The sequence below is a fragment of the Streptomyces sp. SID5643 genome, assembly GCF_009872555.1.
GTDB lineage: Bacteria > Actinomycetota > Actinomycetes > Streptomycetales > Streptomycetaceae > Streptomyces > Streptomyces iakyrus.
Window position 1 is genome coordinate 1 of record NZ_WWIC01000001.1, and the last position, 52,921, is coordinate 52,921.

The 52,921-nt window shown below is 74.3% G+C and carries 50 protein-coding genes; 24 read left to right on the plus strand and 26 right to left on the minus strand.

Annotated features, from left to right (window positions below):
• Nucleotides 1-252: 252 nt before the first annotated feature.
• Nucleotides 253-1,596, minus strand: coding sequence for a BTAD domain-containing putative transcriptional regulator (locus GTY56_RS00005; RefSeq protein ID WP_161361202.1), 1,344 nt, complete (start codon nt 1,594-1,596; stop codon nt 253-255).
• Nucleotides 1,597-1,714: 118 nt separating this feature from the next.
• On the opposite strand from GTY56_RS00005, the gene GTY56_RS00010 reads away from it, so the two are divergent.
• From GTY56_RS00010 to GTY56_RS00030, 5 genes are all read left to right on the plus strand, one after another.
• Nucleotides 1,715-2,221 carry a hypothetical protein gene (locus tag GTY56_RS00010; RefSeq protein ID WP_161361204.1) on the plus strand — a complete coding sequence of 169 codons (507 nt, stop codon included), beginning with the start codon at nt 1,715-1,717 and terminating at the stop codon, nt 2,219-2,221.
• A 96-nt stretch (nt 2,222-2,317) separates the two neighbouring features.
• Nucleotides 2,318-3,205 (plus strand): amidohydrolase family protein, encoded by an 888-nt coding sequence (locus GTY56_RS00015; protein ID WP_161361206.1) that lies wholly within the window; start codon nt 2,318-2,320, stop codon nt 3,203-3,205.
• A 173-nt stretch (nt 3,206-3,378) separates the two neighbouring features.
• Nucleotides 3,379-5,583 carry an MMPL family transporter gene (locus GTY56_RS00020; protein WP_161361208.1) on the plus strand — a complete coding sequence of 735 codons (2,205 nt, stop codon included), beginning with the start codon at nt 3,379-3,381 and terminating at the stop codon, nt 5,581-5,583.
• A gap of 5 nt (nt 5,584-5,588) precedes the next feature.
• On the plus strand, nt 5,589-6,779 hold the full coding sequence (locus tag GTY56_RS00025; RefSeq protein WP_202509546.1) for a sensor histidine kinase: 1,191 nt from the start codon (nt 5,589-5,591) through the stop codon (nt 6,777-6,779).
• Complete coding sequence (locus tag GTY56_RS00030; RefSeq protein WP_161361212.1) at nt 6,776-7,414, plus strand: response regulator; 639 nt, start codon at nt 6,776-6,778, stop codon at nt 7,412-7,414. Before GTY56_RS00025 ends, GTY56_RS00030 begins: the two co-directional genes overlap by 4 nt.
• Before the next feature lie 5 nt (nt 7,415-7,419).
• Here GTY56_RS00030 and GTY56_RS00035 read toward each other — a convergent pair whose 3' ends face one another.
• The 3 genes from GTY56_RS00035 to GTY56_RS00045 form a co-directional block, all read right to left on the minus strand.
• Nucleotides 7,420-8,964, minus strand: coding sequence for a vWA domain-containing protein (locus GTY56_RS00035; protein WP_524540060.1), 1,545 nt, complete (start codon nt 8,962-8,964; stop codon nt 7,420-7,422).
• A gap of 83 nt (nt 8,965-9,047) precedes the next feature.
• Nucleotides 9,048-10,295 (minus strand): AAA family ATPase, encoded by a 1,248-nt coding sequence (locus GTY56_RS00040; RefSeq protein WP_161361216.1) that lies wholly within the window; start codon nt 10,293-10,295, stop codon nt 9,048-9,050.
• A gap of 93 nt (nt 10,296-10,388) precedes the next feature.
• Nucleotides 10,389-11,726: a hypothetical protein gene (locus tag GTY56_RS00045; protein WP_161361218.1), complete on the minus strand. Its 1,338-nt coding sequence runs from the start codon at nt 11,724-11,726 to the stop codon at nt 10,389-10,391.
• A 222-nt stretch (nt 11,727-11,948) separates the two neighbouring features.
• Between GTY56_RS00045 and GTY56_RS00050 the strand changes: the two genes are divergently transcribed.
• The 4 genes from GTY56_RS00050 to GTY56_RS00065 are packed head-to-tail and all read left to right on the plus strand — an operon-like array spanning nt 11,949 to nt 13,966.
• Nucleotides 11,949-12,359: a Tat pathway signal sequence domain protein gene (locus GTY56_RS00050; protein WP_161361220.1), complete on the plus strand. Its 411-nt coding sequence runs from the start codon at nt 11,949-11,951 to the stop codon at nt 12,357-12,359.
• Nucleotides 12,356-12,967, plus strand: coding sequence for a class F sortase (locus tag GTY56_RS00055; protein ID WP_161361222.1), 612 nt, complete (start codon nt 12,356-12,358; stop codon nt 12,965-12,967). Before GTY56_RS00050 ends, GTY56_RS00055 begins: the two co-directional genes overlap by 4 nt.
• A complete protein-coding gene (locus GTY56_RS00060) occupies nt 12,964-13,455 on the plus strand; it encodes an RNA polymerase sigma factor (RefSeq protein ID WP_031113208.1) in 492 nt (163 codons plus the stop codon). Before GTY56_RS00055 ends, GTY56_RS00060 begins: the two co-directional genes overlap by 4 nt.
• Nucleotides 13,439-13,966, plus strand: a complete 528-nt coding sequence (locus tag GTY56_RS00065) for a hypothetical protein (RefSeq protein WP_161361224.1) — start codon at nt 13,439-13,441, stop codon at nt 13,964-13,966. Before GTY56_RS00060 ends, GTY56_RS00065 begins: the two co-directional genes overlap by 17 nt.
• 378 nt (nt 13,967-14,344) lie before the next feature.
• Here GTY56_RS00065 and GTY56_RS00070 read toward each other — a convergent pair whose 3' ends face one another.
• The 6 genes from GTY56_RS00070 to GTY56_RS00095 form a co-directional block, all read right to left on the minus strand.
• The gene (locus tag GTY56_RS00070) at nt 14,345-15,019 is read right to left on the minus strand and encodes a DUF4328 domain-containing protein (protein ID WP_346345385.1); all 675 of its coding nucleotides are present in this window, start codon (nt 15,017-15,019) and stop codon (nt 14,345-14,347) included.
• Between the two features lie 4 nt (nt 15,020-15,023).
• Nucleotides 15,024-15,383: a DUF952 domain-containing protein gene (locus GTY56_RS00075; protein WP_161361226.1), complete on the minus strand. Its 360-nt coding sequence runs from the start codon at nt 15,381-15,383 to the stop codon at nt 15,024-15,026.
• Entirely contained in the window at nt 15,380-16,351 is a 972-nt protein-coding gene (gene bla / locus GTY56_RS00080) for a class A beta-lactamase (protein ID WP_161361228.1), read from the minus strand. The genes GTY56_RS00075 and bla overlap by 4 nt, the downstream gene beginning before the upstream one ends.
• Before the next feature lie 653 nt (nt 16,352-17,004).
• Entirely contained in the window at nt 17,005-17,556 is a 552-nt protein-coding gene (locus GTY56_RS00085; protein WP_161361230.1) for a tellurite resistance TerB family protein, read from the minus strand.
• Nucleotides 17,557-17,772: 216 nt separating this feature from the next.
• A complete protein-coding gene (locus GTY56_RS00090) occupies nt 17,773-19,029 on the minus strand; it encodes a serine hydrolase domain-containing protein (protein ID WP_161361232.1) in 1,257 nt (418 codons plus the stop codon).
• A 320-nt stretch (nt 19,030-19,349) separates the two neighbouring features.
• Nucleotides 19,350-19,544, minus strand: a complete 195-nt coding sequence (locus GTY56_RS00095) for a hypothetical protein (protein ID WP_161361234.1) — start codon at nt 19,542-19,544, stop codon at nt 19,350-19,352.
• 1,137 nt (nt 19,545-20,681) lie between these two features.
• On the opposite strand from GTY56_RS00095, the gene GTY56_RS00100 reads away from it, so the two are divergent.
• Nucleotides 20,682-21,044 carry a DUF1304 domain-containing protein gene (locus GTY56_RS00100; protein WP_161361236.1) on the plus strand — a complete coding sequence of 121 codons (363 nt, stop codon included), beginning with the start codon at nt 20,682-20,684 and terminating at the stop codon, nt 21,042-21,044.
• A 1-nt stretch (nt 21,045) separates the two neighbouring features.
• On the opposite strand, the gene GTY56_RS00105 is transcribed toward GTY56_RS00100, so the two are convergent.
• Entirely contained in the window at nt 21,046-21,459 is a 414-nt protein-coding gene (locus tag GTY56_RS00105) for a DUF5994 family protein (protein ID WP_161361238.1), read from the minus strand.
• 173 nt (nt 21,460-21,632) lie between these two features.
• Between GTY56_RS00105 and GTY56_RS00110 the strand changes: the two genes are divergently transcribed.
• Both GTY56_RS00110 and GTY56_RS00115 read left to right on the plus strand, forming a co-directional pair.
• A complete protein-coding gene (locus GTY56_RS00110) occupies nt 21,633-22,007 on the plus strand; it encodes a DUF6479 family protein (protein WP_161361240.1) in 375 nt (124 codons plus the stop codon).
• Between the two features lie 52 nt (nt 22,008-22,059).
• The gene (locus GTY56_RS00115) at nt 22,060-22,548 is read left to right on the plus strand and encodes a hypothetical protein (protein WP_161361242.1); all 489 of its coding nucleotides are present in this window, start codon (nt 22,060-22,062) and stop codon (nt 22,546-22,548) included.
• Here GTY56_RS00115 and GTY56_RS00120 read toward each other — a convergent pair.
• Both GTY56_RS00120 and GTY56_RS00125 read right to left on the minus strand, forming a co-directional pair.
• The gene (locus tag GTY56_RS00120; RefSeq protein ID WP_237524328.1) at nt 22,542-23,171 is read right to left on the minus strand and encodes an Ig-like domain-containing protein; all 630 of its coding nucleotides are present in this window, start codon (nt 23,169-23,171) and stop codon (nt 22,542-22,544) included. The two genes, GTY56_RS00115 and GTY56_RS00120, sit on opposite strands and share 7 nt — an antisense overlap.
• A 292-nt stretch (nt 23,172-23,463) precedes the next feature.
• The gene (locus GTY56_RS00125; protein ID WP_346345386.1) at nt 23,464-25,125 is read right to left on the minus strand and encodes a glycoside hydrolase family 13 protein; all 1,662 of its coding nucleotides are present in this window, start codon (nt 25,123-25,125) and stop codon (nt 23,464-23,466) included.
• A 314-nt stretch (nt 25,126-25,439) separates the two neighbouring features.
• Between GTY56_RS00125 and GTY56_RS00130 the strand changes: the two genes are divergently transcribed.
• Entirely contained in the window at nt 25,440-26,387 is a 948-nt protein-coding gene (locus tag GTY56_RS00130) for an LAETG motif-containing sortase-dependent surface protein (protein WP_161361246.1), read from the plus strand.
• 128 nt (nt 26,388-26,515) lie between these two features.
• Here the strand turns inward: GTY56_RS00130 and GTY56_RS00135 are convergent, their stop codons facing one another.
• Both GTY56_RS00135 and GTY56_RS00140 read right to left on the minus strand, forming a co-directional pair.
• The gene (locus tag GTY56_RS00135) at nt 26,516-27,490 is read right to left on the minus strand and encodes a nucleoside hydrolase (protein ID WP_161361248.1); all 975 of its coding nucleotides are present in this window, start codon (nt 27,488-27,490) and stop codon (nt 26,516-26,518) included.
• A gap of 79 nt (nt 27,491-27,569) precedes the next feature.
• Nucleotides 27,570-28,109: a YceI family protein gene (locus GTY56_RS00140; RefSeq protein ID WP_161361250.1), complete on the minus strand. Its 540-nt coding sequence runs from the start codon at nt 28,107-28,109 to the stop codon at nt 27,570-27,572.
• A 159-nt stretch (nt 28,110-28,268) separates the two neighbouring features.
• Between GTY56_RS00140 and sigJ the strand changes: the two genes are divergently transcribed.
• Together sigJ and GTY56_RS00150 are read left to right on the plus strand one after the other, a co-directional pair.
• A complete protein-coding gene (gene sigJ, locus GTY56_RS00145) occupies nt 28,269-29,189 on the plus strand; it encodes an RNA polymerase sigma factor SigJ (protein WP_161361252.1) in 921 nt (306 codons plus the stop codon).
• 90 nt (nt 29,190-29,279) lie between these two features.
• Nucleotides 29,280-29,825 carry a pyridoxamine 5'-phosphate oxidase family protein gene (locus tag GTY56_RS00150; protein WP_161361254.1) on the plus strand — a complete coding sequence of 182 codons (546 nt, stop codon included), beginning with the start codon at nt 29,280-29,282 and terminating at the stop codon, nt 29,823-29,825.
• A 28-nt stretch (nt 29,826-29,853) separates the two neighbouring features.
• Here GTY56_RS00150 and thrS read toward each other — a convergent pair whose 3' ends face one another.
• A complete protein-coding gene (thrS, locus tag GTY56_RS00155) occupies nt 29,854-31,074 on the minus strand; it encodes a threonine--tRNA ligase (RefSeq protein WP_161361256.1) in 1,221 nt (406 codons plus the stop codon).
• A gap of 347 nt (nt 31,075-31,421) precedes the next feature.
• On the opposite strand from thrS, the gene GTY56_RS00160 reads away from it, so the two are divergent.
• On the plus strand, nt 31,422-32,207 hold the full coding sequence (locus GTY56_RS00160; protein ID WP_161361258.1) for a hypothetical protein: 786 nt from the start codon (nt 31,422-31,424) through the stop codon (nt 32,205-32,207).
• 18 nt (nt 32,208-32,225) lie between these two features.
• Here GTY56_RS00160 and GTY56_RS00165 read toward each other — a convergent pair whose 3' ends face one another.
• Both GTY56_RS00165 and GTY56_RS00170 read right to left on the minus strand, forming a co-directional pair.
• Nucleotides 32,226-33,017 carry a GAF domain-containing protein gene (locus tag GTY56_RS00165; protein ID WP_161361261.1) on the minus strand — a complete coding sequence of 264 codons (792 nt, stop codon included), beginning with the start codon at nt 33,015-33,017 and terminating at the stop codon, nt 32,226-32,228.
• 264 nt (nt 33,018-33,281) lie between these two features.
• Entirely contained in the window at nt 33,282-34,625 is a 1,344-nt protein-coding gene (locus tag GTY56_RS00170; RefSeq protein ID WP_161361263.1) for a tetratricopeptide repeat protein, read from the minus strand.
• 134 nt (nt 34,626-34,759) lie between these two features.
• Between GTY56_RS00170 and GTY56_RS39735 the strand changes: the two genes are divergently transcribed.
• Nucleotides 34,760-34,906, plus strand: a complete 147-nt coding sequence (locus GTY56_RS39735) for a hypothetical protein (RefSeq protein ID WP_202509547.1) — start codon at nt 34,760-34,762, stop codon at nt 34,904-34,906.
• Nucleotides 34,907-34,973: 67 nt separating this feature from the next.
• On the opposite strand, the gene GTY56_RS00175 is transcribed toward GTY56_RS39735, so the two are convergent.
• Genes GTY56_RS00175 through GTY56_RS00185 form a run of 3 tightly spaced genes read right to left on the minus strand, consistent with a single transcriptional unit; the run spans nt 34,974 to nt 39,245 of the window.
• Nucleotides 34,974-36,371 carry an extracellular solute-binding protein gene (locus GTY56_RS00175; RefSeq protein ID WP_161361265.1) on the minus strand — a complete coding sequence of 466 codons (1,398 nt, stop codon included), beginning with the start codon at nt 36,369-36,371 and terminating at the stop codon, nt 34,974-34,976.
• Nucleotides 36,371-38,905, minus strand: coding sequence for a substrate-binding domain-containing protein (locus GTY56_RS00180; RefSeq protein ID WP_161361267.1), 2,535 nt, complete (start codon nt 38,903-38,905; stop codon nt 36,371-36,373). The genes GTY56_RS00175 and GTY56_RS00180 overlap by 1 nt, the downstream gene beginning before the upstream one ends.
• Nucleotides 38,906-38,909: 4 nt before the next feature.
• The gene (locus GTY56_RS00185; RefSeq protein WP_346345387.1) at nt 38,910-39,245 is read right to left on the minus strand and encodes a hypothetical protein; all 336 of its coding nucleotides are present in this window, start codon (nt 39,243-39,245) and stop codon (nt 38,910-38,912) included.
• Between the two features lie 647 nt (nt 39,246-39,892).
• On the opposite strand from GTY56_RS00185, the gene GTY56_RS00190 reads away from it, so the two are divergent.
• On the plus strand, nt 39,893-40,453 hold the full coding sequence (locus GTY56_RS00190; RefSeq protein WP_161361271.1) for a hypothetical protein: 561 nt from the start codon (nt 39,893-39,895) through the stop codon (nt 40,451-40,453).
• 41 nt (nt 40,454-40,494) lie between these two features.
• On the opposite strand, the gene GTY56_RS00195 is transcribed toward GTY56_RS00190, so the two are convergent.
• Complete coding sequence (locus tag GTY56_RS00195) at nt 40,495-41,604, minus strand: hypothetical protein (RefSeq protein WP_161361273.1); 1,110 nt, start codon at nt 41,602-41,604, stop codon at nt 40,495-40,497.
• Between the two features lie 65 nt (nt 41,605-41,669).
• Nucleotides 41,670-42,890, minus strand: coding sequence for a PP2C family protein-serine/threonine phosphatase (locus GTY56_RS00200; RefSeq protein WP_346345388.1), 1,221 nt, complete (start codon nt 42,888-42,890; stop codon nt 41,670-41,672).
• 121 nt (nt 42,891-43,011) lie between these two features.
• Here GTY56_RS00200 and GTY56_RS00205 point away from each other — a divergent pair, with 121 nt between their 5' ends.
• Both GTY56_RS00205 and GTY56_RS00210 read left to right on the plus strand, forming a co-directional pair.
• Nucleotides 43,012-43,452, plus strand: a complete 441-nt coding sequence (locus GTY56_RS00205) for a hypothetical protein (protein WP_161361277.1) — start codon at nt 43,012-43,014, stop codon at nt 43,450-43,452.
• Between the two features lie 138 nt (nt 43,453-43,590).
• Nucleotides 43,591-44,559, plus strand: a complete 969-nt coding sequence (locus GTY56_RS00210) for a hypothetical protein (protein WP_346345389.1) — start codon at nt 43,591-43,593, stop codon at nt 44,557-44,559.
• On the opposite strand, the gene GTY56_RS00215 is transcribed toward GTY56_RS00210, so the two are convergent.
• The gene (locus GTY56_RS00215; protein ID WP_161361279.1) at nt 44,456-45,802 is read right to left on the minus strand and encodes an aminotransferase-like domain-containing protein; all 1,347 of its coding nucleotides are present in this window, start codon (nt 45,800-45,802) and stop codon (nt 44,456-44,458) included. The genes GTY56_RS00210 and GTY56_RS00215 overlap by 104 nt on opposite strands.
• A gap of 79 nt (nt 45,803-45,881) precedes the next feature.
• Here GTY56_RS00215 and GTY56_RS00220 point away from each other — a divergent pair, with 79 nt between their 5' ends.
• Both GTY56_RS00220 and GTY56_RS00225 read left to right on the plus strand, forming a co-directional pair.
• Nucleotides 45,882-46,691: an alpha/beta fold hydrolase gene (locus GTY56_RS00220; protein WP_161361281.1), complete on the plus strand. Its 810-nt coding sequence runs from the start codon at nt 45,882-45,884 to the stop codon at nt 46,689-46,691.
• A gap of 61 nt (nt 46,692-46,752) precedes the next feature.
• Complete coding sequence (locus GTY56_RS00225; RefSeq protein WP_161361283.1) at nt 46,753-47,754, plus strand: endonuclease/exonuclease/phosphatase family protein; 1,002 nt, start codon at nt 46,753-46,755, stop codon at nt 47,752-47,754.
• A gap of 78 nt (nt 47,755-47,832) precedes the next feature.
• On the opposite strand, the gene snpA is transcribed toward GTY56_RS00225, so the two are convergent.
• Nucleotides 47,833-48,507 carry a snapalysin gene (gene snpA, locus GTY56_RS00230; RefSeq protein WP_161361286.1) on the minus strand — a complete coding sequence of 225 codons (675 nt, stop codon included), beginning with the start codon at nt 48,505-48,507 and terminating at the stop codon, nt 47,833-47,835.
• A 173-nt stretch (nt 48,508-48,680) separates the two neighbouring features.
• On the opposite strand from snpA, the gene GTY56_RS00235 reads away from it, so the two are divergent.
• Entirely contained in the window at nt 48,681-49,640 is a 960-nt protein-coding gene (locus GTY56_RS00235) for a LysR family transcriptional regulator (protein ID WP_161361287.1), read from the plus strand.
• Between the two features lie 40 nt (nt 49,641-49,680).
• On the opposite strand, the gene GTY56_RS00240 is transcribed toward GTY56_RS00235, so the two are convergent.
• Nucleotides 49,681-51,777, minus strand: coding sequence for an alkaline phosphatase PhoX (locus tag GTY56_RS00240; RefSeq protein ID WP_161361289.1), 2,097 nt, complete (start codon nt 51,775-51,777; stop codon nt 49,681-49,683).
• A gap of 779 nt (nt 51,778-52,556) precedes the next feature.
• Between GTY56_RS00240 and GTY56_RS00245 the strand changes: the two genes are divergently transcribed.
• On the plus strand, nt 52,557-52,921 hold a 365-nt coding region (locus GTY56_RS00245; protein ID WP_524540061.1), incomplete at its 3' end, for a hypothetical protein.

Sequence of the window (52,921 nt, forward strand, 5' to 3'; positions counted from 1 at the left end):
CCCGCCGGGAACAGACCCGGCCCGGACGCGTGAAAACTCCGCCGTCCGCCGCCGGCCGGCCGGCCGCAGCAGTCCCGCCCGGCGACGAGCGGCCTGCCGCCACCCCCAACACACGCCGGAGTCCCGCCGGGAACAGACCCGGCCCGGAACGCGTGAAAACTCCGCCGTCCGCCATCAGCGGACCGCCGCAGCCCCGTCCGGCAGCGGGCCGCCCGTCCACTCCGCCCGGCGACAGGCCGCCCGTCCGCCCCCTCAGCTCACACCACAGCCCCGTCCCGCCCCGCACGTGCGCAGGCTGCACCACCTGCGGCGGCCGCTCTCGTCGAGGAACAACCAGCCGCAGTCGGGGGCGGGGCAGGTGCGGACGGTGAAGCGGCGGGGGTCGGCGAGGAGTTCACCCGCCGTGCGGGCCACCGCGTGCAGAGGCAGACGCAGCCCGGCGGACGGGGACGGCTGCCAGCGGCCCAGGCCGTCCTCGCCCCGGGTGAAGACCGAAAGACCCGCGGCCTCCTGCACCACCGCGGCGACCGCCTTGAACGCCCGGCCGTCCTGCGGGTCGGTCAGGCAGGCGTAGAGGTCCGTGCGGAAACGCCGGGCCTCGTCGAGGGCGGCGGCGGCCTCGTCCGGCCGGAGCAGGGCCCGTTCCCGCAGCCGGGCGGTCTGCCGGTGCCCGATCAGGTCCAGGTGTCCGGCCCACACGGCGAGCGTGGCGTAGCCGGGCAGCCACTCCGACCCGGGCAGCCGGTCCCCGCCCCACCCGGCGTAGGTGTTGCAGAACTCCAGCGCGGGGTGCCCGCTCGTGCTCCACGGGAGCCACTGGTCGTCGACCCGTACCGCGTAGACGGGCCCGGGCGGCCGGTCCAGCCGGGGGTCGCCGTTCAGCATCCGCTCGTGCAAGGTGCGCAGTTCACGGCTCGGGCCGATGCCGAGGTCGGTCGCGAGGACGGCGCGGGTACGGTCGTAGAGCCGGAGCGCTTCGGCCCGGCGGCCGGTGCGGTGCAGGGCGGTCATCTGCGCGGCGACCAGGCGCTCACGGGCCGGATGCTCCGGGAGCAGCAGCGTCAGGTCCGCGACGACCCTCTCGGGCAGCCCCGTGGCGAGCTGGGCCTCCGCCCGTCGTTCCACCGCCGACAGCCGCAGTTCGCCCAGCCTGCCGTCGAGCCGCGAACGCAGCCGGTCGTCGGCGACATCCGCGAGCAGAGGGCCGCGCCAGAGCGCGAGGGCACGGTCGTAGTGGCCGATCCGCTCCATCGGGTCACGGGCGTCGGCCGCGTGCCCCACGAGCTCGGTGAACTCCTGCGCGTCGATCCGGTGCGGGCCCCGCTCCACGGCGTAGCCGTCGTGCCGGGTCTCGACGGACACCCCGTACGGCCGGAGTGCGGCGCGGAGCCGGCCGACGTAGGTGTGGACGGTGGCGCGGGCCGAGGCGGGCGGGGCGTCGTCCCAGAGGAGGTCGATGAGGCGGCCGGTCGGGACGGGGTGGCCGGCGTGCAGCAGCAGGACCGCGAGCAGGCACCGCTCCTGACGGCGGCTGCCGAGCAGCACCGGCCGCCCCTCGTGACGGGCGGCGAACGGACCGAGCAGCTGGAAATCCATGACTGTCCGGCAGGGTAACCGCGCGGCGGGGCCGGGGCCGGCAGTGGTGAGGCTTTGGTCAGGAGCAGGGGTCAGACTTCGGCGCACCGTCCTTTCGCCCCTCCGGACAGGGAGAACCATGCGTCGAACCGCCCTCGCCCCTTTGGCACTCGTGGCCGCGCTCCTCGGCACGCAGCCCGCGTCCGCCGCGCCCGGGCCCGGCTGGGAGCCCGCGCCCTCCGCACCGTGGGACGTCGCCGCAGGTGTGCGGTGCGACTTCCCCGTCCACGGCGAGCCCGTCGTCGACGAGGTGGTGCGGCGGGTGCTGAGCACCTACCCCGACGGCTCCGCGCGGCGGGTCGCCTACCAGGGCGATCTGGTCATCCGCGTCACGAACACCGGGACCGGCGCCACCCACGACGCCGACGCGAGCGGTTCGGCCGTCGTCGAGTACCGGCGCGACGGATCACAGCGCTGGGCCGTGCACGGCCCGGTGTTCGTCGGTGTCGGGGAGGGCGGTGGCACCCTGCCGCGCGGCCTGTACATCGTCGACGGCGTCTACACGATGGACATCGGCCCCACCGGTTACAAGTCCGTGCACCTCGTCCACGGGAACACGGACGACCTGTGCGCCCGCATCGGCTGACGTGCATGCGGGGCGCGGCGGGCGTGACACATCCCTCATCGAACTGCCGCGCACGGCACTGGCCCCGCGGCCGCGCCCCGCCCGATCGTGGGCACCATGAACGATCACGGTGACGAGCCCGACGACATCCGCCGCTTCTGGGGGCGGCTCGGGCTCCCCGGCCTCGTCGACGTGCACACGCACTTCATGCCCGAGCGGGTCCTGAACAAGGTCTGGGAGTACTTCGACGCGCTCGGGCCGCTCACCGGCGGACTGGAGTGGCCCATCACCTACCGGGAGGAAGAGGCCGAACGGACGCGGATCCTCCGGGGGTTCGGCGTGCGGGCCTTCACCGCGATGCTCTACCCGCACAAGCCCGGCATGGCCCGCTGGCTGAACGGCTGGGCGGCCGGCTTCGCGCGCCGCACCCCGGACTGTCTGCACACCGCGACCCTGTTCCCCGAGCCGGGCGTCGAAGCCTACGTCCGGGAGGCCGTCGCGGCGGGCGCGCGGGTCTTCAAGGCGCATGTGCAGGTGGGGGCCTACGACCCGGCCGACGAGCTGCTCCGCCCGGCGTGGGGCGTGCTGGCCGAGGCCGGGGTCCCCGTGGTGATCCACTGCGGTTCCGGCCCCGCGCCCGGCAAGCACACCGGCCCCGGGCCGATCGCACGGGTGCTGGCGGAGCACCCCCGGCTCCGGCTGATCGTCGCCCACATGGGGATGCCCGAGTACGAGGAGTTCCTCGGCCTCGCCGAGCGGTACGGGGAGGTGCGGCTGGACACGACGATGGCGTTCACCGGCTTCGCCGAGCGGCTCGCGCCGTTCCCGCGCCGGGCCCTGCCCCGGCTGGCGGACGCCGGCGACCGCATTCTGCTCGGCTCCGACTTCCCCAACATTCCCTACCCGTACGCGGACCAGCTCCACGCCCTGGAGCGGCTGGGCCTCGGGGACGCGTGGCTGAGGGCCGTGTGCCACGACAACGCGGCGGAGCTCTTCGGCCTCTGACCGCGCCGGCCGGCCAGGAAGCGACCGACCTCGCGGCACCTTCCAAGAAGCCGGGCTGACCCCCCGGCCGGGGTGGGGACACCCCCCCGGGGCCGGGTCCACCGAACGGTGGACGGCAGGTTCCACCGACTGCCTCTGTCCCGCAACCGCCCTGTTCAGCAACGCTTTTGGGCATGAATCCACTGACTGTGCGCGTGGCGCGCTGGAGTGCGCGACATCCTTGGCGGGCGATCGTCGGCTGGCTGGTGTTCGTGGTGCTGTGCCTGGGGGCGGGCAGTGCCGTCGGCATCAACAGCGCGAAGACGGCGGACTACCGGGTCGGTGAGGCCGGCCGGGCCGAGACCCTCGCGGCCGAGGCCCAGCTGGAGCGCCGGCCCGCCGAACAGGTGCTGATCTCCTCCCGCTCGGGCGGTGCCCTGGACCAGGGCACCGCCCGGGCCGCCGCGAAGGACCTGACCGACCGGATGCGGCGGCTGCCCGAAGTGGCGGGCGTGGCCGACCCGTTGCTGTCCGGCGACCGGCGGACCCTGATGGTCGAGGTGACGCTGAAGGGCGAGGAGCGCGACGCCAAGGACAAGGTCGACGTACTGCTGGCGCAGACGGCGGCGGTGCAGGAGAGCCACCCCGGGCTGTTGCTGGAGGAGACCGGAAGTCCTTCCGTCAGCAAGGGGGTCGACCGGCAGCGCAGTGACGACCTGGCGCTGTCCGAGGCGATCACCCTGCCCGTCACCCTGCTCACCCTGCTGGTCGTGTTCGGGTCGGTGACCATGGCCGGGGTGCCGTTGCTGCTGGCGCTGTCGTCGATCGCGGCGGCGGTCGGCCTCTCGATGGTCGTCTCGCACGTGTCGCCCGACGCCGGGGTCGGTACGAACGTCATCCTGATGATCGGCCTCGCGGTCGGCGTCGACTACACGCTCTTCTACCTCAAGCGCGAGCGGGAGGAACGGGCCCGCTCCGGCGGGCGGCTGTCCTCCGAGGCCCTGGTGGAGCTGGCCGCGGCGACCTCGGGGCGGGCGGTCGTGGTCTCCGGGTTCGCGGTGGTCGCCTCCACGGCGACGCTGTACCTGGCCTCCGACGTGATCTTCTCGTCCCTCGCGACCGGCACCATCGTGGTCGTCCTGGTGGCGGTGGCCAGTTCGCTGACGGCCCTGCCCGCGCTGCTGGTGAAGCTGGGGCGGCGGGCGGAGCGCCGGGCGCTGCGGAGGGCGGAGCGCGGGAAGCCCGCCCGCAGGGTGCGGGGCGGGGGTGGCGGCGGCCGGATGTGGAACGCGCTGCTGCGCCCCGCGGCCCGGCACCCCCTGGCCACCCTGTGCGTGTCGGTGCTGGCGCTGCTGGCCCTGGCCCTCCCGCTGTCCGGGCTGAAGATCACCGAGATGAGCCGGGACACGCACTCCCGCGAGATCCCCGCGATGCGGGTGTACGACCGGCTGAACGAGGCGTTCCCCGAGCAGCGGGTGACCCACCAGGTCGTCGTGCGGGCCGACGCCTCGCGGTCGGCGGAGGTGACCGCCGCCCTGCGGCAGGTGGCCCGGCGGGCGGCGGCCGACCCGCTGTTCACCGGGGCGTCACGGATCCGGACCTCGGCAGACGACCGCACCGGCACCCTCGAACTGAAGGTGCCCCACCTCGGCAACTCCGAGGAGGCGTACGACTCCCTCGACCGGCTCCGGGACGACTTCCTGCCGGCCACCGTCGGCCGGATCAGCGGCGCCGAGTACGGCGTGAGCGGTGACGTCGCCCGCTACGCCGACTATCCCGCCCACCAGAACAGCCGACTGCCGCTGGTGATGGGGGCGTTGCTGCTGGTGACGTTCGCGATGACCGTGTACGCCTTCCGCTCGGTGGTCCTCGGGGTGCTCGGCGTCGCCCTGAACCTGCTGTCCGCGGCGGCGGCGCTCGGACTGCTCGTGCTGGTCTTCCAGGGGACCTGGGCGGAGGGCCTGCTGGGCTTCGAGTCCACCGGCTCGATCGGGTCGCGCGTGCCGCTGTTCCTCTTCGTGATCCTCTTCGGACTGTCGATGGACTACCAGGTGTTCGTGGTGAGCCGGATCCGGGAGGCGGCGCTCGCCGGGGTGCCCACGCGGCAGGCGGTGCTGGACGGCATCCGGTCCTCGGCGAGCGTGGTGACCAGCGCCGCGGTGGTGATGACGACCGTGTTCGCCGGCTTCGTCTTCCTGCACATCATCGAGATGAAGCAGATCGGCTTCGTCCTGGCGGCGGCCGTGCTCATCGACGCGTTCGTGGTGCGCGTCATGGTCCTGCCGGCGGCGATGCTGCTGCTCGGCGAGTCGAGCTGGTGGCCCTCGCGGGCGGTGCGCCGGGCACTCGCCGGCCCGGAGAAAAGCCCCTCCTCCCGTCCGGCGGTCGACGTACGTTGATCGGTATGACCGCTCTCGCCGGGGCCGCCTCCGACACGTTCTGGACCACCACGCTGCGCCGCTGGAACGCGGTGTGCTGGCTGTTGTTCGCCGTGATGGCCGTCGGCCTGGTCGCCATCGACCGTCCCGGCGGGAGCAAGTACGCGGCGCTGGCCCTGCTGGGTGCGGTGGTGGTGTCCTACGCGGTCCTGTACCGCTTCCCCGCCCACCCCGTCGTCCGGCCGGAGGTGTATCTGTCGGTGCTGGTGGTGGCGCTCGGCGGACTGGCGTACCTGCGCGGCAACTACGCGGCCCTGTTCATGGTGACGCTGCCGCACTACTGGATGTTCGGGCGGACACCGAGGGTCTCGATGGTGTTCCTGGGGCTCGCCACGGCCGCGACCCTGGCCGGAAGCGTGCTGCGGGACGACGGCTGGACGGTGGAGTTCTTCACCGAGACGCTCGTGTCGACGCTGCTCGTCGTCGCCGTGGGGGCGCTGATCGGGCTGTGGGCGCACTCCGTGGTCGCGCAGAGCGCCGAACGGGCCCGGCTCCTGGCGGAACTGGAGGCGGCCCAGGCCGAGTTGACCGAGGCGCACCAGCGCCAGGGTGCGGCGGACGAGCGGGAGCGGATGGCCCGGGACATCCACGACACCCTCGCGCAGGGCTTCGCCTCGATCATCGTGCTCGCCGAGGCGGCCCGGGCGGGGCTCGGCTCCGAAGCGGGCCGCAGCGCCCAGCAGTTGCGGTCGATCGAGTCCACCGCCCGGGAGAACCTCGCCGAGGCGCGGGAGCTGGTCGGCTCGGGCCGGCGGCCGGACCAGACCGCGTCGGGTTCGGTGACGGAGACCCTCCGCCGCACCCTGGACCGTTTCGCCGAGGACACCGGTCTCACCGTCGACGCCGAACTGGAGGACCTGGAGTGCGACCAGCAGACCCGGATCGCGCTGCTGCGCTGCACCCAGGAATCGCTGGCCAACGTCCGCAAGCACGCCCGGGCCTCCACGGTCGGCGTGGTCCTGGCCCGGCAGCCGTACGGGGTGGAGCTCGAGATCACCGACGACGGGGCGGGGTTCCTGGTGGAGGCGTCGTCGGGCTTCGGTCTGGACGGCATGCGCAAGCGACTGGCGGAACTGGGCGGGAGGCTGACGGTGACGAGTTCGGTGGGGGACGGGACCCGGGTCCTGGCGCTGATACCGCTGGGGGCCGCGGCGTGACGGACCGACCGCTGCGCATCGTCGTCGTCGACGACCACACCGTCATGCGCGCCGGAGTGGTGGCCCTCCTCGCCGCCGGGACCGGCATCGAGATCGTCGGCGAGGCGGGCGACGGCCGCGCCGCCCTCGACCTCGTCGCACGCCACGCACCCGATGTCGCCCTGGTCGACCTGCGGATGCCCGTCCTGGACGGCGTGGCCACGACGAGCGAGATCGTGGCGCGCTTCCCCCGCACCCGGGTGCTGATCCTGACCACCTACGACACGGACGCGGAGATCGAGCGCGCGGTGGAGGCCGGGGCGATCGGCTACCTCCTGAAGGACACCACCCGTGAGCAGCTGGCCGACGCGATCCACGCGGCGGCCCGCGGGGAGACCGTGCTGGCACCCCGGGTCGCCGAGCGCCTGGTCGCCCGGATGCGCCAGCCCGCCCCGGTCCCCCTCACGGCCCGCGAGGCGGACGTCCTGAACGCGGTCGCGGACGGCCTCACCAACGCCGAGATCGGCCGGCGCCTCGTCATCGCCGAGGCCACGGTGAAGACGCACCTGCTCCGCCTGTTCGCCAAGCTCGACGTGAACGACCGGACGAGGGCGGTGGTGGTGGCGATGGAACGGGGGCTGCTGCACCGGCCGTAGGGCGTTCAGGAGCCGATGTCCACCACGCGGGCCCACGCCGGGGGTGTGTCCGGGACGTACTCGGGGTCGGACTCGTCGTAGGCGTGGCTCCGGTACGGGCGCGGGAACAGGCCGATCACCGTGCGGCAGGGGGGCCGGGTGCCCGGCCAGGGGGTCTGGCCGTCGGTGAGGGCGACGATGACGTCGGGGGCCGGGCGGGTGCGCAGGGCTCGGGTGAAACCGGCCCGCAGGTCCGTGCCGCCACCGCCCGTCAGCGGGATGCCCTCGGTGCTGCACAGGCGGCGGGCGAGACCGGCGGAGGCGTCGCAGGGCACGACGGTGACCAGGTCACGGCGGCCGCCCACGGCCCGGGCGATCGCGGCCACTTCCAGCAGGGCGCTGCCCAGTTCGGCGTCGCTGACCGAGCCGGAGGTGTCGATGACGACGGCGACGCGGGGCGGGCGGCGGCGCAGGCTCGGCAGGATCGTGCCGGGCAGGGCGGTGGAGCGGCGGGCGGGGCGGCCGTAGGTGTAGTCCTCACCCACCCCGGGGGCGGACGCCGCCGAGCGGACCGCCGCACCCAGCAGCTGCCGCCACGGCTGGGGCGGGTGGAAGGCCTCCTCGGCCCAGCGCCGCCAGCCCTGCGGGGTGCTGCCGGGGCGGCCGTTGATGCCCTGGGCGACCCGGAAGCGGACCGCGTCCCGCTCCTGCTCGCTCAGGCCGTGCGCGCCGTCCGGGCCCAGTTCCCACTCCCGGTCCAGACCGTCGGCGCCGCTGCCGCAGTCGAGCCACGCCAGGTCCTGTGAGCGCGGACCCAGGGTGAACTGCCGCAGATACTCCTCCATCAACTCGTTCTCCGACAGGCCGAGATGGCCCGGTTCGACGACTCCCTCCGGGCGGGCCAGGCCGTCGCCGTAGACGTCGTCGTTGATCTCGAAGTCCGCGGCGATGTTCATCCGCAGCCGCTCCCCCGGGCCGTGCAGGCCCCGCTCGCGGGCGACCCGGTCGCTGCGGGCGTGGTGGTCGCGCAGCAGGTGCGACACCTCGTGCACCCACACCCCGGCCAGTTCTTCGACCGGCGTGCGGTCCACGTACGCCGGCGACACGTAGCACCGCCAGTAGCGGTCGACACCCATCGTCGGCACCCGCCGCGACTCGACGACGTGCAGGGCGAAGAGGGCCGTGGCGAGGTAGGGGCGGACGCGGGCGGCGTGCAGGCGGGCCGTGAAGAGCTTGTCCCGGTCGAGGACCCTGGGGGCGGCCCCGTGCGCACCGGGCGCCGTCGGCCCAGGGGCCGCCCCGTGCGCGCCGGTCACCGTCGGCCCGGGGTCCGCCTCAGGCCTACCGGTGGCCGCCGCCCCGAGAGCCGCCTCAGGCCCACCAGTGGCCACCGCCCCGAGAGCCGCCTCAGGCCCACCAGTGGCCGCCGCCCCGAAGACCGCCTCAGGCACACCCGTCGCCATCCGCCCAAGGGCCACCCCAGGCGCGCCGGTCACCGTCGACCCGGGGTCCGCATCAGGCCCACCAGTGGCCGCCGCCCCGAAGACCGCCTCAGGCACACCCGTCGCCATCGGCCCAAGGGCCACCCCGTGCGCGCCGGTCACCGCCGGCTCGTCCCGGCCGCGGTCTCGTCCGCGGTCTCGGCTGCCCGCCGTCACCGGCCCGCCTTCGCCGCGGCAGCGGCCGCGACGGCGGCCGTGGTCCGGTCCGCCCGCCGGGACAAGGAGACCACTCCGGCCAGCCGCTCGATGGACGCCGGAACGTCCCAGTCGTCGCGGCGCAGGGCCGCGAGCGTGGTGGCGGGGACGACCACCACGTCCGGGGGGCCGGTCTCCAGGGCCTTCACCAGGAGCGCCCAGGCCGCGTCCCAGCGCAGTCGCTCCGGGCGGTTGCGCACGGCGGCCACGACGCCGTCCAGCGTGGCCTGCCGCAGGTCGCCGCGCTCCGGCAGCACCGCGCCGGCCGGGTCGGCCAGCAACGTCTCGGGGTCCGGGAGGTCCATCCGGTCCAGGCTCGCCAGCAGTTCGAGGCCGGGCCCGTCCCCGACGGTGCCCCGGACCAGCAGGGAGAGGACGTCACGGGAGGAGCCGGCCGCGGTCGCGAAGGCGATCAGGTGCAGCGTCATCTCCCAGCTGCGCGGAGACGGCCACGGCCCGCCCCGGCGGCTCTCCCCTCCGGGCAGCCGGTGGGCGAGGCCGGGGCGGGCGGTGAGCAGCCCGCACACGGCCCGGCGGGCGAAGTCCACGGCCTCCGGGAGGTTGTCCGGGTCGAGCCGGGGCAGCGTCGCCCGGGGCCAGGTCCCGCCGAGGCCGCGGACGACGACGTCGGTGTCGTGCGTCCACTGCAGGTGGACGAAGCGGTTGGCGAGGGGAGGGCTCAGCTCCCAGCCGTCCGCGGCCGAGGAGCGCGGGTTGGCGGCGGCCACGATCCGCACACCCGGCGGCAGACGCAGCGCGCCGATCCGCCGTTCCAGCACGAGCCGGAGCAGGGCGGCCTGAACGGCGGGCGGCGCGGTGGAGAGTTCGTCGAGGAAGAGCAGTCCCCGCCCGGCCCGCACCAGGCGCACGGCCCAGTCCGGCGGGGCCATCGGCACGCCCTGCTCGGCGGGGTCGTCGCCGACGACCGGCAGCCCCGAGAAGTCGGACGGCTCGTGCACGCTCGCGATCACCGTGGTCAGGGGCAGGTCCAGGGCGGTGGCGAGCTGGGTCAGGGCCGCGGTCTTGCCGATGCCCGGTTCGCCCCACAGCAGCACGGGCAGGTCGGCGGCGACGGCCAGGGTGAGGGCCTCCAGCTGGGTGTCGGGGCGGGGTTCGGTGGTGGTGTCCCGCAGCAGGGCGAGCAGGTCACCGGCCACGTCGAGCTGGGCGGCGGTGTCGGACGGGAACGAGGTGTGAGAGCGCATGGGTGATCACCTGTGTGCCGGTGGTGAGCCGTCTCGGTGGGATGAAGGGCGGGGCCGGGGGCAGGGCGTTCGCCCCGGCCGGGTGGGGCCGGGTCACATGTGGCGTGGGTGCGGGCCGTCGTCGCGGGAGCGGCGGCGGTCCCAGGCGCGCCGGCTGCCGGGCGAGGGACCATCGAGGCCCGCGCGGTACAGCCCGTGGGCGATGCGCCGTCGTGCGGCCGTCTCCAGCGCGTCCCGCAGCGGGCCGTCGCGCAGCACCGCCTCGGGGCCGAGCAGGCTCTCGACCGCGGCGAGCGCACCGGCGATGTCGCCGTGGTGGAGGCGTTCGCGGACGCCGGGGAGGCAGTCGGGACGACGGTGTGCCTCGTCGACGGCCCGCAGACAGGGCAGCGGCGGACCGCCGAAGGCGGCGAGCAGTTCCTCCCGCCGGATCTCGTCCGGGTCGTGGTCGAGGGCGGCCAGTGCGCCGTCGACCAGGCCGATGCGGTGCCGGGCGCCCCGGCACTCCACCACCCGCGGATCCCCGGCCCGTCGCGGCAGGGCGGGGCTGCCGGTCCGCCCGGCCCCCAGCGCCGAAGCGACCAGCGGATGCAGCCGCCCGGCGTCGATCGCCCCGGCCCGCAGCAGCTCCAGGTCGGGCAGCACCCAGGTCGCCGCGTCGGGCAGTACGGGGAGCGAGGCGTCGGGGGCGCGTGCGTACGACATCGCCGTCCGCTCACCGTCGCCGGACACCTCCAGGACGACCCGGTGGCGCGCCCCGAGGCGCACGGAGACCTTGCCACCGGACCGTCGTTCGGCCCGCAGCAGGAGCTCCGCCTCGGCCGCCCACCGGTCGACCGCGCACCGCTGTCCGAGCGTCGGCGGCCCGGCCGGGTCGGGGTCCTCACCGCCCTCGCCGGACCGCGCCCGCAGCTCACCGGCCCGGCGCGCGTCCCACAGGTGGCGGTGCAGGTCGAGCCGGAAACGCCGGCTGGGGCGCGGGTGCGGATGATGCCGGTGGGCTTCCCGCGCGCGGGAGGCGTCCCACAGGGCGAGGCTGATCCGCTGACCGGCGTCCGCCCAGGCCGGCGGCGTCCGCACCACGAGGTGCAGTGCTCCGGGTCCGGGGGTGCCGTAGCGGGCCAGGGTGATGGTCAGGCCCGGCCGCAGCAGCCCGTCGGGGGCGATCCTCGGCATGTGCCAGCGCAGCAGGTCGGGGGCGAGGTGCCGGAGGTCGGCGCGGAGCCCGGCGGCGAACTCCCGTCCGTGGCGCCGGGCCAGGAGCCGGGGCTGGAGGTCGACGTCGATGTTCGCGGCGGCGCAGGCGCCCGCCCAGTCACCGGCACGGCGGCGCGCGGTCGCAGTCTCGATCATGGAGGGCGGCACGGCGAACTCGCGCACGCGCGGCCAGAAGGAAAGCGGGGAGTCCCCGTTCGCGAGGTCGGTGAGCATCAGCACTCACCTTGCGCGGACGGGTCCCCCAATCTGTTCACAGAGTGAGTCGTCATCGCGACGGATGCTAACGGCCCCGACTCCCGCGCGCGACAGGTTATTTCGGGCCCCCTGCGGCGGCTTTGCCATCTCTTTGCAACCCGTCCCGGCGCCGCCTCGTCTCTCCGCACGATCTGTCACCCAGCCCGACCGTCGGGCGGACCGACGAAGGAGTGCGATTCCATGCGCCGAACCCTCCTCAGTGCCCTGGCCCTCGCGGGCACCGCCGTACTGATGGGCACCGGGCCCGCATTCGCGGACGGGACCTCGACCTCGACCCCGAGCCCGGTCCCGGCGTCCGCCGCGCCCACCACCCAGCCGGAGAAGAGCGCCGAACCGACCCCGGCGCCGGCCACTGACGAACCGACCCGGGCGGCCGAACCGACCCCGGCGCCGGCCACCGACGAACCCACCCGGGCGCCCGCCGAGGGGCAGGTCTCCCGCGTGCCGAGCGGCGCGCCGGACACCGGTGTGGCCGCGTCCACGGCCTCCGGGAGCGACGGCACGGCTCTCGGCGCGGGCGCCGCCGCGGTGCTCGCCCTGGGCGGCGGCACGGTCTTCGTCGTACGCCGCCGCCGGGCGACGGGGGCATGAGCTCGTTCTCCAGGCGCGCGGTCACGGCCGGGGCCCTGGCGTCCCTGCTGACGGCGTGCGCGGGCCAGGGCAGCCCGCCGCGGCCGGGGACCACCGCTTCGCCGGTCCCGGCCAGGAGGGCACGGCCCCTGGCCCGTTCGGTCCCGGTGCGGCTGCTGATCCCGTCGATCGGCGTCGACACCCCGGTCCTCCGGCTGGGCCTGGCGGCCGACGGCACGGTGCAGGTGCCGCCGGTCACGGCCCACGACCGGGCGGGCTGGTACCGGCACTCGCCGACGCCCGGCCAGACCGGCCCGTCGGTGCTCCTCGGCCATGTCACCGTCGGCCCGTACGGCGACGGTGTCTTCCGGCACCTCGCCCGGCTGCGCCGGGGTGAGCGGATCACGGCGCGCCTGGAGAACGGCACGGCGGCGCAGTTCGCCGTCACGGCGGTGCGGACCGTCCCCAAAACCGACTTCCCGGCGGACGACGTCTACGGGAACGTGAACCGCCCGGAGCTGCGGCTGATCACGTGCGGCGGAGCGCGGACCGGCGACGGATACGCGGACAACGTGATCGTGTTCGCGGCGCTGAGCGGCACGAAGTCCCCCACCCCTGGAGAGCGTTGAAACGGTCCCGCGAGAAGGCAGCGTCCGAGCTGTTCGCCGCCCTCTACCCGCGCCTCGCCGGCTGGTGCCGCCGGCTCGTCGACGACGACGGAACGGCCCACGAGATCGCCTCGGAGGCGTTCACCCGGCTCTGGGCGCGCTGGACGTCCGTGGAGGAGCCGCGCGGCTTCCTCTACGTCACCGCGGCCAACCTGGTCCGGGACCACTGGCGCAAGCTGGAGCGCGAGCGCCGGGCGATGCACCGCGTCACCTCGGAGGCCGCGGTGCGCCCCCACCCCGAACAGGCGGACCCGTCGGTGCGGCTGCTCGTGCAGTCCCTGCCGGAACGACTGCGCGTCCCGATCCTCCTCCACTACTACGCTGACATGCCGATCCGGGAGGTGTCCGCACTGACCGGGCGCAAGGAAGGAACCGTCAAGGCCGACCTGCACGCGGCCCGGGAACTGCTCCGCGTCCACCTGAGGAGAAGCCTTGACCACACGCCTTGACGACGACGGACCGGAGCCCGGCCCGGACGACCCGCTCGCCGTGATCCTGCGCCCCTCCTCCCCCGACCACCTGGGCGCGCCCCCCGGCCAGTTCGAGACGATCCGCCGCCGGGCGACCCGCCGCCGCCTGCTGCGCACCGCGGCCGGGGCGGGCCTGGCGTGCGTCGCGGCCGTCCTCATCAGCATCCCCCTGCGCCACACGGCGCCCGAACGCCCCACGACCCCGACGGTCCCGATGGCCCCGCCCGCCACGCGGACGGCGCCGCCCACCCCTTCGGCGTCACCCACCCCGGTTCCGTCCCCGTCCGAGTCGTCGCGCCCGTCGTCCCCGGGCACGCGCCGCCCGGCCACCGACGACCCCCGTGCGGCGGACCCCGGCACGCACGACAGGGAGGTGACCGGCCCGGCGGAAGCGTCCCGCGCCCCGTCGGCCACCCCCACCTCGGCACGCCCCGTTCCGTCGTACGAGCGGACGGCAACCGCCCAAGTCCGGGAGGGGGCGGCAGGGTGAGCCGTTGGCCTGGCCGCGGCGGCCCGCGCACATGCCCGTGCGGAGGCCGCCCGCTGGGACGTGTGGCAGCCGGGGCCGGTGCGCACCGGCTGCGCCGACCTCGTCCTCAACGTCTTCGCACCCCGCAACGGCCCCGAGTTCGCCCGCGTCCTCGGCCCGGACGGCGTTCCTGGACGCCGCTTTCCGGCTCGATCGCACCGAGCCGCTGGAGTACGCGATGAGGCTCACGGCCGAGGACATCGCCCGCCTGGTGGACATGGGACCGGCCGCGCGTCACCTCACTGCCGAGGAACTGCGGAAGCACAGCGGGCGGTTGGGGACGCCGGTGCCGGTCACGGCCTCCTTCGCCGTGTCGGTGCACCGGCCGCGGCGACCCGGTCACTGGTCCCGGCCGGCGACGTGCTCCTGTTGTGCCGTCGTGAGCGTGTGGACCATGAGGGCGGCGGCACCGGCCGCGGCGATGATCACCAGGTCGGCGGCGAGCAGGGGCAGGACGTCGCTGTAGGCGCGGGCGATGACCTCGTCCGTGTCGTCCGAGTAGATGATCCCCGCGCCGCCGGCCAGCCCGGCCAGCCACAGGCCCCACCACCAGTTCACGACGGCGGGCAGCCGCCGCTCGGGGAAGACCGAGCGGTGGACGTCCGCGACGATGCCCCGGGGTATCCACAGGTTCACCACGGGCACGATCCAGCCCAGCCAGAGCCAGGGGTAGCCGTAGCGCGGGTCCGTGCCCGAGAGGGCCTTGGCGTTGTCCCTCATGCGGTCCAGCCAGAGCAGGAACACGATCACGCAGACGGCCGTGACGGCGCTGCCCACGGAGGCGACCAGGTGGTATGAGTCCTCCAGGCCGTTCAGGGGCCGGTGCACGCCGCCTCCCTGGTCGGGCGGGCCGGACGCCGGCTGTCCGGCCGTGGCGAGCCGGATGTGCCAGAGCGCCCGGGCCGCCCAGGCGGTCCCGGCGAGGGCGAGAGCCGCGACGGCGCAGCGGGCCGCTCCCCGGACGGGGCGCAGGGAGAGGGCAGGGGCGTCCGGGGCGGACTTCTGTTCGATCACCCGGTCATCCTGCCGTACGCAGCTCCGAGGCCCTGCCCTGCTCGTCGAAACACACCTCCAGGACGTGGTCGACGGCGGCCCGGTCGAGGGGGCCGAACACGTGCGGGAACAGGACGTCCCCGGCGACCCCCGGCGGCGGGGCGGGGGCCGCCGCCTCCCACTCCACCCTGGCGGCGAGCCGCCTCTCGTCCAGGGCGAGCACCAGCAGGGGCCGGGGCGCGTCCCGGTAGAAGGCATTGACGACGGCCAGCGTGGTCGCCTCGTCCGGGGAGCAGTGCACGAAGCCCTCCTCGGCGAGGGAGTCGGGCGCGTAGGACCGGCCGGTGCCGGCCCAGGCGGTGCTCGGTACGACGTGATAGATCATGGCCCCGTTATAGACGGCGACGGAATCCCCGGGAGTCGCAGGGCGGCGATGGTCCGCCGGGTGGCCTCGGCGATCAGGGCGTCGGAGGGTTCGGCGTCGCGGCCGGGCCGGTCGGTCATGACGGCCAGGACGAGCGGCTCGGTGCGGGGCGGGTGGACGACGGCGATGTCGTTGGCCCTGCCGTAGTCACCCGTGCCGGTCTTGTCGGCCACCTTCCAGTCACCGGGGAGTCCGGCCCGGATGCGGCGGGCTCCGACGGCGGTGGCGTTGCGCGAGAGCCAGTCCATGAGGAGCCGGCGTTCCCGGGCGGGCAGGGCGGTCCCGAGGAGGAGCCTGCGGAAGTCGGTGGCGATCGCCTGCGGGGTGGTGGTGTCCGCGGGGTCGCCGGGCGGTACGTCGTGCAGTTCGGGCTCGTAGTGGTCCATGCGGCTGACCTCGTCGCCGAGGCTTCGCAAGTAGGCGGTGAGCTTCGGCGGGCCGCCGATGTCGCGCATCAGCAGGTTGCCCGCCGTGCCGTCGCTGAAGCGGACGGCGGCGTCGCAGAGTTCACGGAGAGTCATGCCGGTCGCGACGTGCCGGCCGGTGACCGGTGCGGTGGAGCGCAGGTCGGCCTCGGTGTAGGTGACGCGCCGGTCCAGGCCGTTCAGGGTGCGGTGGTGCAGGACCGCTGCGGCGGCCAGGGCCTTGAACGTCGAGCAGAACGCGAAGCGTTCACCGGCCCGGTGGACGACCGTGGCACCGGTGCCGGTCGCGAGGGCGTAGACACCGACGCGCGCACCGTACGCACGCTCCAGATCCGTCAGCCGGGGGCGGTGGACCGCCGCTCGCCGCGACGGCGCGCCGGTGGACGCGGGAGTGCGGTCGGGCCCGCCTGCGGGCCGGTCGTCCGCCCCGCACGCGGTGAGGGGCAACAGGGCCCCGACGGCCAGAAGGGCCCGACGGGCCGGCACGGTCCGGTCGGCGGTCATGCAGGGCTCCTTTGCGGGGAGGGCTGGGCGGGGGCCTGGGCTGGGGGGCCAGGGCGCCCGGACGGGGGGCCTGGGGCCAGGGGACCAAGGCGGATCTGCGGGGTGCGGCACGGGGCGGGGTTGCGGGGGTACGGTCCCGGTGGGCCTGCGGGGGAGGGCGGCACACGTGGGCTTGCGCGGCTACGGCCCCGGCGGGCCTGCGGGAACACGCCCCCCAGCGGATCCACGTGCGCCGCGAGGATCCGGCCCACGGCCCGGGTGCGGCACCAGCGGGCTACCCGGGGCGCGGCTCCGCCTGGCCCGCGGGAGTACGGCCCCGGCCGACCCACGTGGCACCACCCCAGCGGACCTGCGGGAGTGCGGGATCCCGACCGGCGCGCGTGGGCACGCCCCCCCGGACCTGCGGAGTCCCGCCTCACGCGTGGTCACCTTCGGGGCGGCGGCAAGCAGGCTGCCGACGACGGGCCCGGCCCAGTCGCCGCCTGTGACGGCCTCACCCGCGGTAGGGGACGACCCCGTGGCGTGTCCGGCCAGGGCCGTCACCCGCACCGCCGTGCTCCCGTCGGCCGTCGACGCCGTGATCGGCACGGCGGCCTGCCCGGCCGCCGTGTACGCCTACGCACTCCCTGAGCAGCAGCGCCCGGCTCACCCGGTCAGAGCTGGAACTCGGCCGGGGACACCCCCAGCGCCGCACAGGCCTCGCGCAGGACCGTCGCCTCGGCCTGGGAGAAGTGGCCGTCCGCACCGGCGATGACCATGCCCGTCTGGATCACGGCCCTGGCCTCGGTGGGCTTCTTGGCGGCCTTGGCGATCTCCTGCATCGCCTCCGTCTTGCCGTACTGGAAGTTGGCCGTCAGCTGGTCCACATGCTTGTTGAACCGCGTGCGCAGCTGCTCCGGCGGGAAGTTCTGCAGCACCTCGTTGCTGAGGATCATCGACTCGACCTGCTGGCGCTCGGCCGGATCCACCTGGCCGTCGGCCGCCGCGACCAGGGCGCACATCGCCATGCTCGCGTCCCGGTAGGCACCGCTCTTCAGTTCGGTCTTCAGCGACCCGAGCTGCGTCTTCAGCAGGCCGACCAGCTGGGCCTTGCTGCCACCGCCGGACCTCGCCCCGCCGCTGTGCCCACCGGTCGTCGCACCCCGGCCGCCCTGATTCTGCTGGAGAGCCTTGGCCTGGTCCTTGAGCCGGTCCCACACTGCCATTGACGTCACCTCGGTACTAGTCGGCATCACCTGGCGCACCCGCTCACGCGCGCACACCCCTCCAACGCCCGACCCACGGGCAAAGGTTCCGCAAAACGAAACGGAGACTGCCCGCCCCGGTGCCGGGGCGGGCAGTCTGCGTGGCCGGGCGTCAGGCGTCGCGCGACCGGGGCTTCAGGCGCGGGGCGAAGCGGAACGCCGCGAAGCCCACCGCGCCTAGTGGGACAGCTGATCAAACACGAGACTCCTGGTCAATCGAGAAGGGTTGATTCCGGACGCGGGGGTCTCGGGGCAGAGCGCGCGGACCACGTGCGCGGCGATGGCCTCGTCGATCGGGTGCAGCTTCGGACGGCCGTTCTCGTCCAGCTCCTGGTACTTCATCAGGTTCTGGGCGAGGGCGACCTGGCGCTTGCCGTCCCGGCTGGACAGAGCGATCGTGCCGGCGCCGAACACCGCCCCGTCGTGGCCCCAGAAGCGGCCGCAGCCGGGCAGTTCGAGGGCGTAGATGCCGAGGCCGTAGTCCACGCCGGAGACGGGGACCGTGCGTGTCATCTCGTCGAGGGAGGCCTTGCCGACCAGCTTCCCGCCGAGCAGGGCTCGGTAGAAGCGGTTCAGGTCGTCGGTGGTGGAGACGACCGCGCCCGCGGTGGACGCCCACGACATGTCGTAGACGCTGAAGTCGCGGGGCGGGTCGAGCAGGCCGAACCACGACTCGTACATCCGCGGGTGCGGCCCCTTGATGTACGGGGTGCGCGGCAGGTACGTGTGGCGCAGCCCGGCCCGGTCGATGACGTGGCGGGTGAGGTAGGCGCCGGCCTTCTGGCCGGTCACCTTCTCCAACAGCAGCCCGGCGATGACGTAGTTGGTGTTGGAGTACGAGCCGGGCACCGAACCGGGGCGTCCGGTCGCGGGGGCCGCGAGGCCCATCCTGACCAGTTCCGCGGGGCGCAGGGAGCGGAACCGTTCCTTCTCGAGGCTGTCCGTCGAGCCCTGTGCGAGGGACGGGAAGGCACTCAGGACGTAGTCGCCGATGCCGCTGGTGTGGTTCAGGAGCATGCGGACGGTGATCTCCCGGCCGCGCTCCCCGGGTATCAGCTCCGGGAGGTAGTCGCCGACGGGCGCGTCGAGCCGGATGCGGCCCCGCTCCACCTGCTGCATCACGCCGACGGCGGTGAAGGTCTTGCTGATGCTGCCGACCCGCTGGCGCATGCCCGGGGTGACGGGCCGTCCGGTGGCCACGTCGGCCACCCCCGATGCGCCGGTCCACTTCTCGCCGCCGTCCCGGACGGACGAGAAGACGCCGTACATGCCTGCCTCGTGGACGGCGTCCAGCGAGTCGCGCAGCGCCGGTCCGTCCAGGGACACGGTGTCCCGGGGAGCGGCGGGGCCGGCCTGCGCGGGCGCGGTCAGTACGGCGGTGGTGGTGAGCAAGGTGGTGCCCAGGACGGTTCCGAGGAGCCGTGCGATGCGCAACTGCTTGTCCCTTCCCTGGTGTTCGCGTACGTCGTGGTGCGGGTACGTCGATGTTCGATCGCGCCGGTTTTCGACTCGGGCACGTTCGAACAGGAAGGGATCATCGTCTTGGGCGGCGGACGGTGCCTACATCCTTCCGAGGGATGATCGAAAACCGGCCGCCGATCACTGACACACCGTCACGCCGCGGGCCCGGACCCGGTCCGCCTCCCTCACCACGACGGTGTCCACGTCGATCACGGTCGACAGGCCGGTGGGTGATGGTGACGACCGCGCCGGCCACCGCGCGGTCGCGAACGCAGGCTGCACGGCGGCCTCGGTCAGCCCGTCGGGAGCCGGGCCGGCGCCTCGTCCAGGAGCAGGACGTCCGGAGTGCACAGCAGGGCCCGGGCCCAGGGCGATGCGAACAGGGGCGTCTTGTCTGCGCCCGAGGGGCCGACGATCGGCGTGCCCGTGCCGGGGATCACCAGGGAGACACCGCGCACCGCCGGGTCGGCGCCGGTCCGCTGACGCAACCCCCGACCGGCCCCTCCGACTCCAGGGCGTCGGTCTCCCGGATCCGCTCCGCGGCGGCGATGCCCGAGTGGAGCGCCGTGAGACGTGCTGTCGGAGGCGGGGAAGACCGGGCCCGGCTCCCGAGCGGCACACGCGGGGACGCGACGGCCGGACCCGACCTTCCTCTGGCCGCAATCTGCCACCCCCAGCCCCGGCCCGCCTCCGGAGCGGTCCGAACGGGGAGTTGGGGGGGGCGGGGGCTGCGGGACGAGCCGGAACGGGCCGGCTCCCGCCGGACGGGCCTGCCGGACGGGCGGGAACGGGCCGGGCGGCCGGGCAGGAACCGGCTGGGCGGAGACCGGCCGGACAACGATCCGCCGGACGGGACGGACCGGGCGAGGACCGACGGGGCAGGAACGGACCGGACGGCGACCCACCGGACGAGGGCCGGCCGGGAGGGGACCGACGGACGGAGACCGGCGGGCGGCGGGGACCGGCCACGTCGGCATCAAGCCGGCAGTGACCCGCCAGGCAGAGACCAGCCGGGCGGAGATCGCCGGGCGGGACCGGCGGACGGAGACCGCCCGGGCAGGACCAGCGGACGGAAACCGCCCGGACAGGACCGGCCACGTCGGCACCAACCCGACAGTGGCCCGCCTGGGCAGAGACCGGCCGGACGGAGACCGCCAGACAGGACCGGCGGGAAGGACCGGCGGGAAGGACCGGCGGGAAGGGCCGGCGGGAAGGGCCGGCCGGAGGGAACAGACGAACGGAGAACGGCCATGCGGGCACCAACCCGACGGTGACCCGCCAGGCAGAGGCGAGCCAGGCCGAGCCCTCAGGCAGGACCGGCGGGAGGGGCCGGTCGGGCGGGAACAGACGGAGCGGGGGCCGGGGCGAGGGAACAGGCGGGTGGGAACAGGCCGGGCACGCGCCGCACGGGGCGGAACGGACCAGGCAGCGGCCCACCGGCCAAGAACTGCCCGGCAGCACCCCACCGGCCAGGAGCGAGCCGGGCAGCGTGGCCCCCTGCCGAGAACCAGCCGGCCCAGGCAGCGACCCGCCGGGTCGGAGCATGTCGGTACGCAGTAGGGAAAGGCCCGGGCAGGGAGTGGTTCGGTGGTGGTGAGGCTCGCGGGGTCTGTGATGATGTGCGCATGTCGCTGCTTGCCACCGTCGCGGTCCTGGCCCTCGCCGCGCTCCACGCCTACATCCTGGTGCTGGAGATGTTCCTGTGGACTTCGCCGCGGGCCCGGGCCGCCTTCGGTACCAGTGCCGAGTTCGCCGCCTCGACGAAGGCCCTGGCGGCCAACCAGGGCCTCTACAACGGGTTCCTCGCGGCCGGCCTGGTGTGGGGCGCGGTGGCGTCCGACCCGGTGGGCTTCCAGGTGTCGGTCTTCTTCCTGGTGTGCGTGGCGGTCGCGGGGCTCTACGGCGCCGCGACGGCGAGCAGGAAGATCCTCTTCGTCCAGACCGTCCCGGCGCTGGCCGCCCTGGCCCTGGTGCTGCTCGCGCGCTGAGTCAGACGCCCTGCGTGACGGCCCGTTCCATGACCCGGCGGGCCTCCGCCTCGTCGGTGGCGGGGGCGACCACCAGCAGGTCCCAGCGCCCCCGGCCGGGGGCGAGCAGGCACACGGTGTGCGGGGCGGTCGGGGAGTCCGTGCGCCCCACGTGCACCGCCTGGCCCGCGACATCCATCCGCTCCGGGCACTCCGGCCAGGTGTCTCCGTTGACCAGGACGCTGCTGATCCGGCCCCAGGCAGCCGGCAGCCCGCCGAGCAGTCCGGGCAGCTCGGCGGCCAGGTCGTACGAGCGGGGCCACCACGCCCCGTCGATGCGGCGGGCCGTGCGGTCCTGGCGTGCCTGGTCCGCGATCCGTAGCCGGACCTCGGACGGGGCGGGGACGGACGGCGGGGGCGAAGAGGCGGACGTCATCGGGAGACTCCTGCTGCGGAGGGGCGGCGAGACCTGTTCGGCCACCGGTTGCGACATACCCTCGGCATATCCACCGTACGCCGTGGGGCGGTATCGGAGGCCGGGGTTGCCGTCCACGGCCCCCGGGGGGCATTCCGGGCGCTTTATCGCATTCCGTCGGTGATACTTGGGGCATGAATACGGCAACGTATGCAGAACTGGCGGCCTCGTCAGATCACGCGGTCGCCGTGACCATCGCCTTCGTCGGCGGGCTGATCGTGGCCTGCGCGCTGATCTGGGCCGTGCGGGTCGGGATGCGGGTCATGGACAAGGACACCCATCACCCCGCCCCGGAGGAGCAGCCGCATCTGCCGGACACCGGTCCGGTCCGCGAGATGCGGGAGATGCGGGAGCCCGACGACGTGCCGGTCGTGACGCACGACGGTCAGCGGCTCATGCCGCACGAGCTCCACCGGGCGAGCACCAGGACCGGAAAGGACCAGAAACCGCGCCGCTGGTCGCCCGGATCCAGTGGGTCCTTCGGCGGCGGCGGACTCGGCCGCACGTGAGGCCGTAGGGACGGACGGGACCGGCAGGGCCGGCGGACGCCAGGGAGGCGACATGACTGCCCGCCACCGGACGCGCTGGGCGACGGGAGGGGCGGCCGCGGCGCTGGCTCTGTCCGCGGTGCTCGCGGGCTGCGGCGGTGACGGCAGCCCCGCGGACGTCGCGAGCAGGGCGGAGTCCGCGGTGGGGTCGATCGCCTCGGAGGCCGGTGAGGCGGTGGAGTCCGCCTCGGCCGAGGCCGGTCGGCGGCTCGACGACATCCAGGACGGCGCCGAGGTGAAGGCCGACGTGACGACCGGGACGGCCGTCACCGGTTCCGACGGCCGGGTCCGCGCGGACGTCACCGTCCGCAACACCGACGACTCGTCCCGGTCCTTCGCCGTCCAGGTCGACTTCCGGGCCGCCGGAGGGCAGTTGGTGGACACGGTCATCGTGACGGTGGACCACGTGCAGGCCGGCCAGTCCGCCACGGCCACCGCCCGCAGCACCCACGACCTGTCCGGTGAGGTCCGGACCGAGGTGGCCCGGGCGGTCCGCTACTGAGCCCGGTCGTCCGGGGCGACCGAGATGTCGACCTGCTCGCTCATCGCGCTCACGCCGTCCAGCGTGGCGACCGCCTGTAGCCGGTTGGCGCCCGCCGGGAAGCCGGCCTCCGGCGTGCAGGCCCAGGTGCCGTCGGGATCGGCGGTGGTCGCACAGGCCTCCCGGTCGTCCTTGTCGCGGACGGTGACCTGGGCTCCAGGGTGTGCCGTGCCGGAGATCTCCGGCCGGGCGGCCAGCGGTACGCCCGACAGCGGGCGGGTCAGGGCCGGTCCGGCCAGGCCCACGGTCACGGCACACCGGCCGACGGCCCGCGGCACGCCCCGGCCGTCGGTGAGCCGCAGGGCGCAGTCCCGCAGCCGGGTGCCGGGGACGGCGTGCGCGGGGACGGCCAGCACGAACGGGAACACCCGGTCCTGCCCGGCCGCGCCGCCGGTGACGGTGTACGTCGCGCTGCGCCCGTCGGCGGCGACCGAGCCGCGGTGGCCGGACCCGTCGAGGGGCGTGCCGGTCACCCGTGTGCCCCGGGGCGCGGTCAGGGTCAGGGTCGCGCCCGCGACCGTCTCCGGGGCGCCCGCGATCCCGAGATGCCCTCCCGTCCGGGTGCGATGGTCGCGGCTCCCCACAGTCCGCCGTCCCGGGCCGCCGCGAGCGCGCCCGGAACCGCGAGCGCGCCCACGACCAGGGCCCCCGCCACGGCTGCTGCCCTGCTGTACCTGTTCATGGCGGGCGGAACTCCCTGTCGGACACGGTCGGCAGAACAATCCTCCCGACCACCCCCACCCCCGGCACGCCCGACCAGGCCACCCGGGCCCCCGCACCCGCAGGGGCGCGGGGAACCGCGCGACAAGCCGCGACGCCGCCGCACCCGCACGACACCCCGGCCCCGAACCGCCCCCCACGCAACCCGCGGAGCGCTCAGCGGCCCAGCCACACCGTCGTGTCCGGCCCGACCCGCCCGTCCTCCAGCGGCGCGCTGCTCAGCAGGACCTCACCGGCCGGCAGCTCCACCGCCGCACCGGACAGATTGGCGACACAGCGCCACCCCCCGCCGCGGTCGAACCGGAGCACGCCCTCCGGGGCGTCCGGCGCCCACGTCAGCTCCTCCCCGTCGAGGAGTTTGCGGCGCAGCCGCAGGGCCGTGCGGTAGAGCTCCAGGGTCGAGCCCTCGGCGCCGTCCTGCGCCTCGACGGCGTACGCGGCGAAGCCGGGCGGCTGCGGGAGCCACGCCCCGCCGGGCCCGAAGCCGTACGACGGCCCGGTCGTCGTCCACGGCAACGGCACCCGGCAGCCGTCCCGGCCCTTGCGGACATGACCGGTCTGCTCCCAGATCGGGTCCTGGAGGACCTCGGTGGGCAGGTCGGCGACCTCGGGCAGGCCGAGTTCCTCCCCCTGGTAGACGTACGCCGAGCCGGGCAGCGCCAGCATCAGCAGCGTGGCCGCCCGGGCCCGGCGCAGCCCGGCCGCCTCGTCGACGGCCGGGGCGTGGCCGCCGGACAGCAGCCAGGCGTTGAGGTCGGTGCCGGGCGGCAGCGTCAGCCGGGAGGCGTGCCGTACGACGTCGTGGTTGGACAGGACCCAGGTGGCCGAGGCGCCCGCCGCCCGGGCGGTGGCGAGCGAGTCGGTGATGACCTGCCGCAGTTCCTCCGCGTCCCAGCCGGCCTGGAGGTACTCGAAGTTGAAGGCCTGGCCGAGCTCGTCCGGGCGGGCGTACAGCGCACGCCGGGCGCCGGGCACCCACGCCTCGGCGACGGCCATGCGGGGCGGGCGGTAGGCGTCGAGGATCTTGCGCCAGTCGCGGTAGATCTCGTGCACGTCGTCGCGGTCGTAGAAGGGGTGGGTGCCGGGCGGCAGCGCCGTGAGCGCCTCCTCGCGGCTCAGCTCGGGCCGGCCGAGGTCGCGCAGGGGTTCGCTCAGGTCCTTGACGAGGGCGTGGGCGACGTCGATGCGGAAGCCGTCGACCCCGCGGTCGGACCAGAAGCGCAGGGTGGTGCGGTGGTCGGCGCGGACCTCCTGGTTCTCCCAGTTGAAGTCGGGTTGTTCGGGGGCGAAGAGGTGCAGGTACCACTGACCGTCGGGCACCCGCTTCCAGGCGCTGCCGCCGAAGACGGACTGCCAGTCGGTGGGCGGGAGTTCGCCGCGCTCGCCGCGGCCGTCGCGGAAGACGTAGCGGTCGCGGGCCGCCGAGCCGGGGCCCGCGGAGAGGGCCTCCTGGAACCACGCGTGCCGGTGCGAGGAGTGGTTGGGCACGATGTCGACGATGACCTTCAGGCCGAGGCGGTGGGCCTCGGCGACCAGGTCGTCGAAGTCGTCGAGGGTGCCCAGGCGCGGGTCGACGCCCCGGGGGTCGACGACGTCGTAGCCGCCGTCGGCGAGCTCGGAGGGGTAGAAGGGGCTCAGCCACAGCGCGTCCACGCCCAGGGCGGCGAGGTGACCGAGGCGGCGGGTGATGCCGCGCAGGTCGCCGAGTCCGTCGCCGTCGGCGTCGGCGAAGCTGCGGGGATAGATCTGGTAGACGACGGCCTGGCGCCACCAGTCGGGGTCCCGGGACGACAGGTCGAGGGTCGAGCGATCGGTCACGCGGTCTCCTTCACAGGGCATACGGGCGACAGCTTTGAATCTGTCCAGAATGCCGGAAAAAGGAACCATCACGTTGATCGGAGTGATCCATTCCCGCTGTGATGAAAGTGTGACGGAGGCACAACTACCTTTGCATTACCGCAGGTTGACAGCGTGCTGCGACGCCGTCACGATGGGGCCACTGAGGCACATGTGACCAATGAGCCCAGTGTTTCTCAGACTATTCATCCCCCGGTGCGGCCCCGGCAGCCGCGTGCGTCACGCTGCCCGCATGCCGCCATCGGGTCCGGCACACGCCAAGAAATGGGATACGCATGTCCATAGCGAGACGTGTCACCGCGCGACGCCTGCTGGGGACGGGCGCCGCCGCCCTGGTCCTCTGCGCCGCCTCCGCCACGACCGCCTTCGCCACCGGAACGCCCGGCGGCGACGGCTGGTCGTCCGGCGGCAGCTACAAGCCGGGCACGGGCGCGGGCACGGAGACCGGGACCGACCGCTGCCAGTTCTCGCTCGACGGCACGAACTTCTACGACTCGGTCAAGGTCGACGACCAGAACCTGAAGCCGACCGAGGACGGCAAGGTCCACGTCAAGGTCCGCACCGCCGGTGGCGCGGCCACCTGCACCGCCTCCCTCGCGTCCTACCTCGCGCACGGCCCGACGTTCGCGACCTCCGGCGAGCAGGTGTTCGTCGACTTCGACACGGTGACGGTCAAGCCGGGCGCCACCGACTCGCTCGACATCGCCATCCCGGACAAGGGCTGCTTCGGGCAGATCGACCTGTACCGGGGCGCGGTGAAGTTCGACGGCGAGCTCGACGCGAAGGACGGCTTCGAGCACGGCGAGCTGCCCAAGGGCCCGGACCGCCCGGTCATCAAGGACAAGCTGATCGCGGCCTGGAACGGCGGCACGAAGGACTGCACGACCCCGCCGCCCGCGGAGGAGGAGCCGCCCGCCTCCACGCCGCCCGCGAGCCCGTCGGAGCCCGCCGAGCAGACGACGCCCCCGGCGACGCCTCCGGCGTCTCCGTCCGAGCCGGCCGAGCCGTCGACGCCGCCGTCCTCCGGCACGGACACGCCCACCCCGAGCGCCTCCGAGTCGACGCCCACCGCCCCCAAGCCGAACGGCGGTGGCGGCGACCTCGCCGAGACGGGTGCCGACAGCAGCACCGGCCCGATCGCCCTCGGCGCGGCCGCCCTGCTGGCGGGCGGAGCGGCCCTGGTCGTCGTGACCCGCCGCCGCGCGGCCAAGCGCGGCGCGTAGGACGCCCGGACCTGACCGAAGACGCCCGGTGTGCTGTCGTCCGGCGGCGACAGCACACCGGGCGTCCTCGCGTCCCGCGGCCGGACCACCCCGGCGTGACGGTCGCGGCGCGCCGCACCGCCGCCGGCTCACACCTCGACGGTCGCCAGGTACAGCTTCACGTAGCGCTCCACGTCCACATCCAGCCCCACGTCGACCAGGGGCTGTTCACGCGTCCCCTCGTGGATCTCCGCCTCGCCGGGGCGGGGGCGGCGGTCGACGATCGTCATGCCGCGCGTGGGCCCCGGCGCGAGGGAGACGTCCACCGGGAGGCGACGGGTCGTCAGGCCCTCCGGGTCGACGACCGCGCAGACCGCACCCGCGTCGCCCAGACCGCCGGACGTCTCGGAGGGGTCGTCGGGACGGCTGTCCGGGTGGGCCGGGCGGTGGGCGAGCAACCGCCCGGCCAGCCGCGCCCCGGGCTCGCCGCTCACGCACAGCCTGCGCACGTCCGCCGCGGGGACCACGACCCGCGTGAACACGTCCAGCCCGTACATCGTGATCGGCACCCCGGCCGTGAGCAGGATCGCGGCGGCCTCCGGGTCGTGCCAGACGTTGAACTCCGCGACGGGCGTGGCGTTCCCGACGGCCGCGGCTCCGCCCATGAAGACGACCCGCTCGATGTTGCCGGCCACCTCCGGGTGGGTGCGCAGCAGCAGCGCGATGTTGGTGAGCGGGGCCATGGGCACGAGGGTGACCGGGCGCGGGGAGGCGAGGATCTCGCGCCGCAGCAGCGTCACCGCGTCGACGTCGGCGGGCCCGCGGGACGGTTCCGGCAGGCCCAGGTCGCCCATGCCGTCGCGCCCGTGCACGTGCTGGGCCGAGCGGGGCGCCTCGATCAGCGGCCGTTCGGCGCCCCGGGCGACGGGGATGTCGGGGGCGCCGGCCTGCTCCAGCACGGTCAGGGTGTTGCGGACGACGCCGTCCACGTCCGTGTTCCCGGCCACGCAGGTGATCGCCCGGACGTCGAGCGCCGGGTGCCGTACGGCGAACAGCAGGGCGAGGGCGTCGTCGACGCCGGTGTCGCAGTCGATGATCACCGGGATGCGCCGGCCGTCCGTCACGGCGGGACTCCTTCCAGTGGTGGTGCGGGGAGCTTCCTGACGGCGACCCTACGGCCTGTCCGGCGGCCCGCGTGCTGCGTCAGGACCGCCGTACCGCCATGACGTCGAAGTCCAGCGCCACCTTCCGGCCGACCATGCCGCGGGCCCCGCTGACGCCCCAGTCCTCGCGGTCGATGACCGTGCGGCCCGAGAAGAGGGCCCGGAAGCCGCCCTGCGGGTCGTGGCCGGAGTCGGTCAGCTCGAAGGAGACGGTGACCTGCCTGGTCACGCCCCGCACGGTCAGATCACCGGTGACGTCGAAGGCGGTCCCGCCGGTGTGCTGCACGGCCGTCGAGACGAACGTGAGGGCCGGGTGGGCCTGAGCGTCGAGGAAGTCGCCGCCGCGCAGATGCCGGTCACGCTTGGGGTTGCGGGTCTGGATGCTCGCCGCCCCTGCCGTGAGCCGGACGGCGGACTTCGACGGGTTGCGCCCGTCCAGCCGCGCGCTGCCCTCGAACACCTCGAACACGCCGCGCACCTTGCCGACCATCATGGCCCGGGCGGTGAAGCCGATGCGCGTGCGGGCGGTGTCCAGGACGAAGTCCCCGGTCAGCTCGCCGAGTGCGGTCGCAGTGGTCATGCTCGCTCCTGGAAGGTGAAGAGGGGGATCCGGTCCCCCGAACAGGTCTCAGCGGTACGACGACACAGCCCCGCGGAATGTGAGGCCGGCGAGCGGCCTGACATTCCGGCTCGCCGTTTCGTCGAATGGGGGAGAGCACCTGCGACCGAGGGACACACCATGAGCACCCCGCCCGATCCGGCCGGCGACCTGGACGCGGTCACGCGTGAGCGGCGGCAGCTGATCAACCTCGCGTACCGGCTGCTCGGCTCGCTGGCCGAGGCCGAGGACGTCGTCCAGGAGACGTACGCCCGCTGGTACGCCCTGTCCCCTCCGCAGCGGGACGCCGTCGCCTCCCCCGGGGGCTGGCTGACGACCGTCGCCGGCCGGATCTGCCTCGACCTGCTCGGTTCCGCCCGGGCCCGGCGGGAGCGGTACGTGGGCGAATGGATCCCGGAGCCGCTGCCCGGCCGGACGGAGTGGGTCGGCGGGGGTGGCGCGGCCGGGCCCGCCGACCCCGCGGACCGCGTCACCCTCGACGAGTCGGTCACCATGGCCTTCCTCGTCGTCCTGGAGTCGATGACCCCGGCGGAACGCGTCGCGTTCGTCCTGCACGACGTCTTCCGCTACTCCTTCGCCGAGGTCGCCGAGATCGTCGGCCGCACCCCGGCCGCCTGCCGCCAGCTGGCGTCCTCGGCCCGCCGCCGCATCCGCGCGCAGCGGCTCCCCGCGACACCGCAGGCCCGGCGCGCGGAGGTCGTCCGGGCGTTCCGGCGGGCGTGGGAGGACCAGGACATCGACGGCCTCATCGGTGTGCTGGCCCCCGGGGCGACCGCGACCGGCGACGGCGGCGGGCTCGTGCCGGCCGCCCTGCACCCGGTCGAGGGCGCCGAGGCGGTCGCCCGCTTCTTCGCCGAGCGCGCCCGCGCGGTCCCCGGCATCTCCCTCCTGGAGTGCGCGGTCAACGGCCAGCCGGGTCTGATGGCCCGCAAGGACGGCGTCGCCGTGTCGGTGCTGGCGTTCGACGTCGCCGGCGACCGGATCCAGCACGTCTGGGCCGTGCTCAACCCCGACAAGCTCCGGCCCTGGACGGCGCACTGACCGGCGCGTCCGGCGACCCGAACGGACGCGGCGATGATTCCGGCCCCGGCGGGCGGTCGTTACGGGGAGGAGACGACGAAGGAGTCCGCCATGCCCGCACAGACACCGGTGACCGAACTCGACGCCCGCTACAGCTCGGCGCTCAACCCCCGCCCGGGAGCCTCGGAGGTGACGGCCACCGCCTGGGCCGAGGCCCTGCGGCGGCTGGAGGCCGCCGAGATCTTCTGGGTGTCCACGGTGCGGCCCGGCGGCCGGCTGCACGTCACGCCCTGCATCGCCGCCTGGCACGACGGGGCGCTGTACTTCTCCACCGGCCGCGGGGAGCAGAAGGCGAAGAACCTCGCCCACGACGCGCACTGCGCCCTGACCACCGGAACGAACTCCCTCACCGACGGGTTCGACCTCGTGGTCGAGGGCACGGCCGAGGCGGTCGCCGACCGTGCGCTGCTGGAGGAGGTGATCACGGCGTTCGAGACGAAGTACGGGCCGCACATCACCTCCCCCGAGGGCACCTTCCACGGCATCGGGGACGAGTTCCGCAGCGGCGACGCGGTGGTGTTCGCGGTGGCCCCGGGCACGGCGTACGGCTTCGGCCGGGACAACGGGGTCTACAGCCACACGCGTTGGACGTTCTGAACCGCCCCGGCCCTGTGGTGATCCCGTCCTACGACGGGTCCCACAGTCCGGGCCCGCGGGCCGCCACCCGGTCGCCGATCCGGCGCAGCAGCTCGGCGCCGGGCAGGGCGTCCGGCCGGCGGCCGTCGCGCAGGCGCGGTGCCACGAGTCCCGCCGCGGCCTCCCGTCCGCCGATCACCGCCTGGTACGGCACCAGTCGGGCGGCGCGGATCCGGGCGGCCAGGGTGCCCTGCCCGGGGCCGGCGGCCTCGGCTCGAAGACCGAGCTCCCGGGCGCGTCCGGCCAGGACCTCCGCCGCCTCGGCCTGCTCCTCCCCGACCGGCAGGACAGCCAGCTGCACGGGCGCCAGCCACGGCGGGAAGGCGCCGCCGTGCTCCTCGACGAGGTGCGCGACCGCGCGCTCCACGCTGCCGATGATGCTCCGGTGCACCATCACCGGGCGGTGTTTCGCCCCGTCGGGCCCGATGTAGTGCAGGTCGAAGCGTTCGGGCTGGTGGAAGTCGATCTGCACGGTGGACAGGGTGGCCTCACGGCCCGCCGGGTCGGTGATCTGCACGTCGATCTTGGGGCCGTAGAAGGCGGCCTCGCCCTCGGCCGCCTCGTACGCGATGCCGGAGCCGTCCAGCACCTCCCGCAGCAGGGCGGTGGCGCGCCGCCACAGCTCCGGGTCGGCCACGTACTTGCCACCCTCCCCCGGCAGCGACAGCCGGTACCGGGACGCGCGGATACCCAGGTCCGCGTAAGCGCGGCCGATCAGCTCCAGCGCGGCCCGGGCCTCCTGGACGGCCTGCTCCAGGGTGCAGAAGATGTGCGCGTCGTTGAGGGTGATGGCCCGCACCCGGGTGAGGCCGCCGAGGACGCCGGACAGCTCCGAGCGGTACATGCCGCCCAGCTCGGCCATCCGCAGGGGAAGTTCGCGGTAGCTGTGGGAGCGGGAGCGGTAGATCAGGGCGTGGTGGGGGCAGAGGCTGGGGCGCAGCAGGACCTGTTCGGCGCCCACGTCCATCGGCGGGAACATGTCGTCGCCGTAGTGGTCCCAGTGCCCGGAGATCTCGTACAGCTCGCGTTTGCCGAGGACCGGCGAGTACACGTGCCGGTATCCGGCCCGGCGTTCCGCGTCGCGGATGTACTCCTCCAGGGTGTGCCGCACGATCGCGCCGTCGGGCAGCCAGTACGGCAGCCCGGCGCCCATCAGCGGATCGGTGTCGAACAGGTCCAGTTCACGGCCGAGCCGGCGGTGGTCGTGCATGGTGACTCCTCGCGATCGGGGAGGGCGAGCACCACGCGACGAAGCCCCGGGGCACTCGCCCCGGGGCTTCGGACATCAGCTGTCAGCGCGCCGGGACACTCTCCGGCGTCGTCGTGGCGGACGGGTACGACTGGGCGCGCTGCATGGGCGGGACCGTAACAAGGGAGCCGGGGGCGGGGCGAGGGGTTTTCGGGCGGTGGCCGCGGGTGTCCCCGGCCGCTCACCCGGACGGCCCGTATCGCTGGTGGGCGGGCGGGCACGGTGGTGCCGTAAGAGCATCCACCCGACCGTGGAGAGACCGCTCCGCCCGGAGGCGCCTCCACGAGCCCCTCGCAGGAGGCACCCCGATGACCCACCCTCCGGCCGCCCGCGCCCTCCTGGCCTCCGCGCTGTCCGTGACCGCCCTGCTGGCCACGGCCGGCTGTGCCGTCGACGACGAGCCGCGGCCCCGGTGGTTCTCCGCCTCCGCGTCCGCCTCCGGCGCGTCCCCGGCCGTCGAGCAGCCCGCCGGTTCCGGCACCGCGCTCACCGAGGCGCAGGCCCAGGCGGCGCTGGTCACCGAGGCCGACCTGGGCGAGCCGTGGGGGCCGAGCCGCGGCGCGCGCACCTGGCGGGACGGGCTCCTCAAGGCGACCACGGAGGACCGGGACTGCCAGCGGCTGCTGGACGCCCTCTACACGGAGGAGCCCTTCGGCGCCCCGAAGGGCCCGCAGGCGACATCCGCGCTCGACGACGGCGACACCGACGCCCAGCTGCGCTACCGGGTCGCCGCCCATCCCCCGGCCGACGTGGACCGCACGCTGGACTGGATGAAGTCGCTGCCCGGCCGCTGCGGCCAGTTCACGGCCACGACGACCCGGGGCATCGTCCAGGGCGTGGAGGTCAGCGACCTGCCGCTGCCACCGGTGGGGGACGCCCGGCACGCCCTGCGGGTCACGCTGTCCGGCGAGACGGAGGACGGGGAGCTGACCTACCTCACCATGGACCTCGCCGCCGTCCGCGTCGGCGAGGAGGCCATCACCCTCACCAACGCCGGCCTCGACGAGGTGTACGCGGAGGTCACCCAGCAGGGCGTACAGCTCGGTGCCCAGCGCCTGGCCGAGATCAGGAAGCAGGGCAAGGCCCAGATCTGACACCCCGGGCCGCGGGAGTCACGACCGGTCGAAGCGCGTGCGGTGGGCGATGACGTCCCGCGCCACGTCCACGGCCGTACGCCCGTGCGCGAAGGCGTCCGCCCGCAGCCGCGCGAGCGCGTCGTCCGCGCCCACGCCGAGCTGCGCCATGATCATGCCGACGGCCCGGTAGACCTCGTCGTGGTCGGCGGCCAGGCCGCTCAGCCAGTCCTCCCCGTCCGGGGTCCCGGGCTCGTCCCCGTGCGGCAGCGCCATCAGGGCCACGGTCATCACCCCGGCCACGATCCGCGCCACGTGCAGCTGGCCCTCGGTGAGCCCGCCCGGGCTGTCGCGGTACAGGTCGAGCGTGCCGACACACACCGTGCCGCTGCCCAGCGGCACCGCGTACACCGCCCGCACCCCGGCCTCCGTCGCCTGCTGGGCGAAGACCGGCCAGCGTCCCGCGTCCCGGCCCGAGGTCAGATCGCAGGCCAGCACCGGCGCACCGTCCGCCAGCGCGCTCTGGCAGGGGCCGTCGCCCAGGGTCGCCTGGATCTGCGCCAGGTGCGCGGCCTGCGCGCTGCTCGCGCTCAACTGCACGGGCATGCCCTCGCTGCGCAGGGACACGCTGGCGCCGGTCACCGGCAGTAGTTCCACCGCCACCTCGCACAGCCGACCCGGGACCTCTCCGGGCTCGGCGCCCCGCACACCCCGGGCGATCACGTCGGCGGCCCATGCTCCGTCCGGCTCCGGGTCGCCGTCTCCGGTGCGGCCGGGACCCGGGTCGCCGTCGGGGGCACCTCCCGGATCGTCCCTGGGCCGCACGACCACCGCCTCCTTCGCACCGCGGGTTGCGCCGTCACCGTTTCCGGGGCGCCCCGGCCGGCAAGGCGGCCGGCCCTCGTGCGGCCGGTTCCCGCACCCGCCCCGACCGCATCTCCGGGCCCTCCGGAGGTGCCCCGACTACCCGTGGCGGAAAGGCCGAAACCCCTGGGCAGGGCGTTCGCCCTGGGGGTCTGGCCTCAGCGTGGCGCCGGCGCGTTCACCTCCCGGGCCGGAGGCTGACCCGCACGGTTGTGCGAGGGACCCGCTCTCTCAGAGAGGGGGCTGTGCGGGCGCCGGTCCGAGGGTGGTGGTGCCGGGGGCCGTGCGGTGCCCGAGGCCCGTCCGGTAGGCGTCCAGGGCGGCCTCCATCCGCCCGGTCCGCCGCAGCAGGTCGCCCAGCAGCCGGCACAGGTCGGCCAGGTCACCGGCGGCACCGGCCCGCTCCAGCAGGCTCAGGGCGCGGACGTAGTGCTCCTCGGCCTCCTCCGTGCGGCGGGCGTCCTCGGCGATGATGCCGAGCAGCCGGTGCGCCGCGGCGGAGTGGACGGCGCCGCGCTCGGGGGACAGGTGCCCGAGGACGTCGTGCAGCAGGGCCGCCGCGTCGTCGGACCTGCCGCGCCGGTGCAGCACGTCGGCCAGTTCCACGGCGACCTGGCTGCTGTAGAGGGCGGCGCGTTTGGCCGACAGCATGCCGAGGGCCTCCCGCAGCTCGGCCTCCGCCCGCTCCAGCTGCCCGTCCTGGGCGTAGACGTAGCCGCGCATCCAGTGGCAGTTGGCGAGTTCGGTGCGGATCTGGAGGCCCCGGTACAGCTCGGCCGCCTTGGCCAGGGAGGCGTCGGCCTCGGCGAGACGGCCCTCGGCGACCAGGGTGCGGGCGACGGACCGGTGCATGCGGGCGACCAGGGCGGGGTCGCCGGACTGCGGGGCGAGGGCCAGGGCGAACTCGGCGGCCTGGGCGGCCCGGGCGTGCGCGCCCATGTCCATGTACGGGCCGATGGCGCTGGCGTAGAGCAGCAGCAGGGCGTCCGGGTCGTGCAGGCCGCCGCGGTTCAGTTCGTCGAGGGCGGTCTCCAGCAGGTAGACGGCGTAGCGGAGTTCACCGGCGAGGTAGTGCGCGACGGCCCGGCCGCGCAGAGCCGGGACCCGGGCGGGCAGCGGCGCGCCGGCCAGGCACTCCTCGGCCTGCTCGAAGTACTGCCGGCCCGCCACGAGCTCGCCCGTCTCCAGGGCGCACTCGCCGAGGCCGAGCAGGGCGGCGGACCGCTCCGCGGCCAGACCGTGCGTCTCCGCCTCGGCGAGCAGCCCGGCGTACTGCCCGGCCGCCGCCTCCGTCTCCCCGACGGCGAGGGTCCGCTGGGCCTCGGTCAGCCGCAGCCGCAGCTCGGTCACGAGCCGCGCGGAGTGGCCGCTGGCGAGCTCGTCGAAGGCGACGCCGAGCCGGTCCGCGAGATGCCGCAGGGCGTCGTCGGAGGGGCGCACCCGGCCCGACTCCAGGGTGGAGATGTAGGCCGGTGTGTACACGGGCTCCGCCAACTGGCGCTGAGTCAGGCCGCGTTCCACACGCAACCGCTGCACCCGGCGTCCGATGGTCCCGGGATCGTCACGCTCCCCCACGCCAACTCCCCTTGCCCCTCTTGCCGTTCGACCTGAACTGCCCCTAGGTTAAACGGAGTGTTAAGCCGAATTGTTGAACTCGTTTAACACGCTGCCGCCGTAGTCGCCGCCCCAGTTGCGAGGTCGCCGTGCTCATGCGCACACGCACCGCCGAGCGGTACGCCCGAGGCTTCACCGCCGCCCTCGTCGCGGTGGCGACCCTGCTGCTCGCCGCGAACGCGGGCCCGGCGCGAGCCGAGACCCGGGAACCGGCCCCACAGGCGGTGGCGGACTCGCGCTGAGCGCACGCCGGCGCCGGACGGGCACGGCGTCCGACGGGCAGGCGCAACCGGGTCGACCGGATCAGGATCAGCCGGGCAGCACCTTGCTCAACGCCTCGTCGAGGTTCTTCGCCACCTGCGCGTCCCCCGGCGGGCGGCGGCCGTACAGGGCGCCGAGTTCGGTGATGAGGATCTGGGTGACGGCACCGTACAGCGGTGTGCGGGGGCGCTGTACCGCCTGGCTCAGGGAGGGCAGCAGGATGTCGCGGGAGTAGCTGACGCCGCCGGCGAGCCCGTCGGGGGCCTTGACCTCGGCGCTCTCGCCGGTGGGGGACGCCGAGGGGTCTGCGGAGTACGCGGAGGCGTGCCGGCACTCGGGGGTGCCGCCGGGATTCTCGTAGGCGGAGGTGCGGGTCGCGGCGAACCCGGCGCGCAGCAGGCAGCGCTCGCTGTCGGGGTCCGTCAGGAACGCGATCAGCTCGGCGGCCTTGGCGGCCCGCTGCTCGGACGTGTTCGAGGTGACGGCCAGGTTCTGCCCGCCGAGCACGGCCTTGCCGGGCAGCCGGGTCACGCCGAGCTCCCCCTTGAACCTCTCGTACAGGGCCGGATAGACGTACGGCCAGTGCCGCAGGAACGTCGTGCGGCCCTCCGCGAAGGCGCTGAGCGACTCGGCCTCGCGGTACCCGGGGGTCTCTTCGAGCGTGTACGGCGACGCCGTGCGCTCCCGCAGTTCGGTCACTCCGGCCGTCAACTGCGCCTCGTCGGCGGTGTACCGGCCGTCCTCGTCGGTGAGCGCGAAGTCCGGGACGGCCGAGGCGAAGGCCTCGATCGCGTTGACCGTACGGCCCTCGTAGGCGGCGAGCTGCGTGGTCCACCCCTCCTGGTAGTTCGCGGGCTTCGTGTTGTCGTCGTTGACGGCGTCGATCAGTCTCCGCAGGTCGGCCCAGGTCACTCCGCGGCCCAGTTCGGTCTGGGAGGCTCCGGCTTCCCGCAGGTGGTCCTTGCGGTAGTACAGCAGGCCCACATCGCTGTTGAAGGGAACGGCGTACCGCTCGCCGTCCCAGAACGACGTCCGGTCGACGGCCTCGATGATGTCGTCGGGCGACTTCACCGCCGCGCCGGTCAGCGGGCGGATCAGGCCGGCGGCGGCGAACTCCGGGATCCAGGTCACGTCCAGGTTCACCACGTCGTACTCGGCGCCGCCCGACTGGAGCGCGCCGAGCAGCTGGCTGCGCTGCTGGTCGGCGGAGCCGGGGAGCTCCACCAGGCGGGCGCGGTAGCCGTGTTCGCCCTCCCTGGCGTTCCAGGCGTCGATGAGCTGCTGGCGGATGCCGTTCTTGCCGGTGACGTCCTGGCCGCTGGCCACCACGATCCGGGGCGGGTCGGCGGAGCCCTGCGGCTGCCGCGGCGCCTCCTTGCCGGTGCAGGAGGCGAGCGCGAGGAGGGACAGCAGCGACAGTGCGGCGGCCGTCAGGCGGCGGGCCATCATTCCTCCCCCGATCCGATGCGGGATACCTCGTCGTGCAGGGCGGGCACGAGGTCGTCGCCCGCGTCGAGACAGCGGCCCCGGCTCGCCTCGGCGATGCGCGTCGCGGGGCGGCCCTGGTCGCAGCCCGAGCTGCTGAGGGACACCATGGTCACCGGGACGCCCGCCCCGCCGGCCCGGTCGAGGACCTCGTCGAGGGCCTTGCGGGTCAGGCGGCCGTCGTCCTCGCCGTCGGTGAGGTACACGATCAGCTGCGGCCGGTCGTCACCGCTGCCGCGCTCCCGCATGAACGCCAGGGCGTCCAGCAGGGCGCCGGGCGGATCGGCCTCCGCGTCCCGTACGTCGGCGCCGTCCAGGGCGGCCTCGGCCTCGCGGCGCCCGTGCGTGCCGAAGGGCAGCAGTCCGGTGTGCGTACGGTTGCCGGTGCCGTGCACCGCCCACACCCCGTACTCGTCCTCCCCGCCGAGCCCGGGCAGGGTCTGCTTGAGGATGCCCGGGCCGCCGCTGGGGCCGTCCCACCGGCCGGCCATGGAGCCGGAGCTGTCCAGGAGGTACAGCACCCGGCCGGGTCCGTGCGCGTCGCCGTAGTCCGTCAGGGTCTGGTCCATCGTCGTGGGGTCGGCGGTCCTGGCCGGGCGGACGGACTCGGTGAGGCCGGCGGGCACCGGTGCCGCGTCGAGCAGGCCGCGCTCACCGGTCGGCGACCTGAAGCCGTGCTCGCCGAGCACCGTACGGCCGCCCTTTCCGGTCAGCCAGCTGTGGAAACGGTCCACCGCGTCGTCCCGCGCGGCGGCGTCCCGGTCGCCGTCCTCCCAGCGCACCCGCACGAACGCCGGTTCCAGACCGGGCACGTCGTCGGGGTAGGCGGCGACGCGCCGGGCGCGGGTGACCGGGTGGCAGCCGGTGCCGCTCTTCAGCAGGAACTCGGGGACCAGCGCCGCTCCGCGGTCGTCCACGGCGTCGCCGCGGCCCGGCAGCGCGCACAGCAGCCGCACGGCCGAGGGCTCGGGCCGCTCGGTCCGGGCGAAGCGCTGCTCGGCACGGCGCGGGTCGGCCGCGTCGCCGTACAGGCCCGCCGTGGCCAGCAGCGCCGCGTCGGTGAACTCCGGGTCGGGGCGGTGCACTTCGGCCTTGCCGTCGACCCGTTCGAGGGAGTCGAGCAGCTGGTCCAGCGACTGCCCGGTGAGTTCGAGGCCGGCGTCCAGTGCCTCTGGTACGGCCAGCACGACCGGCGAGTAGGCGATCGGCTCGGCCTCCGGTTCCAGCCGGGCGAAGATCCGGTCCTGCTCGGCCGCGGCCTTGGTGACCCGGTCGACGTCGGCGCCGGTGGCGGGGATCCACACGTCCGGCTGCGGGCCGATGTCCCGCTGCGGGTTGTCGTCGTCCCGGGGCTGCTGCCAGGCGTCGGTGCGCTCGCCCAGGGCGTTCACCACGGCTGCGGAGCCCGCGCTGTTGACGGTGACGCCGCTGCGCCGGCAGCCCTCGCCGGTGGTGTTGGCGTCCGAGGTGACGTAGTCGTCGGCGACCGCCCGCACCGCCGGCTCCAGGTCGGGGTCGGCGAGGACGCGCAGTTCCAGGGCCGGTGCGCAGGGCCCGGAGTCGCCGATCAGGGCCAGGATGCCGTAACCGCCGGCGCCGGTGGCGAGTACGGCGAGCAGAGCCGCCAGCGCGGTACGGCCGGAGCGGGCGACGGTCTCCCGGGCCCGGGCGAGCAGGGGCCGAAGCCACGGGAACCAGCCGCCGGGCGCGGGCTCGGGCCGGTCCACCACGATCTCCGGCCCCGCCGCGAGCAGTACGTCCGCCTCCTGCTTCCAGGGGGGAGCGAGCGCCTGCGGCCGCTGCGGGTCGTCGTCCTCGGCCCGGTAGTTCGCCGCCGCCATCCGCTCCTTCACCCTGGTGTACAGCTCGGAGAGCCACACCTCGCCGCCCTCGTCGAGGACGTGCGCCACCTCGCGGGTGAACGGTGTCGCCGCGTCGGCGTCCCCGCCCAATATGCAGCGGTTGGGCTGCACGCTCATCAGCAGCAGGATCTTGTGCTTCTTGCGCTTGGGGTCGTCGAAGCGGTGCCAGATCCCCGCCGCGTTGCCGGCGTAGCAGCAGTCGAGGATCACCACCACCTGCTCGGCGTTGCTCTCGGCGAGCTCGCCGAGCACCTCGCTGAAGGCCACCGAGCCGGGCAGCCCGTTGCCCGTGAGCACCCGCGCGGTGCGCATCTGCAAGTGCAGTTCGCTGCCGGAGGTGGAGGTGACGGCGTGCCCGGCGAAGTAGAACAGCAGCAGCCCTCTGGCCTCGTGGCAGACGCGGCGCAGCTCACGCGTGAAGTCGTCCGGGGCCGGTGAGGCCAGGGCCCGCACCTCGCCCGCGCCGAACGCCCCGCCGCGGCGCAGCGCGTCCTCCAGTCTCGTCCGGTTGTGCCGCACGGCCGGGAGCTGACCGCTCACGCCCTGGGGGTGGTCCGCTGCCGTGTGGTCGTACTCGGAGACACCCGCCAGCAGCGCCCGGTTCACCCTGCCGCGCGGGTCGAAGCGGCTCACCGGCCTACTCCCCGTCGGGGTCCAGTGGGCGGATCTGCGGCTCGGGATCGCCGCCCTGCAGCCTGCTCCGGTTGTTCGTCCAGGTCTTCACCGCGCGGGCGGTGTACTCGGTCAGGGCCGCGACCGTGACGACATCACCGAGGATCGTCAGCACGAGTTGCAGGTCGGGCCCGAGCCGCCCCGGGGTCCCGTCCGTGCCGGACTGTTCGTCGATGCGCAGGTGCCGCCCGGAGAGCAACGCCTCCAGCGGCTCTTCGCGCTCCAGCCACGTCTTCAGAGCTCTGACGTCGTCCGCGGTCGCGTTGCCGCCCAGCCGGACGCGCACGCCTAAGACAGCCACTCGGTCCCCCTCTGTCATACCCGACATCATGACACCGGGTCAGGCTCGGCGGCAGACCTGTGACGTGACCTGCGAAAGCGGTTGCACGCCCCCTTTCGCGCCACGCGCACACGGCGCACGCGGCTCAGGCCAGAAGTGTCGAACTCGGTCAGCACTGCCGCCGCACAGCACGTGCCGGACGGACAGGGCGTACCCGCGGCTGGATGCCCGCCGCGCAGGGGCGGGAATCAGCCAACGGAGTGATCACACACTCCCTGACTCTTCACCCGTGCTTCACATGAGGCGCACTGTTCAGCTGCGGGGCCGCACCGGGGGGACGTCATTTCAGCGGCCTTCTGCCCTCATGAAGCGTTCAGGCCATTCCTTCAGCCGACCGACCCGTATGTCGGCTGTTCGACTATGTTCTACGCCTATTGCCATACGCACACGGGGCAGAACGACCAATCTGCCCCATCAGGCGCCCGCCGACAGCCGGGAGCCTCACCAGGGGGAAACATCGCTCATGCCTTGTCGCTGCCTTTCATGCACACCGATGTGACCTGTGGTGGTCCCTCGCCGGTGCACGCATGCCCATTCCCGGCGGAGCGCCTGAAGATGACGCGTGCGGTCCTGAGCCAGCTCTTCCTCGAACAGGAGTACCTGACTTCATGCGCACATTGATACGTTTCATCGCCCCGGCGGCAGCCCTCGTCTCCGTTCTCGCCGTCACCCCGCAGGCCAGTGCCGCCGGCCACGCCCCCTCGGGCAGCAGCATGCGCGTCCCCGGGACCGGTGTCGCGTTCTCCGAGAACGGAGCCCGTGACGCCCGGACGCGTGCGATCGCGGCGGAGAACCCTGCCGCCGTCAGCGCCACCGCGACCCTGTGCGGATCCGGATATGAACTCGAGGCCGCCGAGCAGCTCCCGGACGCCCGCCGGTTCGGCACCCTGTTCACCTACACGAAATCCACGACCAGCATGTCGGGGGCCTGCGCGGTGTTCGACAACAACCTCGGCACGGCGAAGCGCATGAAGCTGAAGCTGTGCCCGAACAAGACCGGCGTCGCCTGCAAGGTGGACGAGGGAACCTACTCGCAGTACGCGGGCCCGGTCAAAGGCGAGGGCAACCACGACGCCGGCTGGAACAACTGCTCCCGGGTGACCGCGATCATGTGGTCGAGCGGTGTCGCGATCATCGACCGGGCCAGGTTCGTAGCTCCCTGCGACTGACCCTTCCTTCGCGCCGGCGAGGCGTCGCCGGGCAGCTCGGTTCACGGAGGCCGGGTGAACGCCGCCCCGTCCGCGATGCGTGTCCCGGTTCCGGCGGGCGTCTGCAACTGCCGCAGCTGGCGCTGCACATGGTCCAGCGCGCCTTCCCGTCGCCCGGGCACCCGTCCGCGCAACGCGGCGAGCGCTGCGCCCAGTTCGCGGGCGGGTGCGGTGTCGTGGACCTGGCCCCACTGGTGGTGCGCCCGGTCCACGGCGGCCTCGACGGCGGGGGCGTCCGGGGCCTGCCCGGCGTTCAGGCGGGCGGTGGCGATCATCAGCCAGGTGCGGCAGCTGCGGGCGGCGTCCCCGGCGAACATCGCCAGGTCGGCCCGCACCTCGGCCCAGTGCAGGGCCTCTTCGGACGCGGGCCCGTGCGCGGCGACGGCGAGCTGCTCGTGCCGGGCGGCGAGCGCGTCGGCCTCCGTGTGCCGGCCTGACTGGACGGCTGCGGTGATGGCGGCGTGCGGATCCCCGCCCGCCGGGCCCGGGGTGCTCAGCACCAGGTCCGTGCCCGCGCTCTCCGGCGCGATCCGGGTCAGCGCCTGCTGGTGCAACTGCTCGGCCGGCGGCCGGAACCCGCTGCGCAGGATCGTCGCGACGGCCTTCATGTACGCCGGCTGCGCGACCCTGCGTCTGGACGGCGGTGGCGCGATACGGCCGTGCACGGCGTTGCCGCGGCCCGAGTCCAGCGGGGTGCTCCGCAGCAGCTCCCAGGTCTCGGCGTCGGCGTGCAGGTCGAGCAGGAGGGTCGTGGCGCCGGCGGGCCTCAGCCGCAGCTCCTCCCGGAACCAGTGCCAGGGGAAGGCGGTGTAGCGGGCGGTGGAGGCGGTGGTGCGGGCCAGCGCGAGGTGGGGCAGGCGCTGCCGGCGGTCCAGCTGGAGCTGGCCGGTGACGTACACGGTGAGGGGGCCGGGTGCCGCGGCGGCGGCGCGCAGCCGGGTGAGGACGGCCTGCGGCTCCAGCGGGTCGGCGAGTTCGACGACGTTCGCGGTGTCGGTGCCGGACAGCACCGCGGGTGCCACGGCGGCGAGGACGGGGAGCACGGAGGCGGCGTCCACGAGGCGCCCCTTGCCCACCGGCGAGGCCGCCAGCAGCAGCACGGTTCCGGGCATCGCCCCACCCCCTGTGTCGATCACGTACGCCAGCACCGTAACCGCTGCGGCTGCGAAGGAGGGTCTCAGGACCGCAAACGTCCGCCTTCGGGGGCTTCGCTCCCCGGTCTCCGGTGGGCCGGAGCCCTGCGCACGGCGAACACGGTCGTGTCGTCGGCGAGGTGCCCGCCGCCGTGCCGCAGTGTGCCGTCCCGTACGAAGGCGGCCAGGCGGGCGGGTTCGGCCACGCCCGGGTCCTCGGCGACGGCCCGGGACACCTCGTCGGCGAGCGGATAGAAGGACCCGGCGCCGTCCCGGGTCTCCGTCACGCCGTCCGTCACCAGCAGCACCGTCTCGTCGCCGGCGACCCGCCACCGCCGGGTCCCGGGCGGCCCGGGCGCCAGCTCCCGGCAGCCGAGCGGCAGTCCGGCCCCGGCCGACAGCGTGCGCACCCCGCCCGGCCCGACGGCGAGCGGCGGATCGTGCCCGAACAGCAGGACGTCCACCGCCTGCTGCTCGTCGTCGGGGAAGGCGAGCAGGACGGCCGTGGCGAACCTGTCGCCGTCCGAGCGGCCCAGGGCGACGGTGTGCCCGCGGTGCCGGATCATCCGCGTCTCCAGCCGCTCGGCGACGGTCGCCAGGTCCGCCTCGTGGTACGCGGCCTCGCGGAACGTGCCGAGCAGCGCGGCCGCCGCCTCCACCGCGCCCAGGCCCTTGCCCTGCACGTCGCCGACGAGGACGCGGGTGCCGTGCGGGCCGGGCTGGATGTCGTAGAAGTCGCCGCCGACGCGGGCGTGGGCGTCGGCGGTGAGGTAGACACCGGCATGGTCGAGGCCGCCCCAGCCCGGCGGCAGCGGGCGCAGCACGGTACGGCGGATGGTGTCGGTGACGTCCCCCATGTGCAGCGCGCGGTGCTCGTCGCGCACCCGGATCGCGCAGGCCAGGACGGCGAGGATGCCGCCCAGGGCGACCAGGACGAAGTCGCCGCGGCCGGCCCGGTACTCGTGCGGCCAGGCGCTGTCGGCGACGACGTACGTCACCAGCGAGACGACCGCGAACAGGGCCGTGCCCCACACCCCGCAGAGCGCTGCCGCGATCCCCGGCACCAGCACGATCCAGGAGATCATGCGGAACTCGCCGATGGTGTGGTAGTCGGCCACCGCGATGGCGACGAGCAGCAGCAGCGGCGGCACCCAGGCCACGCTGCGGCCCCGCACCCGCAGCAGCTCCTGCCGCCGCACGACGTCCCGGCCCCCGGCCCGGGCGTGCCGGACGAGCGGGCGCTGCCCCCTGCCGTGGCGGCTCACGGCCCCAGCGAAGCACGGGGCCGCAGCGGCCGCATCCCGTTCGGGCCGCTCCGCCGACTTGCCACCGGCTGCCCGCCGGTGTGCCCTGGTTCCAGGGGCAGGGACAGAGAGGAGAGCTGTCATGGCTCATGCGGCACCCGCCTCACGCAGGATGATCACCAAGCGTCGCAGGCCCGACGTGTTCGGCCCGCGGGTCCACGCCGCCGTGAAGGTCGGCCTGCCCGTGGTGCTCGGACTGGTCTACGGCTTCTGGGCCGCGGCCAACCAGCGTCACGGCGGACCCATCACCGGCTGGAACCTGCTGTTCGGCTTCGTCACGGCGCTCGTGTTCGCCGTGCTGTTCGCCGCCGTGTGCGCGCTGGCCCCGCGGCTGCCGCGCGAGCTGCACGCGTTGTGCTGGTTCGTCTTTTCGGGCTGCGCGGTCGGCTTCCTCTACAGCCAGACCGGCGCCTCCGCGTTCAGCTCCAGCGGCCTCGGGCTGCTGGTGGGGGCGGCCGTCCTCGCGATGGTGTTCTACCGCTACTACACACACGAGGACGCCGAGGGCCGGCGGATCGGCTGACGGGGACCGGGACACCCGTTCGGGTGAGTCCGCCGGAGGGCCCGTGACGGCCGCTTCCCGCAGGTGGAGTGTGCTGCGGCGCGACCGGACGCCGTCGCAGCGCTCGCGGGCCGGGCCCGGGGCGTCTTGCCTGGAGGGGTGTCCGAGCGAGACCGGGCGCCCGTAGCCGAGAAGGCGCCCCCACGATCGCGGAACGTCCTGTCGGCCGTTCTGCTCACCCTGGCGTGCCTGCTGGTGCCGTTCGGGGCACTGGCGTCCTGGGCGGCCCACGGGCTCACCGACACCGGCCGCTGGGTCCGGACGATGGCACCGCTCGCCGCCGACCCGGATGTGCGGGGCGCGGTCGCCCGGGCCGTCGCGGACGGCGTCCTGCGGGAGGCCGCGCCCGCGGCCGGCTCCGCTGCGCCGCGTGGGGAGATCGGCCCGTTCGTGCACGAAGCGGCGCGCTCCTTCACCCGCACCGAGGCGTATCGCACGGCCTGGGACGCGGCGAACGAGACCGTGCACGACGCGGTGCTGCGCGCCCTGCGCGACGACGGCTCCCGCGGAACCCCCGTCACCGTCGACGCCGCACCCGTCATCGCCCGCGTCAAACAGCAACTCTCCGACGACCACGTGCCCTTCGCCCACCGCATCCCGGTCACGCATGCGCGGGTCCCGGTGCTGCCGGCCGAGGACGTGGACCGACTGCGCAAGGGGTACCACGTGCTGGACACCGCCGCCTTCTGGCTGCCGTCGGCCGCCGCCGTCCTCGCGGTCGCCGGGATCGCCGTCGCCGCGTGCCGCCGCCGCGCGGTCACCGCCCTCGCCCTGGGCACGGCCCTGGGAGGCGCGCTGCTGGTCCTCGCCGTCGCGATCGGCCGCCGCCTCACCCTCGCCGACCTGCCCGACGCCCTCCACCGCCCGGCCGCGGGCGCGGTCTACGACGCGCTGACGGCCACCCTGCGCACGGTGTCCTGGCTGCTGTGCGCGGTGGGCCTTGCGGTGGCGGCCGGTGCCTGGATCACGGGCCGGTACGGTCCCCGGCTCGCCGCGCGGCGACGTGCGCGAGGGTCCGCAGCGCCCGTCGCAGATCCGGTTCCGGCGCCGACGCGAGCCCGAGCCTGACGGCGTCGGGCGTGTGCCCCGGGGCCACGGCGAACGCGGGGCCGGGCGTGACGGCGATGCCGTGCGCGGCGGCGGCGGCCGTGAAGGTGTCCGCGCGCCACGGGGCGGGCAGCTCCCACCAGGCGAAGTAGGACCCCGGGTCGGACCGCACGGTGAAGCCCGCCAGTTCCTCGGCGAGGATCCGCTGCCGCCGTACCGCGTCCGCCCGCTTGACCTCCACCAGCCGCGCCACCGTCCCCTCCCCGGTCCACCGCACGGCCGCCTCCAGCGCGAACCGCCCCGCGCTCCACCCGCCCGACCGCACGGCGTCGCCCACCGCGGCGACCCGCTGCGGCGGCACGACGAGGAACCCGGCGGTGAGCCCCGGGGCGACCCGCTTGGAGAGCCCGTCGACGACGTGGGTGAGGGCCGGGGCGTGCACAGCGAGCGGATCACCTGGCTCCCGGAGGAAGGACCAGATGCGGTCCTCCACCACCGGCAGGTTCAGATCGTGGACCAGCTGGGCGAGTTGGAGCAGCCGCGGCCGGGTCGTCGTCAGGGACGTGGGGTTGTGCAGGGTCGGCTGCACGTAGAGGGCGGACAGCGGCGCCGAGCGGTGCGCGGCCGCGACGGCCTCAGGGAGCAGCCCGGCCGCGTCCCCGGCCAGCGGCACCAGGGTGATGCCGAGCCGCACCGCGATCTCCTTGACCAGCGGATACGTCAGCTGCTCCACCCCGACCCGGCCGCCCGGCCGGACCAGCGAGGCCAGCACCGCGGCGATGGCCTGCCGGGCGTTGCCGGTGAACAGCAGCCGCTCCGGGGCGGGGCGCCAGCCGGGGGTGGTGAGCAGCGTGGCCGCGGCCTCCCGGGCGGCCCCGGTGCCGGTGGCGGCGGCCGGTAACAGCGCCTCGGCCAGCACGTCGGGGCGCAGCAGCGGCGCGAGGACCGGGGCGAGCAGCTCCGGCTGGCCGGGCGCGACGGGGTAGTTGAGCTCCAGGTTCACGGGCGCGGCGGCCGGACCGGGCTCGGTGAGCGCCTGCCCCGCCGGGCCGTCCGGAGCGGCCCGCACGAAGGTGCCGCGCCCGACCTCCCCGACGACCAGCCCGCGCCGCACGAGTTCGCCGTAGACCCGTCCGGCCGTGGACGGGGCGATACCCCGCCGGCGTGCGAACGCCCGCTGCGGCGGCAGCCGTTGGCCGGGCCGCAGCCGGCCGGTGGCGATGTCGTCGGCGATGCGGTCGGCGATACGCCGGTAGTCACTCATCAGCCGGTCTCCCCCTTGGATTGCACCGAGAGCAAAGATCTTATTGCACCGAGTAGTTGGGCGGCCTAGGGTCGACGTCATGGCACCCTTCCTCGCATACGAGGACAAAGGCCCCGACACGCATCGGGTCCCCCTGGTCCTCGTCCACGGCCATCCCTTCGACCGCACGATGTGGGCCCCGCAGCTCGCGAACTTCCCGGGTACCCGCCGCGTCGTCGCCCCCGACCTGCGCGGCTACGGCGCCTCCCCCACGACCCCGGCCGTCACGGACTTCTCGGACTTCGCCCGGGACGTCGAGGCCCTGCTGGACGAGCTGGGCGTGGAGTCGTTCGTCCTCGCGGGCCTGTCGATGGGCGGGCAGATCGTCATGGACTGCTACCGGCTGTTCCCCGAGCGGGTCCGCGGCCTGGTCCTCGCGGACACCTTCCCGTCCGCGGAGACCCCCGAGGGCGTGCGCACCCGCGACGCCATGGCGGACCGGCTCCTCGCCGAGGGCATGCGCGGCTACGCCGACGAGGTCCTGGGGCGCATGGTCGCCCCCTACGCGTCCGCCGAGGTCAAGGCGCACGTCCACGGCATGATGACCGCCACCGCCCCCGAGGGCGCCGCCGCGGCCCTGCGCGCCCGCGCCCGGCGCCCCGACTACGGCCCGCTGCTGCCGCGCGTCCGCGTCCCGGCCCTGGTCGTCGTGGGAGCCGACGACACCTTCACACCCGTCTCCGACGCCCTGGCCCTGCACGCGGCCCTCCCGGACGCGGAGCTGCACATCGTCGAGGGCGCGGCCCACATGCCCAACCTGGAACGCCCGGAGGTGTTCGACGCCGCACTGGAGGAGTTCCTGGCCCGGGTCGACGCCCGGCAACCTTCCCCCGCCCCACCCCGTCTTTGAGGGAGGATTCGCCTGTGAGGGAGGATTCGGGCATACCTCACCGCGAACGGAAGGCCGGGCCTTGGACACCGCCGCTGCCGAGTGGACCGCCAGGGACGACGGGCGGGAGCACCGCCCGCCCGGACGGCGGCTCGGCGCCTGGTGTGCCGCCCTGCTGTGCGCCGGAGTGAGCGTGGTCGTCGGCTTCCGGGCCGCCGACAGCGACGGCATCACCCCCGTCCCGCAGCTCCTCGCGTTCCTCCCCTGGCTGCTCGTCCCCACCGCCGTGGCGCTGCTGCTCACGCTGCTGTCCCGCTGGTGGCCCGGCACGGTCTGGGGCGTCGTCCTGCTCGGCCTGCTGGCCTGGTTCATCGAGCCGTACGGCAAGGCCGGCGACCCCGTGGGCCGCCCGGTCGCCGATCTGCGCGTGCTGACCTCCAACGTCGAGTTCGGTCAGGGCACGGCCTCCCTCGTCACCGCCGTCCGCCGCGAGAAACCGGACGTGGTCTTCGTGGAGGAGTGCGACTACGCGTGCGACGCGCTGCTGAAGCGGGACCTCTCGGCGGACTACCCGCACCGCCGGGCCGTGGAGGGCGGAGGCTCCGAGGGCTCCGTCATCCTCAGCCGCTTCCCGCTCCGGCCCACCGGGGGCGTACCCGGCACGATGGGCATGCCCGGGGCGGTCGCCGACGTCGACGGGCACGCCGTACGGCTCCAGCTCGCCCACCCGATGCCCCCGCTGCCCGGGCAGGTGGACCTCTGGCACCGGGAGCTCGCCGCCCTGCGCGAGGCGGCCACCGCCGACCCGGGCACCCCCCTCGTCCTGGCCGGGGACTTCAACGCCTCCCAGGACCACGCGGCCTTCCGCCGCATCCTCGACACGGGCCTGCGCGACGCCTCCCGGCTGGACGGCGCCGACCGTACGGCCACCTGGCCGGCCCGGACGGCACCCACGCTCGGCGTGCAGATCGACCACGTCCTGGTCTCGGAGGACTTCGGCGCGAGCCGCACGCGCATCCTGGACCTGGCCGACACCGACCACCGTGCGGTCATCACGGACCTCACGCTCCACGAGGGCCGCTGACCGGGCCCGGTCGGCACGTTCCGCGGACACGGATACGGCCGCCCCGCACCAGCAGGACGGCCGTATCCGCATGGGGTATCAACGGGCCGACTTCTCCAGGGCCTTGTCCATCGCCGCCGCCAGGCCACTGGCCCACAGCCGGTCGACACGGGCCCGCTCGGCCGCGTTCGGGTTGGCGTTGGTGCAGGACGGGCCGGGGCCGCCACCGGACATCAGCTCACTGCACGGGCCCTGGTAGTGGTCGGGAAGACCGAGGACGTGACCCGTCTCGTGGGCGGTGACCCGCGTGGAGTCGTACTGCTGGTTCTGCCGGTAGTCCAGGAAGATGTAGCCGTTGCCCCGGCCGTCGGTGGAGGCGTACGAGCCTCGGGAGTCGTTGCCCTCCCGGTAGCTGAAGTCGGCCGCCGACGCGGAGCCCGACTGGAGCTTCACGTTCGACACCGAGCTGTTCCATATCTGGGTGCTGCGCGCTATCTGCGTCCGGAACGTGGGCGCGCGGGAGGCGTCGTAGACGACGGTGACGGCCGCGGCGGCGCTCGGGTTCTCGGCACGCTTCTCGGCTACGGACGCGAGGACGGCCTGGAAGAAGGCTCTCGCGTCGGAGTCGGCGGATCGGGAGGAGGCGGCCGACGGGGCGACGAACCCGGCGTGCGGCTCGGTGACCGGGGCCGCCGCGGCGGGAACCGCCGTGCCGAGACCGGCCGTCACGAGGCCGAGGCCGAGAACCGCCAGGGCGGACGTGGTCTTTCGCATCGAGAACTCCTTGGGTGGGGGTTGAGTCTCACCGGTGAGTTTCGATGCCTGTGCGGCGCCTGTGATGATGGCAACCAGGGATAGGACGACGCTATCGGCTGCCCAATTCACCTGGTTCAGCGATGAATTATGTGGCTGGTTAACGCCGCGATTCCGCCTTAGCCTCACAGGGCATGGAGCTCGAGGTGAGGCACCTCCGCGCGCTGTGCGCCATCGCCGACACCGGCAGTCTGCACCGCGCCGCCCGGCAACTGGGCGTGGCCCAGCCGTCGTTGAGCACACAACTGCGCCGCATCGAGCAGGAGCTGGGCGGCGTGCTCTTCCTGCGCTCCCACACCGGCTGCCGCCCCACACCGCTGGGCCGCCTCGTGCTGAGCCGCGCCCGCCCGCTGATGGCCGAACTGCACCTGCTGGTCACCGAGGCGAGAGCGGCGGCGTCCGGCGGCGCCGAGCTGCGCATCGGCTCGACGGCGAGCAAGGCCCTCGCGGGCTGGCTGCGCCGGCTGCGCGCCCACGGCCGGAACCCCAGCCTCCATATGAACGTCTCTCCCAACGCCCTGCTCCGCATGGTCGCCGACGGTCAGCTCGACGTCGCCTTCGTGCACGAGGTGGAGGGCTGCCCGCTGCGCATCCCGGCGGAGCTCCGGCTGCGCGTCCTGGTCGAGCGCGAACCGCAGTGCGTGTCGCTGCCCGTCGACCACCCGGCGGCCGTGAAGCAGGAGGTGGAACTGGCCGACCTGGCCGGTGACCGCTGGATGATCGATCCCACGGTCGACGGCGAATGGGACGCCGTCCAGCGGATGTTCCGCGCCGCCCGCGTCAGACCGCACGTCCTGCACGGCGACTACCACACGGCCGACGCCCTGGTCGCGACCGGAGAGGTCGTCACCGTCTGCCAGCCGACCCGCGCCCCCCGCCCCGACATGGCGGTACGCCGCATCAAGGGCGACCCGCTCGGCGTACGGCTGCTCGCCGCGGCCCGCACGGAGACCGACCTGGACGGCGTCTACCCCGCGCTGGAGGAGGCGTACGGGGAGGTCGCGCGGCAGGCACCGGCGTACCGGGAGTGGCAGGAGCGGGAACGGCCGGCGCCCGGCGGCCCTCTCGGACCCCCGAGTCCGGCCCTCCCCTGAACCGCCGGCCGCCGGCGTGAACCGCTCGCCGCCGGACGTCTCAGACGCCGATGTCGCACCCGTCGGCACGCCACACGGCCACGACGGCCGGACGGACGTAGGTCCCGGGCCCGTCGGGCCAGGTGCTGGCGGGCTTCTCCACCGACGCGCCGTCGATCTCGCCCGGGTGCTGCACGGCGACCAGGACCCGCCGGTCCTGGATGATCGGGCCACAGGTCTCGGCGCCCTTCGGCACGGTCAGGAACTGCTTGAGCTCGCCGCGCCGCTCACCCCGGGTCGCCACACCGAACAGGCCGTCGTGCGAGCCGAGCTGGGCGCCGTCGGTGGAGATCCACAGGTTGCCGTAGGGGTCGAAGGCCACGTTGTCCGGGCAGGAGATCTGGCTGACGGCGTCCTTCGGGAACCCGGCGAAGTAGGTCGCCGGGTCGTCCGGGTCACCGGCGACCAGGAACAGCGACCAGGCGAAACGGGTGCTCTCGGGCCGGTTCCAGCGCTCGGTGAGCTCCAGCACGTGCCCGTGCTTGTTGGCGTTGCGCGGGTTGGCCTCGTCCGCCTTGGCGTTGGAGCCGACGCCCCGGTTGCTGTTGTTGGTGAGGGCGACGTACACCTTGCCGGTCACCGGGTTCGGCTCGATGTCCTCGGGCCGGTCCATCTTGGTGGCGCCCACCTTGTCACCGGCGAGCCGCGTGAAGACGAACACCTCCTCGGCGCTCATCCCGTCCACGTGCGAGACGGCGCCCTTCGCGGTGGCGGTGGCCAGCGGAATCCACTCGCCGCTCCCGTCGAACTCGCCGTCGTTCGGCAGCTTGCCCGTGCCGTCGATCTCGATGGCGGGGGAGTCACCGGTGAGCTTGGCGACGTACAGCGTGCCCTCGTCGAGGAGGGAGAGGTTGTGCTCGCGCACGGACCGCGACGAACCGTGCCGCATCCGCTTGCTGCCGACGAACTTGTAGAAGTAGTCGAAGCGCTCGTCGTCACCGGAGTACACGACCGGACGGCCGTCGCGGGTGAGCCGCACGGTCGCGGCCTCGTGCTTGAACCGTCCGAGAGCGGTGTGCTTGCGGGGCGTGGAGGTGGGGTCGTACGGGTCGAACTCCACGACGTAGCCGAACCGGTGCACCTCGTTGGGCTCCCGGGCGACGTCGAACCGCTGGTCGAACCGCTCCCACTTCCGCTCGCTGGCCCCGGTCCCGATCCCGTACCGCTTGTCGGTCGCCCGGCTGCTGTTGGCGAAGTACTGGTTGAAGTTCTCCTCGCCGTGCAGGGTCGTGCCCCACGGGGTGACACCGCCGGAGCAGTTGTTGAGGGTGCCGAGCACCTTGGTGCCGGTCGGGTCGGCGGAGGTCTTCACGAGCTCGGACCCGGCGACGGGGCCGGTCAGGCGGAACTCGGTGGTGGCGGTGACGCGCCGGTTCAGCTCGTGCCGGCGGACGGCGGTGAGCTTGCCGCTCTTGCGGTCGCCCTCCACCACGACGGCGGACAGCCCGTGCGCCGCCCAGGCGATCTCGGCCTGCTCGCGGGTCGGGTTCGCGGCGTCGTAGCCGCGGAACATCAGGATCTCGTCGGTGTACTCGTGGTTGGCGACGAGCAGCTGCCGGTTGCGCTCCCCGGGCAGCGGGAGCAGGGCGAGGAAGTCGCAGTTGTACCCGAACTGCCCGGCCTGCGCCTTCGCGGTCTGCTTCTCCGGGTCGAAGGCGGGCGCACCGCGCAGGATGGGCTCGCCCCAGCGGATCACGACGTTCTGCCGGTAGCCGTCCGGCACGGTCACCGCGTCGGCGGTGTTCGGCTCGACGGGCGCGAAGCGCAGCCCGCGCGCGCCCTTGTGCTTGCGCCGGGCGGCCTCGGAGGCGGCAGCGGCGGACGGGGCGCCGGTCGCCGGGGCGGCGGCGGCCCGTGGAGCCTGCGCGACACCGGCGGCACCCGCTCCCGCGGCGGCCACGGTCACCACGGCCGCGGCCCGCATCATCGACCGGCGGCCGATCGCACCGGCGATCACGTCACCGACGTACTCGTTGGAGCTGGTGTTGGGCACCTCGTGGAAGCAGGCGTCACCACACCGGAAACGGCAGGTCATGGCGGACCGGCCGCCGGGGTGTGAACCGGACAGCGTTCCGATCAACGGCAGCAGCTTGCGCACTTTGCTCTCTCCTTGGATGCCCTTGGTGTCAGCGTGACCGTAGGGGCACATATGCGCGAGAGCCGGGCGCCCTGGTGAACAACGGATGAACCCCCGGCCGCCGTACGGGGGTTGCGACGATCAAGCCCGGCGACACCTGCACCGGCCGGATGTCTCCTTGACAGGGTGAACCCGGCACAACAGACCCTGCCCAAGATCACACAGGAGGGCCGCTAACCTTACGTGTCCGTCCTGGCCAGGGATTGACGGCTTCAACTCACGCGAAGGGTTGCGCGCACATGGGCATTCTCACTCGGTTGCGGAACGCGTTCGGTCGGTCCCGCAAGTCACGGACCGCCGAGGCGGAGGGTGCGGCGCGGACGACGACCGCCGTTGAGACCGGCGGTTCCGAGGACCGGGCCGGCGGCGAAACGCCCGCACCTGCCGACCGGACCCCGGCAGCGACCCCCGCCACGGACCCGAAGGTCCCGTCCCCCTCCCCGGAACCGAACCCCACGCCCAAGGCCGGCGTCCCCGAGCCCCGCACGTCGTCATCCGACTCCGACGAACACGATCTGGTGTCGGCGGCCTTCGACAACGTGACCGTCCCGAGGCCGACGCGCTCGGCGGAGGGGGAACGGGCGAGCGGTGAGGGGAAGGGGGGTGCGGAGGAGCCGGCTGCGGCTGCGGGGCCGGCTGTCACGGAGGAGGCGACGGCGGGGAAGGCGGAGGCCGAGCCCGAAGCCGAGACGGCGTCTCAGGCCCGGGCCGAGGTGACTTCGACGGAGGAGCCGGAGTCGATGTCCTCGGAGAAGCCTGAGGACGACCCGGCGGCGGACGACGAGGCTCAGTCCGAGCCCGCGCCCGCGACGGCGACGGCGACGGCGAAGGACACGAAGGCAGCAGCCGAGGCTGACGCGCAGCCTGAGGCGGACGAGGCGGAAGCGGACGCGAACGCTGCGGCCAAGGCCGGCGCACCGGCGGAAGCGGAAGCGAAGCCGGAAGCGAAGCCCGAGCCGAAGGCAGAGGAACCGGCAGCGGCAGAGGCCCCCGCGGCTGCGCCGGCGACGGACTCGAAGCCGGCAGCCGAGGCGACGCCCGAGCCCAAGCCGAAGCCCGAGGCCGAGCCCAAGGCCGAAGCCGAGCCCAAGGCCGAAGCCGAGCC

Bases quoted from the DNA above. Each gene is read 5' to 3' on its own strand.
- GTY56_RS00040 (WP_161361216.1), bottom strand. From the start codon at position 10,295: ATGCGCTCTCACACCTCGTTCCCGTCCGACACCGCCGCCCAGCTCGAC.
- GTY56_RS00005 (WP_161361202.1), bottom strand. From the start codon at position 1,596: ATGGATTTCCAGCTGCTCGGTCCGTTCGCCGCCCGTCACGAGGGGCGG.
- GTY56_RS00025 (WP_202509546.1), top strand. From the start codon at position 5,589: ATGACCGCTCTCGCCGGGGCCGCCTCCGACACGTTCTGGACCACCACG.
- GTY56_RS00105 (WP_161361238.1), bottom strand. From the start codon at position 21,459: ATGACGTCCGCCTCTTCGCCCCCGCCGTCCGTCCCCGCCCCGTCCGAG.
- GTY56_RS00115 (WP_161361242.1), top strand. From the start codon at position 22,060: ATGACTGCCCGCCACCGGACGCGCTGGGCGACGGGAGGGGCGGCCGCG.
- GTY56_RS00205 (WP_161361277.1), top strand. From the start codon at position 43,012: ATGGCTCATGCGGCACCCGCCTCACGCAGGATGATCACCAAGCGTCGC.
- GTY56_RS00085 (WP_161361230.1), bottom strand. From the start codon at position 17,556: ATGGCAGTGTGGGACCGGCTCAAGGACCAGGCCAAGGCTCTCCAGCAG.
- sigJ (WP_161361252.1), top strand. From the start codon at position 28,269: ATGAGCACCCCGCCCGATCCGGCCGGCGACCTGGACGCGGTCACGCGT.
- GTY56_RS00150 (WP_161361254.1), top strand. From the start codon at position 29,280: ATGCCCGCACAGACACCGGTGACCGAACTCGACGCCCGCTACAGCTCG.
- GTY56_RS00195 (WP_161361273.1), bottom strand. From the start codon at position 41,604: ATGCCCGGAACCGTGCTGCTGCTGGCGGCCTCGCCGGTGGGCAAGGGG.
- GTY56_RS00045 (WP_161361218.1), bottom strand. From the start codon at position 11,726: ATGCTCACCGACCTCGCGAACGGGGACTCCCCGCTTTCCTTCTGGCCG.
- GTY56_RS00235 (WP_161361287.1), top strand. From the start codon at position 48,681: ATGGAGCTCGAGGTGAGGCACCTCCGCGCGCTGTGCGCCATCGCCGAC.
- thrS (WP_161361256.1), bottom strand. From the start codon at position 31,074: ATGCACGACCACCGCCGGCTCGGCCGTGAACTGGACCTGTTCGACACC.
- snpA (WP_161361286.1), bottom strand. From the start codon at position 48,507: ATGCGAAAGACCACGTCCGCCCTGGCGGTTCTCGGCCTCGGCCTCGTG.
- GTY56_RS00020 (WP_161361208.1), top strand. From the start codon at position 3,379: ATGAATCCACTGACTGTGCGCGTGGCGCGCTGGAGTGCGCGACATCCT.
- GTY56_RS00220 (WP_161361281.1), top strand. From the start codon at position 45,882: ATGGCACCCTTCCTCGCATACGAGGACAAAGGCCCCGACACGCATCGG.
- GTY56_RS00215 (WP_161361279.1), bottom strand. From the start codon at position 45,802: ATGAGTGACTACCGGCGTATCGCCGACCGCATCGCCGACGACATCGCC.
- GTY56_RS00190 (WP_161361271.1), top strand. From the start codon at position 39,893: ATGCGCACATTGATACGTTTCATCGCCCCGGCGGCAGCCCTCGTCTCC.
- GTY56_RS00100 (WP_161361236.1), top strand. From the start codon at position 20,682: ATGTCGCTGCTTGCCACCGTCGCGGTCCTGGCCCTCGCCGCGCTCCAC.
- GTY56_RS00010 (WP_161361204.1), top strand. From the start codon at position 1,715: ATGCGTCGAACCGCCCTCGCCCCTTTGGCACTCGTGGCCGCGCTCCTC.
- GTY56_RS00160 (WP_161361258.1), top strand. From the start codon at position 31,422: ATGACCCACCCTCCGGCCGCCCGCGCCCTCCTGGCCTCCGCGCTGTCC.
- GTY56_RS00175 (WP_161361265.1), bottom strand. From the start codon at position 36,371: ATGGCCCGCCGCCTGACGGCCGCCGCACTGTCGCTGCTGTCCCTCCTC.
- GTY56_RS00050 (WP_161361220.1), top strand. From the start codon at position 11,949: ATGCGCCGAACCCTCCTCAGTGCCCTGGCCCTCGCGGGCACCGCCGTA.
- GTY56_RS00130 (WP_161361246.1), top strand. From the start codon at position 25,440: ATGTCCATAGCGAGACGTGTCACCGCGCGACGCCTGCTGGGGACGGGC.
- GTY56_RS00140 (WP_161361250.1), bottom strand. From the start codon at position 28,109: ATGACCACTGCGACCGCACTCGGCGAGCTGACCGGGGACTTCGTCCTG.
- GTY56_RS00110 (WP_161361240.1), top strand. From the start codon at position 21,633: ATGAATACGGCAACGTATGCAGAACTGGCGGCCTCGTCAGATCACGCG.
- bla (WP_161361228.1), bottom strand. From the start codon at position 16,351: ATGACCGCCGACCGGACCGTGCCGGCCCGTCGGGCCCTTCTGGCCGTC.
- GTY56_RS00015 (WP_161361206.1), top strand. From the start codon at position 2,318: ATGAACGATCACGGTGACGAGCCCGACGACATCCGCCGCTTCTGGGGG.
- GTY56_RS00055 (WP_161361222.1), top strand. From the start codon at position 12,356: ATGAGCTCGTTCTCCAGGCGCGCGGTCACGGCCGGGGCCCTGGCGTCC.
- GTY56_RS00035 (WP_524540060.1), bottom strand. From the start codon at position 8,964: ATGGCGACGGGTGTGCCTGAGGCGGTCTTCGGGGCGGCGGCCACTGGT.
- GTY56_RS39735 (WP_202509547.1), top strand. From the start codon at position 34,760: ATGCGCACACGCACCGCCGAGCGGTACGCCCGAGGCTTCACCGCCGCC.
- GTY56_RS00075 (WP_161361226.1), bottom strand. From the start codon at position 15,383: ATGATCTATCACGTCGTACCGAGCACCGCCTGGGCCGGCACCGGCCGG.